Source organism: Streptomyces sp. NPDC005181 (genome assembly GCF_040608395.1).
Classification (GTDB): domain Bacteria; phylum Actinomycetota; class Actinomycetes; order Streptomycetales; family Streptomycetaceae; genus Streptomyces.
This window is the reverse complement of sequence record NZ_JBEXID010000045.1, coordinates 1-56842: the sequence shown is the minus strand read 5'-3', so window position 1 is coordinate 56842 and position 56842 is coordinate 1. Positions and strand designations below refer to the sequence as shown.

Sequence of the window (56842 nt, the reverse complement as noted above, 5' to 3'; positions counted from 1 at the left end):
GACGGCGAGGTTCCTGAACGGCACCCAGCCCGGGTAGATCACGTCCACCACCATCAGGGTGGCGTAGGCCGGGGCGTAGATGAAGATGTTGTCGGCCGAGTGGTTCGGGCCGTGGTGCGCCAGCTCGAGGGTCTCTCCACCGACGCGCAGGGTGTAGCGGTCGGTGAACGTCACCGACGGGGCCGGGCGGTTGGCGTCGCCGGCGAGGCGCAGCAGGTGGCGGGTCTCCGTGTGGCCGACGATCGTCACGTCCTTGCCGAAGATGGAGGCGGCACCGATGTGGTCGGCGTGGGAGTGGGAGTAGACCAGGTGGGTCACCGTGCTGGGGCGGCCGTTGGCCTGGGTGACCTTGTCGATTGCGCGCTTCAGGTTGTGCCCGATGGTGGGCGGCGCGTCGACGAGCACGACGCCGTCCCGCGTGGTCAGGAACATGGCCTGGTAGCTGCCGTCCGTGACCCAGTGGAGGTTGCCCTTGATCTGGCCGACGAAGTAGCCGTCCTCGTTGAGCGCGGGACCGAAGGAGCCCGAGGGGACTGGTGCGTAGTCGGGCAGGCCGACGGCCGGCTCGGCCGCAAAGGCGGTGCCGGGCAGCGTCCCGCCGAGCATTGCGGCCGCGGTGGGTATTGCGGCGGCGATCGTCGCGCGCTTCAGGAAGCTGCGGCGATTCGACCCAGCCAACTCGTGGGACTCAGTTGTCATGGTTTGTCCTTCTGGGTATGGTCATGGACCGCTGAAGCCGTCTGTCCCTACGTGATGCTGCTCGCATGGGCGTGTCGGGCAATTGCGCGGCTGAGTATGTCCGGTCTGCCGGGCACGCTCCTCACGGGATCAACCCGGGTTGCGCCCGTTGTTGGCCGACAGGAATAACACTATCTCACACCTTGTTGCGATGACCTGATGAACAGTACAACCATGTGTGCGGTCGTGGCCCAAAGCAATGGGCGGGTCGGCCGCTCAGCTCCTGATAGCAACCGTGTGACGTGAATTGAGCGCAGCGATCTGTACAGGCACGGCCCGATCGTCATCGCATTCAACGCGAGATGGAACGCCGCATTCTGCGGGAGGTCGCCGTTCCGCCGGGTCAGGCGACCGGCCGGCACTTCCACGACGGCACTCTGCTCGGGTTCAAGGGGTCGTCATCGCCGCCACGATCACCGTCTGCCCCACGGCGCGCGGCTTGTCAACGCCGACTCCCTGGGCGCGGAGCGCCGAGGGAGTCGGATGCCGCGGCGCTGCGGGCGAGGGCGTTCGCCGGCCGCGCCAGTCCCGTACGGGGCGCTGCATCCGGGTCCGCGGCTGTCACATTTCCCGCGGCTGTTCGGTCAATGCGGGTGGTGGCTTGCGCGCCACCGCACAGGCCCCCGCAGCGAGGAAGGGAGCACGTATGGCCTCGGGATCCAGGGACCACCGATGCATCCGCGCGACGACTGCTCATGCTTTCCCCGGCCGGGCGGGGCCGGCCTCAGGCCATCCGCATCTCCCGGTCTGAGCCGTCGCCCAAGGCCGTCCCCGGCGGAGAACGGCCGAGCCGCACGGTGCTCTTGTGCCCGGTGGCACCCACTCCGGTTTCGTACGACTCCCGGCTTGAGCCTCAGAAAGACGCATGATGCCCCGACGAGACCCTGACCAGCCCTCGACCCCGGCCGCCGCCGCTGTGTCTCTGGCAACCGAGGCCGCCCTGCTCGAGGCCCGTCTCCGCATGCTTCAGGAGGCAATCGACACGGTCGACGCATGCATCAACGCAGTCTCCGACGCGCTGCGCCGCGCATCCTCCGCCTCCGCCCAGGCCGCAAACAGCGATCACCGCACATCACCCGGCCAATAGGATGCCGACGGTCTCGCGGACGAGGCGTGCCGGGAGTGGGCGGAAGGTTCCATTCCCAGCTGGCCGTGAGGGGACGGGCCGGCCTGCAGCAGGATCCGGCCCGACGAGAGCGGAGGGCGGCGTGGTTCGCCCACCGGTTTCGTCGGGCCTCTCCACCAGGACGGCGGGCAGAAGACTGTCGGTTTACTGACAGCCAGTGTTTCATCCATTGCGTCTGCCGCGAACAGTGGCAATACTTGGTGGATACCCTACTGTTCAGCGCGTGCCGGACCATCCTCACGATCCCCAGTACTCGACCGTTCCTGCCGCCTCCGGGACTGCCTTCCGGCGGCTCGGTGACTGTCCTGTTCCGCCCGTCATCAGTGAGGTCCGTCTCTTGCCGAAGCCGTGGGGGCGTCTGGTGCATCTACATCCCGGATGGGCCACTGCATATGATGTCAGAGGGCACCCGTTCCCGCGTCCGGACCGAGCAGCACCGCAGGTGAGCCGGTGCGCGGGACAAAGGGTTGAGGATGAGAGGAACACATGGTCTCTGTAACCCACACGGCGCATAACATTGAGATCGCCACTGAGAGCCTTCACGAGGACCTGGCTCGCCTGCAGGTCCAGAAGCAGGCACTGGAAAGGGAACTGGCGGCGGTCGTGGCGCATCTCGGCTCGGTTCAGAAGGCCCTCAGTGCTCTCGAGACCCTGATGCTCAACCCGGCCGCTGCCGCCTCGACGGGCACGGCCGGTGCTGCAGCCGCGGAGCAGGGCCAGGCTGCGGCGCCCGTCGAACCGCAGACAGACAGTGTTTCTTCCGAGCCTGCGGACGTCGCAACGAAGTCCGCGCTGCGGGCTCGGAAGCCGGAGAGCGGCAAGGACGCAGAACGTGTCGCCGCCGGCACCGACACGGACGGGCAGAAGAAATACGGCAAGCTCACCGAGCAGATCATGGAGCACTTCGCCGAAGTCGGAGACGTCGACGTGCGGGCCCGTGATGTTGCCGCGGCTCTCGGTCGTGACTCCGACAGCGGAAGCATCAACGGGGTCCGCAGCACGCTCGACCGTCTTGTCAGTACGTCCCGTGTCCAGCGAACCGGCCGAGGCCTCTACCGCGCCAAGCGTTCCTAGGGCTAACTCCTGACCGGCACAGGGTCGCAGCACAGGCGGCGGGAGGTTCTCGCCGCCCCGGCCCGGCACCCAAGAGGTGATGAGCACACCTTTGCTGGCATGGCATCGAGGCGTGGCACGACCGATGCGACTGTGGTGCTCACTCAGCGGTGTTGCGCAGCACGCTGCGGCTTCCCTCGTGCGAGGGCGCTCCTCGGCCGCCCATGTGATGCGCAGGGAGGCGAAAGCGGCTTGATACGCGCCGACCTGGCATTGCCCGCCGACCGACACACCCGTCGAGGGACGCTGTGGCCCGCGGTCAGCGGCCAAGCGGGACAATGGCCCCGGGCGCCACTCATCGGGGGATCGTCGTGGCGCCCGGGAACCGCACCTGTGCTCTAGGCGCAGGTGTTGCATTCCGGGCGCCATTCGCGAAGAACAGCGTCGCGCGACGCCCGGAACACTGTGATCAGCCTATCAAAGCTTTGCTGTTCCGCTGGCCACGTTGGCACTGCGTTGAAGACAGTGTTCATTGGTGGTGATGGAGGTGGCCGGCGCCCCAACGCTCGGTTTTTTGCCTTTGTATGGAATGAATTGTTCCTGTTCAGGGCGGACGGGGTGGACGGAGTTATGTGCGGGACAATTGCCCCCGTCCACGGTTCCCGTAACAGCGTTATGATGAGTTTCACAATGTCCTGAGTGATCTTTGTTGATGGCGCAGCATCTGGGAGTGTGAACGTCTCCCCTGAGCCAACACCTCGTCAGTCCCCCGCCGGAGACCAGGAGTCACCCCTCTCCGCCGGCACTCACACGGTCGGTATCCGGCACGGATCATCTCTCATCAAGCAGCGCTACCATGTCGCCGGCACCGGTCCGGTGTGCATTGTCCGCTCCGGAGGGCCCGGCATCGGCTGGGAGTATCTGCGCATGCCGGCACAAGGGCGCCTGGGCAGGTCTGTCCGCCGGTGCGTTCCGGCGAGCCTCCCCCCGGCGCGGTCCCGGGCAGCTGCCGCAGTGCGTGTTCGCGGCCCCAGGCGGTCAGAGGGCGTGACGTGACGGATCCTGTCCGCAGTACGGGTCGCAGACGGCCGGCAGACGCCTGAGTCTGCTGTGACTCCTGCAGAGCGGACCGTGCAACGCGTCTGTCCGCAGGTGCGCGTCCCGGGACGATTGCGGCAGACGCTGCGCTGCAGCGCCCAGGTGCTGACTACGGACTGCTGCAGACGTCTGAGATCGTGTCCGCAGCCTGACTCAGGGACCGCCTCGGCAAGGGGCTGAGGGTGGCTGCGCCATCGTCTTGGCAGGGTGATCCCCCACAGACTGCTCTGTTGCCGGCAAGCCCGGGAACAGACGTGCGCCGCGCAGCACCGATGGTTCAGCTCGACGTTCCCACGATCACAGCGACGCACAGCCCGATCATCGCCACGGTGATGAGGACCATCGCGGTCAGCGTTCCTCGAAGCCATCGCCCGAAGCGGATGTGGTGTTGCTCTTTCACCACGCTGATGCTGTCAGCAATGTGCTCGGTCACCGTGCGGGCAACGTGTCTCTGCTCTTCGAGATACCACCGCTCGACAGCCATTTTCTGCTCCTGGGTCAGCCCCGGCGCTCGTGCGGTGAATTCTGCTACATGCCGATGTGCTGCTTGCACATGGGCCTCCCAGTACAGGAATGCCTCGAGGTCGGTCAGGCCGCGTGCGGCCTCCTCACTCGCGTCCATGGTGTGCTCCAGAGGAAACAAGAAGCCCGGTTGCGGCGATACGGGGTCCGGGCGGGTCGAAAGCCGGGATGCACAGCAGATCCCGGCGGACTGAGTTGTGCGGCGGGCTGCCGGCACAACGTCGCCTGTTCGAGCGGATTCCTGTAGCGCTCTGGGACCTCATCGGCAACGGCCCTGCCGCACTTGGCCGTCTTCCAAAGGGTGCAGGGAAGGCGGCCACGATCGACATGCCAACCAGGCTGGACATGACCGCGCTCAGGGCTGCTGAGCCGTCGGCTGCCGTCACCGACCGATGCCGAACGTGCATCGGGGTGCACGGCAGTGGACGGGGCCGGGATGGCGGGTGGAACGAACAGACAGGTGTGGTCACCTAACACCTCCTCCATGGCCAAAAGGGCGGATGCTGCAAGTCTGATGACGGGTGGGAGCGTCGGCGACGGCAGGCCGTGCTCACCGCACCGGCCGCGGCGGAAATGCTCAGCAGCCGGCAGCAGTGGGCCGGCTGTCAAGCCAGTCGCCGTAGTGAGTACGCGCAATGTACGCATCGGCACCGGGAAGGAGGTCGCCGCGCCGGAGGCTGGCGCCGAAGTATGGACTGCAGGAGTCGGTGAATACATGGCGGTGCTCCCCGATGGTGGTGAGGGCGGCACGCACGAACGCATCGAGCCGGAACTGGTCCGGGCCGGCAATCTCACGGACGCCGAAGAGAGGGCTGAAAACAGCGGTGTGAGCGATAAGCGTGGCAACCTCGGCGCAGGACACCGGCCGGATCTGGGCTGGCGCCACCCAGATGATCCAGTCTTCTGTGGCAGCATCGGCGATGTCGCTGGCGGACTCAAAAAGCTGGGCGGCGCGGATGACCGAGTGGGGCATCCTGGACTGCCTGATCATGGCTTCCTGGGCCTGCAGAGCTCGGAAGTAACCGCGTTTCTTCAACCGTTCCACGCCTACGACAGACAGGGCGACATGGTGCTTCACGCCAGCAGCGGCCTCCGCCGAAAGAAGGTTGGCCGTGGAGTGGCACAACGTCTGCATGACGGTCTCGTCATCGATCACGAGGCCGAAGTCTGCCGTGAGGGTCCCGTCATCAAGTGACGGCGGGCCCGAGAGGTCGATCACTACGGAGCAGTCCTCAAGGGCCTCGGCCAGGCCTTCGCCCGTGAGAACGTTGACGCCGCTTGAAGCCGAGACCAAAACGGCCTCATGCCCGTGGTCTCTGACCCTGGCAGCAGTCTCGACGCCCATAGGTCCATCGTCGTCGACCACAACGATCTTCATAGAGAAACCTTTCCCTCACGCGGAGGCTGCCCCGGGAAGCCGCAAGGACATCAATCCACTGCACCGTCTACGGTGCAGCCTTCAGGTCAATGGACCGGACAGCTCGCCCGTCTGTGACACGGGCTCGCCCCGGAGACCCGGCCGGTGCCCTAGTCACGCTGTGCAAGCTGCTCACAGCGTGACCAGAGCGGCCGGTGGAAGCCAGGCGTCTGCTCTGCCAGGCAAGGACAGGGTCCCGGTGCAGCCGTCTTTCCGCGGCAGGCGTTCCGGCACAGTCAGAAGACGCGCCCCTGCCCGGCACACTGCAGGCCGTATCGCCGTGTCCCTGAGAAGGCGTGACAGACTCAGCACGTACTCACCGGCAGGCTCCGGCCTCCGGCTGCCGCATGTGCCTCCGTGCCGGCCGTCAGCCGCTGAGCCTTTCCGGCATGCTCATGCGGCCGTACGGTCGCTCGCCCGGCTCTCGCCGGAACTCTGCGGATCGCCGCTCGTGATGAAGGCGTCCCGTGGGTGCTGAACGGAGGCGAGGGAGACGAGATCCCGGCCGAACAAGGCGGCGGTGAGCCAGACGGTGAGAACGCGGACCTTGCGCTCCCAGGTGGGCACGGCCAGGACGTGATAGCCCCGGTGCATCAGCCAGGCGGGAAGTCCCTTGATGACGATGCTCTTGTACTGGAAGATGCCGCGCCCCAGGCCCAGTGTCGCCACCACTCCCAGACTGCTGTGGCGGTAGTGTCGGATTCTCCCCCCGTGCAGGCTGGCTGCGATGTTCTTAGCAAGGCGCTTGCCCTGCCGCACGGCGTGCTGGGCGTTCGGCACCGTGTGTGCCCCCGGCACGGGCGAAGCCAGGTCAGGAACGGCCGCATCGTCTCCGGCCGCCCACACATCCGGCACGGGCTCGCTGTCGGTGCCCACGCGGAGATCGGGGCGGACCACGAGCAGGCCCCGCTCGTCGACCGGCAGATCCGTGTGGTTGCGCACGACCGGGTTCGAGGCGTTGCCGGCGGTCCAGACGATCAGCGCCGAATCGAACTCCTCTCCGCTGGAGAGCACGACGTGCCCGTCCTCGGCGGAGACGAGCTGCGTGTTGAGGTGGACGTGCGCGCCACGGCGTTCCAAAGATCGCACCACCCAGGCACCGGGATCGTCCCCCACCTCGGGCAGGATGCGGCCCCGGGCCTCAACCAGGTGGAAGGACAGGTCGTCGAAGCTCAGCTCCGGATAGGACTTGAGCATCGCAGTCGCCAGCGACAGCAATTCACCGAAGCCCTCGACGCCGGAGAACCCGCCGCCCACGAACGTCACGGTGAGCAGCTTTCGCCGCTCGGCGCCCGGCGGCAGCGATGCTGCCTGGTCGAACGCGGTCAGCAACCGGTCGCGGATGGCCACCGCCTCCTCCACGTGCTTCAGGCCGATCGCCTGCTGCGCCAGGCCGGGTATGGGGAAGGTGCGGGTCACGGCGCCGGCAGTGACCACGAGGGTTTCGTAACGGAGTTCGTAGTCGGCTCCGCTCACCGGCCGGACGGTGACCGTCCGGTCTCCATTGCGGATCTTGGTCACGCTCCCCGCGATCAGCCGGGTGCCGCGCAGGTGCCGACGCAACGACACAGCGGCATGACGTGCCTCGACCGATCCAGCCATCACCTCCGGCAGGAAAGGCTGGTAGGTCATATAAGGACGCGGGTCGACAACCGTGACCCGCGCCTCGCCCGCACGCAGCGCCTTCTCAAGGCCCCACGCAGCGTAGAAGCCCGCGTAGCCGCCACCGACAATCACAATCTCACGCATGATTCCCTCTGCTTGTAGGTCAACAGCAGGTAGACCGGGCTGGGCAGGGTGGTGTGACAGACCATGGCGACGGAGCCCCACACGTTCGAGGAGCTGTCCGGAACTTTGCCTATGCCCGGGTGTGTCAGCGATCACGCAATTCCCCACCCCGTGCGGTTTTAACGTCACGTAATTGGCTCTGACCGGAGTTCCGTGAATCCGCAGGGCAACGCCGGACTGTGGGAACGATTCAGCAGGGGATCTCTCGGTCATGGGGGTCTGTTCGCTGGAAGATGTGTTGTTCCCGAAGATCGATGTGCGGTTGGAACAGGTGGAGTTCGCCTCGGACGCGTTGGTGGTCAAGGCTGCTGCGTGCGGTCCGGCCCCTCGCTGTCCGGGCTGCCGGGCGAGAGCCCGGCGCGTGCACTCCTCGTATGAACGAGGTCTAGCTGAACGCCCGGTCACAGGAACCCAGTTGAGGGTCAGGCTGCGGGTGCGGCGCTTCTTCTGTGACCGTTCTTCCTGCCGAAGGAAGACGCTTGTTGAGCAGGTCAGCGGCCTGAGTGAACGCTATCGGCGCTCGAGTATCGGAACGAAGCAGTTCCTCCGCGCGGTCGCCGTGGAGCTCGGAGGCCGCGCCGGTGAGCGGTTGTGCCGCCGACTGTGTCTGGCGGCGGGCGATCGGCCGACGGCTCAACCTGGACCGCAAGACCGTGCGTCGCTTCCGCGACACCGATCTGGACGAGCTTCTCTCATCCGCCCGCGAACGTCGGCCCGCGGGCGTGCTGGAACCGTTCAAGCCATACCTGAACGCACGCTTCACTGACACATCCGGGCAGGTCAGCGACAGCCGCTTGTTCCTGGAGATCCGCGAACGCCGCTACCATGGCAGCCGCCAAGTGGTACGTCGACATCTCACCGCTCTTCGATCCGGCGCGGCGGAGCCCGTCAGGGCAGACATCCCCAGCCCACGCAAGATCACTTCCTGGATCATGCGGCCGCGAGAGGCACTGAGCGAGAGTCAGCAGCAACGGCTCTTGGAAGTCCGTCTTGCCTGCCCGGATATCACCAGGCCTGCGACCTCGCCCGCGCGTTCGCCGACCTGGTCCGCAACCAGCGCGGATATCTCCTCAACGACTGGATCCGCCAGGCCGAACTCGACGGCCCCAAGCCGATGAGCGGGTTCGCCGGCTTCCTTCGCCGCGACCTCGACGCCGTCACCGCTGGACTCACGCTGTCCTGGAACTCAGGCGTCGTCGAAGGACACGTCAACCGGGTGAAAACCCTCAAAAGAGCAATGTATGGCCGGGCGTCCTTCACGCTTCTTCGAACCCGCATCCTCACCCGACCATGAGCTTCACGGAACTCCGTTCAGAGCCACGCAATTCCCCACCCCCGCGATCACGATTCCCCATGAGGACGGCGACCTCGGGCGGGGGCATGGGGGCATCGGACCAGGGGCTGTTGTCCCAGTTCGAGTGGTTTGAGCGTCAGGTGGTCATCTCTGCTGATTCCTCCAGTTTCCCCATGGGTATGCCCGAGCCGGGTCGAGGGTCCTGGGCGTCTCGGAGTCGTCGTTGTCCTTCGGCCTGGAGGTCACCGGCCGTCACCCCGCGCCCGAAACAATCACCCAGCGCGTTCAGCCTGAATGTTTGCGCTGATCCGGCTGATCCGGCGTCACAGATCACCGCGGCGCCTTGTCATGAAAAGCAAGACAACCACGGAAGGTGGGGTTCACCATCATGAGCGTCGATCATTCGCAGCACGTCGAAAGCCGCAATACGACTCTGCCGTCGCCAACGGTGCAGATCCTGACGTCGGTCCCGAATGCGCCGATTCCCGACAATGCGCGACGACTGTCTTGATCACTCTGCCGCCCGGCAGCACGGGTTCCTCGCCGCACCGCCACACCGGCCCCGGGCTCGGGTACGTGATCAAAGGCGAGATGCTATTTGAGCTGGAGGGCGAGCCGCAACGCGTGATCAAGGCCGAAGAGACGTTCTGGGAGCCGGGAGGCGACGTCATCCATTACCAGGGTGCCAACAACCTCTCGGACGCCGAAGCCGCCTACAGGGCCACGCTGCTCGGTGTGCCCGGGCAGCCGGTGCTCATACCGGTGAGCGCGGAAGAACTCGAGGAGCATCGGGACCGCCGGGCACCTCGCCCGTGACGACTGGGTGGGGAGGCCAGCCGCGTGCCGGCTTCCCCACCTGGCCGTTCCGCTCCTCACCGAAAGGCGGCCTCGGGGGAGTTCGAGAGGGGTGTTGCGGGCCTAGGCAGTACAGAGCCCGTACAGGCTCTGAAGCGGAGGCTGACGCGGGACGAGATCCGGGCCGCGTTCGCCGACGGCCGGCGGGCCTATGTCATCGAACCAGCCACCATCGACATCACTACCGACCCAACGGCCTTCAGGCCTGGCCGGCCACCCTCACCCGCACCTGAACACCGTGCAATCCTCACCGCGCCCTCGAATAGGACCTTCATGCTGATCGCCGAAGCCTACGTCCGGACCGACCGCCCGAGCCGGTACCTGGCACAGCTGTGCAAGCACCCCGGCCAGATGGGCGGCCGCATACGCCACCGGCCCCGCCTGCACCACGACGGCATGACACCGCCTCAGATCCAGTACGTCCAATGGTCCGACACACACGGGACCATCGACGTCGGCTCGGGCCGGTGCACCCTACAAGCCGGCCCCGACTCGCTGACGCTCCGCGTCGAAGCCATCGACCAGGACAGCCTCCAGCGCATCCAGCACCTGGTTGCCGGACGCCTGCAGAGGATCGGCAAGCGCGATGCACTGCAGGTCACCTGGCAACAGGCCGAAGCCGCCGATCATCAGTGCGACGATCCCGCCACCGCTGCTCCCGCCCCGGCGGAGAAGACCGTGCCCCGGGGCATGCACGGGATCAGCCGAAGGGGATTGCTCGGAGCGGGCCTTGGGGCCGCAGCGGCGATGGGCATTGCCGGGTGCGGCACGGGTTTCGGCTCCGGCTCCGGTTCCGGCAAGGACGTTGTGGGACGGTCCGGCGGCACCGGGGGCAAGGGCGGGGGCGGGGGTACGTCGCCCGGCCCCAGCACCGAGCCCGTACGGCTCATAGGCGACGGTTCGACCGCCGACACGGGCAAGCAGCCGCACCAGCCGGGCCGGCCCGTCCCGCTCCAGCCGGGCGAGACCCCGCCGCAGTTCGTGATCTTTTCCTGGGACGGGGCGGGCGAGGTCGGCAACGGACTCTTCCCCCGTTTTCTTGAACTCGCCAGGAATCACGATGCGGCGATGACGTTCTTCCTCTCCGGGATCTATCTGCTGCCCGAGTCGAAGAAGACGCTCTACCGGCCGCCGAACAACCGCATCGGCGCATCCGACATCCCGTATCTCACCGACGGGCACATCAAGGAGACCCTGAAGAACGTCCGCCAGGCCTGGCTCGACGGTCATGAGATAGGCACCCACTTCAACGGGCATTTCTGCGCCGGCTCCGGCTCAGTCGGGAACTGGACGCCGGCGCAGTGGCAGAGCGAGATCGACCAGGCCGTGTCCTTCGTCACCGAATGGAGGACGAACAGCAGCTGGACCGACATCGACCCGCTGCCCTTCGACTACCGCAAGGAACTCGTCGGCGGCCGCACCCCCTGTCTGCTCGGCCAGGACAATCTCCTGCCCACCGCGAAAAAGCTCGGCTGGCGCTACGACGCCAGCTCGCCCGGCGGCCGCCAGATGTGGCCCGAGAAGCGGGGCGGCGTCTGGGACCTGCCGCTGCAGGCCGTGCCGTTCCCCGGGCACTCCTTCGAAGTGCTCTCGATGGACTACAACATCCTCGCCAATCAGTCGCAGAATTCGACCAAGGGCATGCCGTCGCGCTACCCGGGCTGGCGCAAGCAGGCCACCGATGCGTATGTCGACGGATTCAACCGCGCGTACGAGTCGAATCGTGCGCCCTTCTTCATCGGCAACCACTTCGAGCAGTGGAACGGCGGCATCTACATGGACGCCGTCGAAGAGGCGCTCAAGGGAATGGCCGGAAAGAAGGACGCACGGCTGGTGTCCTTCAGGCAGTTCTGCGACTGGCTCGACGTCCAGGACCCGAAGATCCTCGCGAAGCTCCGTACGCTCGAGGTCGGACAGTCCCCTGCGGGGGGCTGGAACACCTTCCTCCGTGAGACCGCCGCTTAGCCTCGCTGTTTCGGTTGGTGTGGTGAGGCGCCTGTGATCGTCAACTGTTGTCTGGCCCACGGCCCCGGCGTAGTTCCGCTGTGTCTGACTTCGTAGTAGTTGATCAGATGCCGTAGACAGCGAGGGTGTCGTTGTGGTTGAGGAGATCGCGGCGGGCGTGGGCGATGTTGGCTAGTCCGGCCAGGCTGTCTGGGGCACGGTCACCACAGTGGTGGCGGTGTGGCGGGCGAGGCGGCGGCTCATAAGCATGGTCATCGACCACAGGACCATGACCTCGCTGGTGGCGGGCAGGGTCTCGTAGTCGCGGACCAGTCGGCGCGAGCGCAACAGCCAGCTCAGGGTGCGCTCTACCACCCAACGCCTCGGCAGTACCACGAAGTGCGGCTCGTCACTGCGCTTGACGATCTCCAGGGTGAGCCGGAGTGTCTCCCGCGCCCGGTCGACGAGCATGCCGGTGTAGCCGCCGTCCGCCCAGACCAGCGTGATCGTCCGGTGTGCGGCCCGCAGGCTCTCAAGCAGGGGCACGGCCGCCTCGCGGTCGCCGGTGTTCGCGGCGGTGACCGCGATGTCCAGGAGCAGGCCGAGGCAGTCCGTGATCACGTGCCGCAGCGGGTGCCGGGGGTCGCACCCCGGCACCCGCTGCGACGGTCCGCTCAGCGCCTCCGCGGGAGTCCCGCGGAGGCGCTCACTCACTTGCCGAGCAGGTAGGCCCGTTCCACGGTCTGCTGGACCGTGTTGCCCGCCTTGTCGGAGGCCGTGACCCGCAGGGTCACGAACGCGTCCTGCCGGTGGTCGCCCGGCCGCTCGATGGTGGCGGTGAACCGGTTGTGGCCGCGGTCCTCGACGCGGACCTGCCCCTTCCAGGTCTTGCCGTCGTCGAAGGACGCCTCGACCTTGAGCTTGACCCCGGCGGGGGCGGCGAGCCCGTCCTGGTGCCTGACGGTCAGGTCGAGGTCGTGCCGCTTGCCACCCTCGACCGTGTTCCACAGGTCGGCCGGGACCCCGTAGTCGACCTGGAGGAGGGGCAGCAGCGTGTCCTCGGCGGCGGTGTCCGAGCGGAACGTCCAGGACGTGGCGGTCTTCGTACCGGTCTGCCAGTACTCGGTCTTGCGCTCGGTCGTCAGGTCCAGGCGGTAGTCCGCCTCCCCGGCAGGGACATGGAAGTCTCCCCAGGCGCCCGCGGCCTCGCTCACCTTCTTGCCGTCGCGGTAGAGGACGGCCGCCACGTTGTCACCCTGAGGGTAGGTCGGATCGTCCATCGTCCCGGGCGTCCCTGCCCTCCCGACTCCTCCCGACGAGGAGGGAACCTGCTTGCGGGCCCAGTGGCCGGCCACCGCGTCGGTGTACTCCGGGACCGCCAGACTGAGGACGTCACCGTTGCGGACGGAGGGACGGCTCCAACCGCGCGGGATGGACGGCCGGACCACTGCCTTGTACCACTCCTCCTTGGCCTTCTCGCCCGTCTCGAAGGTGCGGGGGGCGTCCCGTAGGCCCGACCGCAGCGCCCCGCCGTAGAACAGTTCGGGGCCGGCGATGAAGTCGACGTGGTGGATCCACTGCGTGTCGCCGGAGGTGACGTACTCGGTGCGTGTCATACCCGTCGGCACCCAGCGCGAGGTCTCCCAGCTGAACTCCGAATGCGGACGCCAGCTGAAGCGCTGCTCACTGGTCCAGTCCAGTGCGCCGTTGTCCGTGTAGGACGCCTTCACCTGCGCGGTGTTGCGGTCCGAGACGGTGTACGTCACGTCCTGCGGGATCTGATCCGGCCAAATCGCCCTGATGTCGTACAGGTACGGGCTCTCGACCGTCCCGGAGATGTCGATGACGGCCTTGTGCTCCTTCATGTACTGCAGCAGCTCCGCGCCGTCGGCCGCGGTCACCTGGAAGAGGGGGATGGCGGAGCGGGTGTCCAACGGCGTCCAGCGAGTCCAGGCCTTCATCCCCTCGGGCAGGACGATCAGGACGCCCTTGGCGTCCGCCTTCGCAGCCATCTCCGCGAGGTCATACCAGTCCTGTGCGATGTCGTCGCGGATCACTGCGAGTTTGCCCCGCACGGTGCCGGGCCGCAGGTCCGGGTTCTCCCTGGTCCCCGCATCCACGGCGGTAAGCCGCTCCCCCTCGGGGTTGAACGGGGCGGACCGCCGGACGTAGTACGGCTTCAGGTCGATGTCCGTGCCCCGGACCTTGGTCCGCAGATGGGGAGCCGTCATCTCCCAGCGGGAGTTGAACTCGAACTCGCCCTCGGTGACCTTGCGCGTGGGGGTCACGTACAGGTCCACCGCCTCGGCGCCCCCACCGTAGTCGATGCTCAGATCCTCCGCCATCCCGTCGATCTTCCGGTACAGCCAGTACCTCAGGTCGTTGCGCCGCACGGCGGGCTTGGGCGTCTGCACACGCATCAGCTTGGTCTGACGTGCGTCCAAGGTCACGGTCGTGTCCTTGGTGACCTTCACCTCGGGTTCCACCGCCTGGATGATCCGCCCGCCGGTGGCGGTCTGTTCGCCTATCGCCCCGGCGACCTGGTAAGTGCCCTCCTCGACCTCGGCGACCACAGGGTCCCAGCCGATGAACCGGACGTCCGTGTCCCCTCCGAAGACCTGCATCAGGGACCAGTACATGGGGTCGCCGGCCCGGTCGTAGGACTCGATGGTGAGCTTGTGCATCGGGGCGCGCACCAACAGGCTGACGGTGGTGTGGACCGACACGCCGTCGGCGGACGTGGCGGTGACGTAGCCGTAGTAGGAGCCGCGGCCCGCCTTCACGGGGTCGATGCCGACCGGCACCTCCGCGGTCGCGCCCGGGGCGATCCGGACCGTGTCCGCGCCCAGCGTCAGCGCCTGCGCGGGCAGCGCCCGACCGCCGTTGGTCGCCAGTGCGGCGCGCAGGTTCAACGAGACCTCGTCGCCGGAGTGGTTGGTGTACCGGATCACACCGGCCCGCTCCGTCGGGGATCCGTCCCTGTCGAACGGGCCCAGCACGATCGTGCCGGTGGCGGTGACGGGGGCGGAGAACGCCGCCTTGACGTCGACGCGGCCGCCGCCCTGCTCGGTCGGCTTCTGGCCGGACACTGTGTGGGACGTGCTGATCAGCGCGTCCTTGAGCTGCTCGGCTCCCCAGCCGGGGTGCTGCCCGGCGAGCAGAGCCGCCGCACCGGCCACGTGGGGCGTGGCCATCGAGGTACCGCTCAACGCGACGTAGTGGTCGCCGACCGGGGCGCCCAGTTGCGTACCGGCGGCGCGCGCGGCGACGATCCCGACGCCCGGTGCCGTGATGTCCGGCTTGGCTGCCTTGTCGCCGAAGCGCGGGCCGCGGCTGGAGAAGGAGGCCAGCGAGTCGTCGCGGTCGACGGCGCCGACGGTGAGGGCGGCGTCGGCAGCGCCGGGCGACCCGACCGTCATCTCGCCCAGCTCGCCGAAGTTGCCGGCGGCGACGACGAAGAGGGCGCCGCTGCTGCGGGAGATCGCGTTGAGGGCCAGGCTCGTGGGGTCGTTGCCGTCGCTCTCGATGCCCCCGCCCAGGCTCATGTTGACGACGTTGGCGCCCTGGGCCGCGGCCCACTCCATGCCCGCGATGACCTCGGAATCGCTGCCGGAGCCGCTGTCGTTGAGCACCTTGCCGATCAGGAGGTCGGCGCCGGGCGCGACGCCCTTGCGCAGGCCGCCCGAGGCGGCGCCGGTGCCGGCGACGGTGGCGGCGACGTGGGTGCCGTGACCGAAGCGGTCCTCGGTCGAGTCGCTGTCGGTGAAGTTCTTCGCCTCGATCACGCGACCTGCGAGGTCGGGATGGCTCTGGTCGGCGCCGGTGTCGAGAACCGCGACCTTGACGCCCTTGCCGTGGTAACCGGCCGCCCATGCGGCCGGCGCGTTGATCTGCGCGGTGCTGCGGTCCAGCGTGGGACGCACCTTGTGGTCCAGCCAGATCTTCGGAGTCCCCGCCGCCGCGCTCGCCACGGACGCGCCCGCCGCAGGTGCGAGCTGCTTCCAGAAGGTGGCCAGGTCCTGGTCGGCGACGCGCAGCGCCTGGGCGTCGATGCTCGGCAGGTGCCGCGGCTCGGCGGAGCCCTCGTGGTACTCGGCGAGTGCGTCCACCCGCTTGACCACCGCACGCGCCGCGCCCTTGGGCGCGGAGACGATCAGGGGCAGGGCGTCGGTGTGCGCCTCGTCGTATCCCTGGGCGAGGAGGCCCGTGACGTCGAAGAGCCCCTTGTCCAGCCGCTCCGTGAGGACCAGCATCGCCGCGTCGGAGGGCAGCACCGTCAGGGCGCCGTCCTTTTCGGTGATCTGGAACAGGACGTTCTCGCGGCCCGGCGCGCGCTGCACCGAGGCCCTCTTCTTGCCGTTCGGCGCGTCGCTGACGGTGACCCGGTCACCGGTGATCAGCCGAACGGTCCTCGTGCCGGTGCGGTCGTGCGGTGCCGGCGTGCGTGCCTCGGTCCCCCGCGGGGACTGGGCGGCGACGGGCGTAATCGCACCCGTTGCCACCACTGCCGACATCGATATCACCGCCCAAAGACGGATCCGTCTCATTGGCGTGTACAACCTTTCTGTGATCCCAACATCTGGACACAACATCCGTGAGCGGGCGTCATGACAACACGGATCCGGCGCGTCTCATCTGGGACATACGAAACGAACGACATCCGGCCTCGACATGAATTGCCACCGAATCGGCCGCCTTCCGCACGCCACATGTCCGCTCGTCGGAGTGTGTTGAGCCGGTGACCGGAAGAGTGTTAACGATGTCGCAGGCGAAGGATGGGTCGAGGCACGAGATCGCCGCCGTCAGGCGGTTCCACGCCAGGAGCAAAACCCCTCCGTACAACCGTGGTTCACCGGCTCATCCGGAATCATCCGCTAAGCAAACCGGACCTGCCATCTTTTCCAGCTGGCACAAACACGCTATGTCCAAACTGCGACACGCTTCGCCTGTGCCGCCTTCAGGCTGTTCAGCGCGACGGTGTACGACGCGATGGTGTACGAGTTGAAGGGTGCCCGACCCTGGTGGCCATTCGAGTTGACCACGCAGGGAGGCCCAGTTCGAGGCGGGCGAGTACCAACGCTGTGACACTGTTGGTGATGTTGGTGGGGTGCTGACACCTGGGCTGGCGGGTGCTTGTCTGGTGGGAGCGGGGCGATGTCAGCGGTGAGGTTGGTCGCGGTGTCGTTGCGGCCGGAGAGTCATCAGAGGATCCCGGTCAGGACGGTGCGGACAGCGCGGGCGGCGTGTCCGAAGGGCACACCGACGATGCTGATCAGGGACCGGTTGGACGTGCTGTCGAGGACGTGGGAAGCGGTCCGATGCCGCCCAAGGTCCGGCAGCCGGCCGGATAGCGGGCAGGCCCGTCGTCGGCTGATGGTGCCGGATTGTGGCGGAAAAAGCAGCTCTGGGAGGTTCAACAGCCCGGCGGTCGGCGGCACAGTCAGCGACTACAGGAATCTGATTACTAGTCAGTAGGGTCAGCAAGTGTCTGATCAGACCTGGTCACAGGTGCCAACACTTGCAAGTACCGATCACCCAAGGAACCAGCCCACGACGGGCACAGTTGCGTCCCCTCACCGTACCGGCGAAGGGACGCAGCGAAGGTGCGCGGAGGCGACTCGCAACAGGAACATCACACCTGGTCAGCGCACCCGACCCCGGGGTTTCAGGGCCACGGGCGGCAGCTCGGGAGCGGGCAGCCGGTCGCCGTCGTAGCCCTTTACGTCACCGAAGCGGGAGCTTTCCATCCAACCCTTCCGGGCCTCCTCGATCTCCTCGTGGGAACGGCCGATGAAGTTCCACCACATGACGATCTCTTCCTCGAACGGCTCGCCGCCCAGGAGCATCAGCCCGGCGTCGGAAGCGGCGCGGAGGGGGAGTTCGGTGCGGCCGCAGCCGAGGTAGAGCATCGATCCGCGCTCCAGCGGCACGCCGTCGACCTCCGCCTCGCCGGACATCGACAGCACCGCATACTCGAAGTCGGGGTCGAGCGGCAGTCGCGCCTCGGCACCGCCCGTCAGAGCGATGTCCGCGCCGACAATCGGGGTATAGGCCGTGCCCGGTGAGGTGGCGCCGTCGAGCTCGCCGAGGATCACCGTGGCGGCGAGGCCGGGGGCGGTGACGGTGGGCAGGTCGGTGTGGTGCTGGAAGTGCGGCTCGACCTGGCGGTGTGCGTCGGGCAGGGCCACCCAGAGCTGGGCGCCGTGCAGAAAGCGGGCGTGCGGTTTCGGGCTCTCCTCCGAGTGGCTGATCGCCCGGCCGGAGGTCATCAGCCCCAGCTCGCGCGGGCGGACCGTCTGCAGGCTGCCCAGGCTGTCGCGGTGCAGCACCTCGCCCTCATGGAGCCAGCTGACCGTCTGCAGACCCATGTGGGGGTGCGGCGGGACCTGCATCCCGGGCTCGTCGGCGATGTCGTCGGGGCCGTAATGATCCACGAAGGCCCAGGCGCCGACCATGCGCCGGCCGAGATTGGGCAGCAGCCGGCGGACCTCGGTGGACTCGCCGACCTGGACGTGGCGCGGAGTGAGGAGTTCACGTACCGGCTCGGCGACGACGAAGCCCCGTCCTCCGCAGACGGAGAGTGTGGCCTGGCGATCGAGATTGCTCATGGCGCTCAACCTATTCCCGTGCGGGCGCGGGCGGTCGATACCCACGCCGAGATTTTAGTGGAATGCTCAACCATTATGCTGTGTTGTCAAACGTGAACGAACAGCTGGGCGGACGACCGGACGCCCGACCGGCAGGATCCGGGAACGCCGCGACCGAGGAGGACAAGTGAACGACAGCTACTTCGAGTTCGGTACGGCAGCCGACCGCTGGGACCGTGCCCGGATGTTCTTCGAGGCGAAGGAGTATCTCACTGCGGCCCGGATCCTGGGCGGGCTGGTCGAGGAAGCGCCGGAGCAGGTCGCCCCGCGGCTGCTGCTGGCCCGCGCCTACTACCACTCGGCGCGACTCGGCAAGGCCGAGACGGAGTTGCGGGCCGTGCTGGAGCGCAACCCCGTGGAGCATTACGCGCGGCTGATGCTCGGTCGCACGCTGGAGCGGCAGGGACGGCAGGCCGAGGCGACGCCGCATCTGCGGATGGCTGCGGCGATGTCCGGGGACTTCGGGGACGACTCGGACGTCTGAGGCGCCGTGTCTGCGGGTGGGCTTCGGTCGAAGGGGGCGGTGCGGCTCGGAGCGGCGGCTGAAGCGGTCGTCGCCGCGCACTTCAGCAGAAGCCGTGTGAGCGCGATTGGGCCGCCCGGTCAGTCCCCGGACACTGCCCGGGCGGCCCCAGTACGGTCAGGATGTCGTCGTACGTGCTCCCCGGGCGCCCGTCGCTCTCAGCCGGAGCGATCGGTTTCGTCGTCGTCCGCGGCCCGGCTTCCCGGAGCGTTCGAAACGCGGTCCAGCCATTCGGTCATCAGGGCCGATTCGGCCTTGCTGAGTCCGGCGGCGGGAGAGTCGTGCAGCAGGGCCCTCAGCCGGTTGGCGGCGGAGGAGATGTGCATCTCATCCTCGTCGGCCGGCTTGCCGCCGCTCGCTTCGGGTACGAACACGGCCGCGTGCACCGCATCGCGTACGCGTCCGGACATCCTGTTGTCATGGAACGTCGCGGGGCGGGCGACCAGCATCAGCGCGACGCCGACATTGGCAGACATGATCATCTGGGCGGCCGGCTCGGGCGCGATCCGCAGCTTTCCCTGCGCCGCGGCCCGCTCCAGGTCCCTGGTGAGGATCCGATGCGATTCGAGCGCGGCGGCCGGCGGGGTGCGCATGGAGGGGGAATTCATCAGCCGGTACAGGTTCGGATTCCGCAGGGCGAATTCGACATGGCTGTCCCAGCCGTCGCGCAGGTCCTGGACGGGGTCCGCGGTGTCACCGCGCTCCCGCTTCGTCGCCAGGTACGCATCGAAACCGTGATCGACGACGGCCGAGAGCAGCCCCTCCTTGTCGCCGAAGTACCGGTAGAGGGCCGGGGCCCCCACCTGCGCGGCCTCGCACACGGCCCGGGTGGAGATGCCCCCGTCCGGCGACTTCGCGACCAGGTCGGCCGCCACTTCCAGGATGCGTGCTCGCGTGCTCATCGAACGGACGCTATCAAGGGGCCGAGGTCAGCGGGCGGCATGGGGGACCAGCAGGTCGTCGAGGCCCATGCGGGTGAGGAACTCGGCGCGTATGCGGTCGGCGACCACGCTGACCGTTTCGCTGCCGTCGTCGACGGGGTCGATATGGACCCGGAAGGGACGCTTGCCGTGATCCGTCCCGACAACCCGGACGATTGCGTCGGCGACCTGGGAGACATCGGCGTCGGCGGGTGCGAGCTCGGCCAGGCGTCGGGACACCTGATCCATCATCCCCGCGTAGCGCTCTTCGTACGCCGGGACGACGGTCACGTCGGAGGGATGGCCGCCGGTGACGAAGTGGTTGGTGCCGGAGGTGAAGGAGCCGGGCACGACGATGGTGGTCTCGATGTTGAAGCGGGCCAGCTCGGCGGCGTACGAGACGGCGAGCGCGTCCATAGCGGACTTGGCCGCGAAGTACGGGGCGAGATAGGGCGGAGTGCCGCCCTTGGTGGACGTGGAACCCACCCATACGACCAGCCCGTGTTCCTGGGCGCGCAGGTGCGGAAGGGCGGCCCGGTTGACGCGCTGGGTGCCGAGCACATTGGTGTCGTAGACCGCCGTGAGCTCCTCGGGCGTGAACGCCTCGGCGGGGCCGGTGACCATGTGTCCGGCGTTGTGGACGATCACGTCCAGCCGGCCGGCGTCGGCGAGGACAGTGGCGACGGCGGCGTCCGCCGACTCCTGTGACAGCACGTCGAGTTCGACGGTGCGCAGGTCCACCTGGTGCTCGGCGGCGTACGCCGCCGCCTCGGCGACCCGTGCGGCGTTGCGCGTCGTGGTGTTGCGCATGGCCGCGTAGACGGTGTGGCCCGCATGGGCCAGGGCGCGGGCGGCCAGGGCGCCGAAGCCGGATCCGGCGCCGGTGATGACGATGGTCTTGTTCATGACGTAGTCCTCGGCCTTTTGGTCGGTGATGAAGTGGAAGAAGAGAAGAAGGAGGTGACGCGGTCGTGGGAGCGGCGGTCTGCGGCGGCAGTGGGCAGGGTCAGACGATGCCGCCGTTGGCGCGCACGACCTGGCCGTTGACCCAGCGGGCGGGACCGGCGAGGAAGGCGACGACCTCCGCGATGTCCTGCGGAGTCCCGAGGCGCTCCAGCGGCGCCTGGCCGGCGAACTTCTCGATGGTCGCCTCGTCCTTGCCCTCCAGGAAGAGAGCGGTGGCGGTCGGACCGGGGGCCACGGCGTTGACCGTGATGTCCCTGCCGCGCAGTTCGCGGGCCAGGATCAGGGTCATGGCCTCGACCGCGCCCTTGGTGGCGGCGTAGGCGCTGTAGCCGGGGAGGGCCAGCGACAGCACGGAGCTGGAGAAGTTGATGATCGCTCCGCCGCCGCGCAGACGGCGCGCCGCCTGCTGGTCGACGACGAAGGTGCCGCGGATGTTGGTCCGGTGCATCCGGTCCAGCGCGTCCAGATCCATGTCGACGAGTGGTGCGAGCGTCATGACGCCCGCAGCGTGGACGACGACGTCGACTCCGCCGAAGGTCTCCGCCGCCGCATCGAAGAGCGCCGCTACGGCCAGCTCGTCGGCGACGTCCGCACGGTGGGCGATCGCCTCGCCACCTGCGGCTGCAATCGCCGCGACGGTGGCGTCGGCATCGGTCCGGTTGCCCGCGTAGTTGATGACGACGGCGAATCCGTCGGCGGCCAGGCGTTCGGCGCTCTCCCGGCCGATGCCCCTGGACCCTCCGGTGACGACGGCGACCCGGCGTGCAGTGGTGACGGTGTGCTCAGTCATGGCGTTGCTCCCGTTTCAAGGGGTCCGGTGGTGTCCGCTTCTGCGATGAGAACAACGCTAACATCATTGCAGTAGCGACGCTACCCTGATTACGTAGCAACGCTACTAGTGTCGCTACTCACGCCCAGGGCGGTGCAAAATCGGATGCGTCGAGGACTGCCGCTGTGATAATCCGACGAGTCATGGAAGCTCTTGTGACAGCGCGGCTCGTGCTCCACCCACTGACCCCCGCAGAGGCGGAGTGCGTAGTGGAAGGCCGTCCCGGACCGGACGCCCTCTGGGCACCCGACTACCCCAACGACGGAGACCGGGCGGGCGCCAGGCACTTCCTGGAGCACTGCGCGGATACCGGCAATCCCCAGCCGTTCGGCGCGTACGAAATCCGCCTCCGCGAGGACGGGCACGCCATCGGCGGAGTCGGTTTCCACGCCGTTCCGGACGACCAGGGACAGGTCACGATCGGCTACGGCCTCATCCCGGCGATGCGCGGCAAGGGGTACGCCTCCGAGGCTCTGCGCGCGCTGCTGGAGTTCGCCCGCACCGCGGGTGCCGCATCGGTCAAGGGCGACGCCGACCTCGACAACACCGCGTCCCAGCACGTCATGGCGGCGGCCGGGATGCGCTTCGTCGAGGAGGACGAGCTGCTGAGGCACTACCGGATCGCCTGGACGGCCGGATGCGCGGGCGGGGTGGGTGGAGCAACCACGACGGACGGTGCCGCCGGGACCGAGGCCTCTCCTCCGGTCTCCGCTCGGCGTCCGTCATGACACCGAGCACCCGGGCGACTGGACCCCGACAACAGCTGAACCCGCCAGGCGGCTCCTGGCGGGTTCGGTCGTAGCGGTGTTCCGGCCGGTCAGCCGGCGGCAGGGGCCGTGCGGGATGCCGTGCCGCCCCCCGCCGGGACCGTGTCCGGTCTCGGCGCCAGCAGCCGTTCCGTCAGGTAGCCGAAGACCAGACCGAATGTGGTCCAGAGCGTGGCCTGAACGGCAAGGGTGGCGAGGCGGAACTCCCACAGCAGACCGGCCGGGAAGCCCTTGCCGACCTCGTTGAACGAGGGCAGGAAGGTGTAGGCGAGCCCGATGACGAGGACGTAGGCGGCGGATGCCGTGATCGTCGCGTTCCAGTTGCCCAGGCGGGGAGCCAGCCGCTTGCCGAGGATGACGGCGGCAACGGCGAGCAGCACGCTGAGGGCGACCATGAGGAAGAACAGGGTGGTGCGTTGGCCGATCGTGTCGGGGTTGCCGACGGCCGGCGGGTTGGCCGGGTATTTGAGGAACGGCACGACATACACGGTCAGCAGGGCGCCGAACGCGATCAGTGCGGCCGTGGCCCGTGGGCCGAACCTGCCGATGCGGCCGAGGGCGTAACAGAAGACGAGCGCGGCGATGCCGCCGATGGCCACGCCGAAGACGAGGACACCGGTGGCGAGGCCGGCCGTGGACTGCATGGTGCGGCTGACGAGTTCCTCGCCGCCGCCGTGGTCGTGGCTGTGGGCCTCTTCGAGGGCGATGGCCGCGTCGACGCGCGACTCTCCGAGGAAGTAGGCGACGGCAAGCGCGAGCGCACCCGCGACAAGGCCGGCCAGCATGCCGCGGACCAGCAGGGCTCTGACAGATATGGAGTTCATGAGGGGTTCCCCTGGCTTGCGCAGTGTGTCAGTGGCAGGGGAAACCGAGCAGGTGGCGACCGTCGTGGACCCACTCGTGGACACCCTCACCGGAGATGACCGCGGTGGCGCCCTGCTCGGCGCCGACGAAATAGAGCAGGACGAGCATGAGGATGCCGAAGAAGACCGCCCAAGGGGCAATGGCCTTCAGCGAGATGGGGGTGATGGCGGGTGATGCGACGGCGGCGGGGGCAGCAGTCTGTGCCATGGCAGAACCTCCTGGGGGAACACGCGTCCCGATCGTGGTGCCTGAGACGACAGTGGTGGGTCTGACTTCCCGTATGGCTACGGGTTCACAGTGGCGCGACCGTGCCGGATTCTCACCGGACTTCCATCACACCGTCGTCATGTTCGTCGCGACCATACCGTCTGGGAGCACTCCGCCGCCATGGCGCCATCTGCCCACCCCCCGGCGCTCGATGCCATGGTGTGCTTGTCCAAGAGGCCACAGTTCAGGGAGTTGACGCGGGTGTTGACGGTACAGGTGATGTTGATCTCGCCGGCGCTCAACGCGGCGCTGCGCGAGGCCCGGTTCGACGGTGACGCCCCGCTCGACGCTTCCGGCGTCCGGCGGGCGCGTGCGGCCGCGGCCGCGGTGCCTGCCGCCGATCGCCGGGTGCACGGCACGGACGAGCGGTGCGCCGCGACCGCCGGGGCGCTGAGGCTGCGGTCCGAGCCCGAACCTGCCCTTCGTGGCTGGGACTTGGGGCGCTGGAGCGGGCACCGGCTGGCGGAGGTGAGCAGGGACGAACCGGAGGCGGTGTCGACCTGGCTGTCCGGCCCTTCGACTGCCCCGCACGGCGGTGAGTCGCTGCTGGACCTGCATGCGCGGGTGGGCGGCTGGCTGGATTCGCTGCATCGGGACGGTGGCGATGACGGCCGCGTGATCGCCGTGGCCGAACCCGCTGTGGTGCGCGCCGCGATCGTGCATGCGCTGGACCTTCCGCCGCAGGCGTTCTGGCGGTTGGACGTGGCCCCGCTGACACTGACCGAGCTCAGCGGCCGGTCCGGGCGCTGGAACCTGCGCTGCGGGCGGTCCCTGGGCACCGGAACCGACGTCCCATGATCCGGCGCAGGCCTCCCCACCGGCCCGCCCCGCCCCGCCGGTGACGGCCCCTGCACCAACCTTCCGGTGGCCGAAGCGGGGCTCACGGCCACCGGCGGTTCCGGTACGTCTCAGTGACCACCGCAGTGGACGGACGGTAGGCAGAGGGGCCGTCTCCGTGAAGGACCGCGCGATCACGTGCGCCGGCTCCACCACGCATCACGGCGGACCACGCCTCCCCTGCCCCGGACTGCAGGGCACGCGCCCGGGCCGAAGTCCCCCACACCGGTGCCAGTTACTCGGTACCGGGAACAGGCAGGGCGCGACGAGACAGGCCACCGACCCACCCAGGCCCGCCACGGCAGGGCCCGCCCGGGCGTGCGTCCGCACACCCCTGCCGCTCAAGCAATGCTGACAAATGGTACGTAAACTGGCCAAGGCGATCGAGCCCACCTTCTCCTCGGAAGGGCGACCGACCATGACCGATCACACGCAGCTGGGCCGGCCCGAGACCACCCGCCCGGCATCCGACGCCACGCACGGAGCAGGACCGCAGGGAAGAAACCGCCCAACGGAACCTGGGGCACGTGGACGTACCACGATCGCCGACGGCGTGGTGGCGAAGATCGCCGGGTTGGCCGCCCGGGACGTGCCCGGAGTCCAGAGCATGGGCGGGGGCTTCACCCGCGGGATGGGGGCCGTGCGGGAGCGGGTGCCCGGAGCGGGAAGCCAGTCCGTCGCCAGCGGTGTCAAGGTCGAGGTCGGCGAGGTCCAGACCGCGGTCGACCTGTCGATCATCATCGAATACGGCTTCTCGATCGTCGAGCTCACGGGCGACGTCCGGACCGAGGTGATCGCCGCAATCGAGCGGATGACCGGTCTGGACGTCGTAGAGGTCAACATCATGGTGAGCGACGTCAAGCTGCCCGACGAGGAAGAGGAGCAGCAGGTGCCGGAGAGGCGGGTCGCGTAGCGGTTCGCCGGACCGGATCGCGCCTGGTCGACGGGGTGGCCATCGGCTGTGTCGTCGGCCTGAAACCTCGGCTGTCTCCCGAGGTCCATCGGGTACCCGTTTGGTGCAGGGCCCCTGGGGCAGTCGCAGATGACGGGGATATGGCTGACCTCGATCGGAGGACCAGATGTCTGGCGCTTCAGCGCTGTCGCTCGTTCTTCAACCGCCTGCTCAGCACATGATCCGGGGGAACGCCTCGCCCGGCGAGCTCGCCCGCACTCCGTCTGCACACCGGGACTTGGTCGTAGCGTGCGCGGGCGCGGGGAGGGCGACGAACCCCGACGACACAGCGGCCCCGTTTCTCGCAGGGACGCTCGGTCACGTCGGGATCCGTCCCCCCACGCACTGACTCGCCGTCCCTGCTCAGCCGCGGTACGCCTCCAGCAGGCGCAGCCAGACCTCGCTGATCGTGGGGAAGGCAGGGACCGCGTGCCAGAGCCGGTCGATGGGGACCTCACCCGCGACCGCGACGGTCGCCGAATGCAACAGCTCGCCGATGCCCGGCCCGACGAAGGTGACGCCGAGCAGGATCTCCCGGTCGAGGTCGACAACCATGCGGGCCCGGCCACGGTAGCCGCTCGCGTAGAGGCCGGAGCCCGAGACCGCGGCGAGGTCGTAGTCGACGGCGCGTACGCGATGGCCGGCCCGCTCCGCCGCGGCGAGGGTGAGACCCACGGACGCGGCCTCCGGGTCGGTGAAGACGACCTGGGGGACGGCCGCGTGGTCGGCGGTCGCGGTATGGGCGCCCCAACGACCGGTCGCCTGCGGGACGCCCTGGGCGCGGGCGGCGATCGCCGCACCCGCGATACGGGCCTGGTACTTGCCCTGATGGGTGAGGAGGGCCCGGTGATTGACGTCGCCGACGGCGTAGAGCCAGGTGCTGCCCTCTACACGGCAGCTGTCGTCGACCGTGAGCCAGGATCCGGGCTTCAGGGCCACCGTCTCCAGTCCGAGGTCGTCGGTGCGCGGGGCGCGGCCGGTGGCGAAGAGGATCTCGTCGGCCTCGATGCGCTCCCCGTTGCCCAGTTCGACGGTGACGGGGCCGTCCGGGGCCGTGCGGATGACGGAGGTGGCCGAGACGCCGGTACGGATGTCGGCTCCGGCCTCGGTCAGCGCCTCGGCGACCAGCTCACCCGCGAACGGCTCCATCTTCGGCAGCAGGCCCTTGCCACGGATCAGCATCGTGACCTCGGTGCCGAGCGCCTGATAGACGGTGGCCATCTCCACGCCGACGACCCCACCGCCGACGATCACCAGGCGGCCCGGAACCTCCTTCGCGCTGGTCGCCTCCCGGCTGGTCCAGGGGCGGGCATCGGCGACTCCGAGCAGGTCAGGAACCACGGCGCGGCTGCCGGTGCAGACGGCGACGGCGTGCCGCGCGGTGAGCCGGTGTTCGGTGCCGTCGGGGGTGGTGACGGAGACCTGCTTCGTACCGGCCAGACGGCCCTGGCCCCGGTAGAGATCCGCGCCGACACCCTCCAACCAGGCGACCTGCCCGTCGTCCTGCCAGTCCGCGACATACCAGTCACGGTGGGCAAGGACCGCAGCTGCGTCCAGCGGGCCCTGCACGGCTGCGCTGAGGCCGGGGACCCTGCGCGCGTCGGCGCGGGCGACGACCGGGCGCAGCAGGGCCTTGCTGGGAATACAGGCCCAGTACGAGCATTCGCCGCCGACCAGCTCCGCCTCGACGACCGCGGTGCTCAGCCCTGCCGCGCGGATCCGGTCCGCCACGTTCTCCCCCACCGGCCCCGCGCCGATCACCACGACGTCGTACACGGCGTTCTTCACAACATCAGCATCTGTCATGGGGACAGTCTGGTCGTGGGTGTGGGCTGCGGCCACATGGGCAGGCGGAATAGCGCAAGAGAAACCACCGTTGTCCGTGGACAGGTCCGAACGGGCACAGGAAGAGGTACAGACGCATGAGCACCGTAGAGCTCACCAAGGAAAACTTCGATCAGGTCGTCAGCGGGAACGAGTTCGTCCTGATCGACTTCTGGGCTTCCTGGTGCGGCCCGTGTCGGCAGTTCGCGCCGGTCTACGACGCGGCGTCCGAGCGCCACGACGACCTGGTCTTCGCCAAGGTCGACACGGAGGCGCAGCAGGAGCTGGCGGCGGCCTTCGAGATCCGGTCCATTCCGACGCTGATGATCGTCCGGGACAATGTGGCGGTGTTCTCCCAGCCCGGGGCGCTGCCGGAGGCGGCGCTGGAGGATGTCATCGGGCAGGCCCGGAAGCTGGACATGGACGAGGTGCGCAAGTCCATCGAGACCCAGCAGAAGGAACAGCAGCAGTAGCCTGCGCGATCCCGAACTGTGGGTGGAGGAGGGCCCGGCCGTCGGCCGGGCCCTCCCGGCGTTGCGGAGGCGGACAGGACCTGAGGGCTAGAAGGGGTGGCCGGCCGGTTCGTGGCGCACGGTCGTCCAGCGCAGCTCCGTGAAGGCGTCCAGATTGGCCCCGCCGCCGAACCGTGCGCCGGTGCCGGACGCGGCGATGCCGCCGAAGGGTGCGACCGCCTCGTCGTTCACCGTCTGGTCGTTGATGTGGACGATGCCGGTCGGGATCCGGTCCGCGAGTTCCAGGCCCAGCGCGGTGTCACGGGTGACGATGCCGAGGGAGAGCCCGTACGGGCTGTCGGCGGCCAGCGCCGCGGCCTCGTCCAGGGTTTCGAAGGACCGCACAGGGGCGACGGGGCCGAAGACCTCCTCCACGTAGGCAGGCGTGTGGTCGTCGACGTGGGTGAGAACGGTGGGGCGATAGAACAGATCGTGGTGGGTGCCGCCGGCCGCGAGCTTCGCGCCGCCTGCGGTGCTCGACTCGACCAGGCGGTGGATCTTGCCGAGCTGGCCGCGGTCGATGATCGGGCCTAGGTGGACCTGCTCACGGTGCGGGTCACCGACCGTCAGCGCGTCCGCCTTGGCGGCGAGCCGTTCGACGTACTCGTCGTACAGAGAGGCGTGTACGAGGTGGCGGCCGGTGGTCATGCAGATCTGGCCCTGGTGGAAGAACGAGCCCCAGCCGGCCTGGGCCACCGCGCCCTCCAGGTCGGCGTCCTCCAGAACGACAAGGGCGGAGTTGCCGCCGAGTTCCAGGTGGGCGCGCTTGAGAAGCCGTCCCGCAGCCTCGCCGACGGCGCGGCCCGCAGCGGTGGAGCCGGTGAAGGAGATGACCGGGACGCGCCGCTCGGCGACCAGCGCCTGTCCTGCCTCGGCACCGCCGGGCAGGACGTGCAGCAGGTGCTCGTCGAGTCCGGCACCGGCGAAGACCGCCGCCAGCGCGAGCCCGCCGCAGACGGCGGTGCGCGGATCGGGCTTGAGGAGGACCGCGTTGCCCAGGGCGAGTGCGGGGGCGACAGACCGGATGGCGAGGATCAGCGGCGCGTTGAACGGGGCGATCACGCCGACGACGCCGACCGGGACGCGCCGGGTGTAGGAGAGACGCTCGTCCTCGCTGGGCAGTACCTCACCGGTCGGCCGGGACGCGAGCGCGGCGGCCTCGTAGCACTCCTGGGCGGCGACATGGAGCTCGAAGTCGGCCTTGCCGGGGATCGAGCCCGACTCCCGTACGATCCATTCGCGCAGTTCGTCGGCGTGCGCGGTGAACAGGTCGCCGGCCCGGCGCAGGACCGCGGCGCGGACGAAGTGCGGGGTGCGGGACCAGGTGGCCTGGGCGGCGGCTGCGGACTGGGCGGCCGCGGCGATGTCCTCGGGGGTGGCGAGGGTGACACGTCCGAGCACCTCGCCGGTGGCGGGCTCGACGACGTCCGACTCACCTCCCGCGAGCGTGCGGGACTGCCAGGCTTTGGGGTCGAGCAGGGACATGAAGGCTCTCCAGTCGGTCGGTTCGAGGGGTGGTCCCATGCGGTGGGGCGCGGGGTGTGCGGCCGCGGCTTCGCGGGACGACGCGATCCGGCGCAGCCGTGCGAGCTGCGTTCGGCGATCGAACGTGACCTCGCTCGGTTGAACGTGCAACATCGTAGCCACGCAGCGCCCACCGAAAAGGGAATTGATCGAACTGCTGCTCCCTTTTGTACGCGACGTTCCTTGCTGGCCTCATGCAGGGAAGGTTTTTCCCAACTACCCATAGCGAGAAGGAAGTTGCCTGCTCCCGGTTCAGCCCTCGGTCTTTCGCTCCGAGACCCTGACCGAGAGCCCGTAGTCCAGTTCGGCGCCGTCGATCAACAGGGCCTCCACGGTCCGCGTCACCGGATCGATGTCCGCCACCATGCCCTCGCCGGCGTACCTGGGGTAGCCCGATGCCCCCGTCTCACCCGTGGCCTCCACGACGGCCGAGCGAATGGCGGCGACGGAGTCGGGAGCGCCGGCGTGGCCGGTGTGGTGGGCGGCTTCTGGGCGTTCGGTGTGTTCAGTGGCTTCGGCCGGTTCGGTCGTGGTGTCGGTGAACCCTGGAACGATCAGGATCTCGTAACTCTGCGGATAGCTCATGGTCATGACGCTAAGCAAGCGACGCGCGGCGCGCACGTCGCCGCGCTGCCGTGTTGCCGTGCCGGACAGCAGCTCTGTGTGCTGCCGCCGGTGAGCCCGGCGACCGCGCCCCCGCCACCTCAGCTCGACTCGCGGGGGATCGCCCGTGCCCTCAGCAGGTCGTGGCGCTCGGGCTCGCCCCCCGGGTTCCGCACCAGCCGGTCGACGAGATCCGCCAGCGGCTGCGCCGTCGCCAGTTCCGTCCGCACACTGCTCAGCCGCGGCCTCAGCAGCCTGCCCAGCATCAGGTCCTCGGCTCCGATCACGGCGCTCTCGCCGGGCACCTCGATGCCCGCGTCCTGGAGCGCCCGCATCAGGAGCATCGCATAGTCGTCGTTGTACGCGAACACGGCATCGAGTCCGAGCGTGCGCCACCGTGCGGCGAGAGCGGCGGCCGACTCCTCCTCGTACCGCAGTGGCAGCGGCTCGATACGGGCGCCGCCACCGGCTGCGGCCCGCCGGGCTCCGGCCAGCCGGGGTTCGGCGAACACGCCGACGCCCTGTTCCTCGGGCATGACCACTCCGATCCGACGGCGGCCGCGCTCCAGAAGATGCGTGATGGCGCAACTTCCCACCTCCCGCTCGTCCATGACCAGGGCGTGGGCGCCGTCGACCGGCTGCGGGCCGAGGGTGATCACCGCCTTGGCCCCGGAACGCCGGAGCACTCCTATGCCCTGCGGGGTGAGGGCGACTCCGCCGGGTGCGACAACGGCGACGGGGCGGAGCTCGGCCCAGGCCCGGGCGGCTTCCTCGGCGTCGAGGCCGAGACTGCCGTGCTGGACCACGGTGTAGTCGAGGCGGCGCAGGCCGGACTCGAGCTCATGGAAGAAGTGGTGATGAAGCGGTCCGACGGGATGGTTCCCGGTGGGCAGCAGCACCATCCGGGTGTGTCCGGCGCGCAGACTACGGGCCGCCGCATGCGGCACGTAGCCGAGTTCGCCGGCTGCTTCCCTGACCCGGCGGCGGGTGGGATCGCTGATCCGCACGGTCGAGTTGTTGTTGAGTACGTACGACACGGTGGCCCGGGAGACACCTGCGAGTCGCGCCACGTCGGCGCTCGTCGGGACGGCGCCTTCGGAGGGCTGCTTGGGTAACTGGCTCATGGCATCGGGCAGTCTTCCAGACCGGTCCTGCGTGGGTACGCTCCGGGGCATGGATGACTCGTCGATGGTGGGACTGCTCGGCCGGGTGACCGGGACGGTGGGGCCGGGGCTGGTCGGCGAGGTGATCGTACGGATCCGTGGGGGCGCCGAGCACTTCCTCGCGTACCCGTCCTCGCCGAAGGACCGCATGGAGCCGGGGACGGTGGTGACGGTGATCGATTATCTGCCCCCGCGCACGGTGTATGTGGCGCGCGCGTACGACAGTTGAGGTGCCGCGCGCAGGGTGGTCGAGGTGTGTGACGCACAGGCGTCGGGTGCGCGCCGGTCAAGAATGCGGCAAGGATCTGCACACCTCTTCTCCGCCGTCGTGCGCAGGAGAAGACTCCCTCTGTTCAGCAGTGCCGACGGGGCACTGCGATAAGGGGGCGCATGCCGATGGTCATCGGCGTCACGGCGGGGCTGGTTCTCGCCGCCATCATTGTGTTGATCGGCCTGTTCAAGCTGATGTGGCGAGTGGCCGAGCCGAACGAAGCACTGGTCATCTCCGGCTCCAAGCACAAGACCGAAGGTCTTGGGCAGGGCATGGGGTTCCGTATCGTCACCGGGCACGGCACGCTCGTCCTGCCCGGTGTGCAGGCGGTACGGAAGATGTCGCTCGACCTCAACGAGACGGAACTGTCCGTCGATTGCGTCACGCATCAGGGGATTCCCCTGCGGGTACGTGGTGTTGTCATCTTCAAGGTGGGCGACGACTTCGTGTCGATCGCCAATGCGGCCCGCCGCTTCCTCGACCAGCAGAAGATGATGGCGGAGCGGGTGCACAACGTGTTCGCCGGTCATCTCCGCTCCATCGTGGGCGGGTTGACCGTCGAGGACATGATCCGGGACCGGGAGAAGCTCACCGGTCAGACCCGGGCGGCGTGCGGCAGCGAGATGGAGAAGCTCGGGCTGATCGTCGATTCGCTGCAGATCCATGAGATCGAGGACCCGACCGGGTACATCAAGAATCTCGCCATGCCGCATGCCGCCGCCGTTCAGCGGGATGCCCGGATCGCGCAGGCCGAGGCCAACCGGCGGGCGACCGAGGCGGAACAGCAGGCCGCCGCCCGGATGTCGGAGGCGACCCGCGACAGCGAGATCCTGCAGGCCGGCTACCAGGCCGAGCGGGACAAGGCCGCGGCCAAGTCGCGGCAGGCAGGTCCGCTCGCCGACGCAGCGGCCCGGCAGGAGGTCGTGGTCCAGGAGACCCGGGTCGCCGAGCTGGAGGCCCAGCGGCGCGAGCAGCAGCTGCAGGTCGACGTACGGAAGCCCGCCGATGCCCAGGCGTACGAGAAGCGCACACTGGCGGAGGGCGAGCGCGACGCCCGGATCTCGGCCGCCGAGGCGCACGCCAAGGAGACGGAGCTCGCCGCGATCGCCGAGGCCAACCGGGTGAAGACGGCGGCGGTCGCGGAGGCCGAGGCGACCAAGGCGCGGGGCGCCGCCGCCGCGTCGGCGACCCGGGCGACCGGCGAGGCGGAGGCAGCAGCGGCGCAGGCCAAGGGGCTTGCACTGGCCGAGTCGACCCGGGCCAAAGGTCTGGCCGAGGCGGAGGCGATCAAGGCACGGGCGGCAGCCCTGGCGGAAAATCAGGAGGCCGTGGTCGCCCAGCAGTTGGCGGAGAAGTGGCCGGAGATCGTCGAGGCCGGCGCGGGCGCCTTCAGCAGCGTCGATCACATGGTGCTGCTGAACGGGGCCGACGGCATGTCGGAGATGTTCGCGAAGGCGCTGACGATGGGCGGTACGGGACTGGGCCTGGCCCGCCAGCTGCTGTCCACGATGAGCCAGGGCGACGGCCGGAACGACGGCCGGAACAACAGGGGGACGGAGGCCGCGCCCCCGGTCAACGGTGTCGCGCCCGCCGTCCCGCCCGCGCCGCGCAAGGAGCACATTCCGGTGACGGGTGATCAGGAGGTCGGCACACCCTCCTGACCGGTCGCGGCAGCTGTGGCCGGTACTTGTCCGTCAGCCACGGGCGAGTACCGGCCACAGCTTTGTGCTGTCCCGTCGTCGCCCCGTCGAGCCGCACGGCGCGCTCTGTGCAGGCAGCGGCGCAAACGCGTCGTCCTTCCCGCCCCGCAGCGCGTCCGGCGGACCCGACTCCATGGAATGGGCCGTGCACGTTCTACGGTGTCCGGATGACGATCCCTCACCGTTCAGTCGGCACCTTCAGCACGACCAGCACCGACGGCCCGGCCGGCTTCCCCGGCCGCTCCGGCCCGACCGCCACCGCCGAGGCCGACCCGCACGATGTGGGCCAGGTCCGCACCTCGTACGCCCCCGACCGCGACGGCGATCCCGATCCGGGGGAGATCGTCTGGACCTGGGTGCCGTTCGAGGAGAACGACGGCCGGGGCAAGGACCGCCCGGTGCTCGTGGTGGCACGGGAGGCAACGGGAACGCTGCTCGCCGTGCAGCTCTCCAGCAAGCAGCACGACCGGGACCGCGAGTGGGTGGCCCTCGGCGCCGGGCCGTGGGACAGCTCGGGGCGGCCGTCCTGGGTGGATCTGGACCGGGTGCTGCGGGTGCACGAGGACGGGATGCGCCGCGAGGCGTGCGCGCTGGACCGGGACCGGTTCGAACTGGTCGTCGGGCGGCTGCGGGAGCGCTACGGCTGGAGCTGACCGACGAGGGCCGGGCCCACCGGCCCCCGTGGCGGCTGACGTCGGCCCCACCGGTTCGACGTCGCCGTCAGGGCCGCTGCCCGTCCCTCCAGCTCAACCTGACGGTTATGGTTGGCGCCCGCCCCTCCGGCCAGATGCCGCCGTCACGGTCGGTACCCACCCCTCCGGCCAGACGTCACCGCCGCCGCCGCCGCCCACCCCTCTGGCTCAACGTGACCGTTACAGTTGGTCTCCACTCCTCCGGCCCAACGTCAGGGTTACGCCTGCGGCTCACGGTCGAACATCCGGGCGAACGCGTCGCGGGTGGCCGACGTGCGGCTTCGGTCGAGGATGCCGACGACGATCTGCTCGAAGTGGCCGGCGAACCGCCCCCCGTCGACGAGCAGCGCCCGGAACGCGCCGGCCACCTGCTCCGGATCGTTCATGAACACGCCGCAGCCCCAGGCCCCGAGCACCAGCCTGCGGTACCCGCGCACGGCGGCCACCTCCAGCACCCGCTCGGCGCGCGACGCGAGCGCCGCGGGGATGCGGTGGGCGTCCTCGGGCGTCCGGCTCCGGATCACTCCGGCGTTGGGCGCCGGCGAGGTGAGAAAGCCGACGGTGTACGGGGTGTCCAGCAGCCGCCCCCGGTCGTCACGGAACACCGGCATGCCGGCTGAGTGGATCACCCGATCGGTGTAGAAGGCGCTGCGTTCGGCCCGGTGGTGGGCGTAGTAGTCGGGGGCGCGCAGCAGGGTGGCGTACAGCGCGGAGCCGCGGCACAGGGCCTCCTCCTGGGCCTGCGCGCCGCGCAGGTAGCCACCTCCGGGGTTACGGGCGGAGGCGTAGTTCAGGACGGCGATCCTGCCGGGCGCTTCGCCGGTCATCCGACGGGCCGCCTGCAGGCTGCTCTCGCCGGTCACCTCGATGACCGCGGTGCGGTCGGTGTCGAGTGCGGCGACGGGAACCGGGTCGGGCCCGTAGAGCCGGGTCCCGGAGAGCGCGGCGGCCAGAGTGCGCTCAATACTGACCTCACGCCCCTCGGGCGTGCGGTAGAGCCCGGCTTCGACGATGGACTCGGTCTCTGTCGCGATGGCGCGCAGGCGTGCGCTCATCGGCACTCCCCCGTGTGATGCATACGGGCATGATCCACGCTCCTGCGATCCCGGTGCAATGGAATTATGTGCCACACAGGGGAACCCTTGTGCGATCTCCCCGCAAGGGTTTGGGTGGTACGGACGTTCCGAAAAAGGAGGCCCCGGCATGTCACCGGACGCACCCGTCGGCCACGGTCCGACCGACTACGACCGCCCCCTCGGTGAGGGCGAGGCGGAGGATTTGCTGCGATGTATCTGCTTCAAGACAGGCCCGCCCCGGACGGTCGGTGTCGAGCTCGAATGGCTCATTCACGACCGTGACCGGCCTCGTACCCCGGTCGCCCACGACCGTCTCGACGCTGCCGTCGCCGCCGTGGGCACGCTGCCGCTGAGTGCGGCGCTCACGTTCGAACCCGGCGGACAGCTGGAACTCAGCTCGCGTCCGGCGGACTCTCTGATGGCCTGTATCGATGCCATGTCCACCGATCTTGCCGCCGTTCGTGACGCGCTCGGTCGGCTGAACCTCGTACCGGTCGGTCTCGGCGTCGATCCGTGGCATCCGCCACATCGTCTGCTGCACGAGCCCCGCTACGACGCCTTGGAGGCCTCGCTGGACCGCTCGGGACCGGCGGGTCGCGCCATGATGTGCTCCACCGCATCCGTCCAGGTCTGTCTGGACGCCGGCGAGGAGGAGCCGGGGCCGCTCGGCTACGGGCGGCGCTGGCAGCTGGCGCATCTGCTGGGTGCGGTGCTGGTGGCGGCGTTCGCCAACTCGCCGTACCGGGAGGGCCGGCCGACGGGGTGGCGATCCACCCGCCAGTCGCTGTGGGCCGACCTCGATCCGGTACGGAGCCTGGCACCGCGCGGCCGTCTCGCCCCGCGCGACGACTGGGCCGCGCATGTGCTCGACGCCCCGGTGATGTGCATCCGGAGCGACGAGACACCGTGGGCCGTGCCGGTCGGTCTGACGTTCCGCGACTGGATCCGTACGGGTGCGCCGCGGCCGGCGACGCGCGCCGATCTCGACTACCACATCACCACGCTGTTTCCGCCGACTCGCCCGCGCGGACATCTCGAACTGCGCATGATCGACGCGCAGCTCGGTGACGACGGATGGCTGGTGCCGCTCGCCGTCACCACCGCCCTGTTCGACGACCCGGAGGCTGCCGAGACCGTGTACCGCACCGTCAAACCTCTGGCCGAGACAGCAGGCATACTGTCCGCCCCGCGCAATCCGCTCTGGGTCGGCGCCGCCCGTGACGGCCTGGCCGACCCGGAACTACGGGCGACGGCCGCGACCTGCTTCGAAGTGGCGTTGGAATCTCTGCCCCGACTGGGTGCGTCCGAGGCTGTTCAGCAGGCGGTAGCGGTCTTCCACGACCGTTTCGTCGCCCGGGGCCGATGTCCTGCTGACGATCTGCCCGAACTGCTCGCGATGCCCTCGGTGCATGCGGCGCCTCCGGCGCTTCGTCCGGAAGAGGGAAGGAAAGCCCACTCATGACTGATTCCCCCGTAACCCCGACTCCCGATCTTGATCCCGAGGCGCTCCGGCAGCGCGCTCTCGCGGCGCTCCTCGCCGCCCGGGACCGCACCACGCTCCTCACCGACAGCGTCGACGACCGTGAACTGACGGCCCAGCACTCACCGTTGATGTCGCCCCTGGTCTGGGACCTCGCGCACATCGGCAATCAGGAGGAGTTGTGGCTGCTGCGCGGCGTCGCCGGGCGGGAGGCGATGCGCCCCGAGATCGACGGGCTGTACGACGCCTTCGAGCATCCGCGGTCCAGCCGCCCCTCCCTTCCGCTGCTGCCGCCCGCCGAGGCCCGCTCGTATGCCGCGGAGGTGCGAGGCAGGGCCCTGGACGTCCTGGAGAGCACCGCGCTGACCGGTGACCGTCCGCTCGTGGAGGCAGGTTTCGCCTTCGGAATGATCGCCCAGCACGAGCAGCAGCACGACGAAACGATGCTGATAACCCACCAGCTGCGGTCCGGTCCGGCCGTGCTCACCGCACCGGAGCCGCCGCGGCCCACCGACGCGGCCTCGCTGCCCGCCGAAGTCTTGATTCCCGGCGGCCGGTTCACCATGGGTACGTCGACCGAGCCGTGGGCGCTCGACAACGAACGTCCCGCCCATGTGCGTGACGTGCCGGGGTTCCTCATGGACACGGCTCCGGTCACCTGCGGCGCGTACGAGCGCTTCATCGAGGACGGCGGTTACACCGATCAGCGCTGGTGGGCACCCGAAGGCTGGGCGATGGTCCGTGAGCACGAGCTGACCGCCCCGCTCTTCTGGCACCGGGACGGAGGCCAGTGGCTGCGCCGTCGTTTCGGGGTGACCGAACCGGTGCCCACGGACGAGCCGGTGCTCCATGTCAGCTGGTACGAGGCGGACGCGTACGCCCGCTGGGCGGGGCGCAGGCTGCCCACCGAGGCCGAGTGGGAGAAGGCTGCGCGCCACGACCCGGCTTCGGGGCGTTCGCGACGCTATCCGTGGGGCGACGAGGACCCGTCCCCGGAGCGGGCCAACCTGGGCCAGCGCCATCTGCGGCCCGCACCGGCCGGAGCGTACGCTGCGGGCCGATCGCCGTTCGGGGTACGGCAGTTGATCGGGGACGTGTGGGAGTGGACGTCGAGCGACCTCCTCCCCTATCCGGGCTTCTCGGCATTCCCCTACCGCGAGTACTCGGAGGTCTTCTTCGGGCCCGCCCACAAGGTGCTGCGCGGCGGCTCGTTCGCCGTGGACGCCGTGGCCTGCCGGGGCACGTTCCGGAACTGGGACCTTCCGGTGCGGCGCCAGATCTTCTCCGGATTCCGTACCGCGAGGGATCTCTGATGTGCCGCCATATTGCCTATCTGGGGCCACCCGTGGCGCTCGGCGAGCTGTTGACCCGGCCTCCCCACGCGTTGGTCCGCCAGTCCTGGGAGCCACGCCGGCAGACGTACGGAACGGTCAACGCGGATGGCTTCGGCGTGGGCTGGTATGCGGACGGCGACCCGGTCCCGGGGCGCTACCGGCGCCAGGGACCCATCTGGGCCGACCAGTCGTTCGACGATCTGGCCCGAGTGGTACGGAGCACGGCACTGCTCGCCGCCGTCCGGGACGCCACCGAGCGGGACGCGGACGGTGAGGCTGCGGCCGCGCCGTTCGCCGCGGGCCGGCTGCTGTTCAGCCACAACGGAGCGGTGAAGGGCTGGCCCGGATCGCTGGCGCCGCTTGCCGCCATGCTGCCCCCGGCCGAGCTCCTCGCTCTTGCCGCCCGCTGCGACTCGGCCCTGATCTGGGCGCTGGTGCAGCACCGGGTCGCGCAAGGCGACGACGTGCCGCAGGCGGTCGCCGACACCGTGCGCGAGGTCGCCGGGGCGGCGCCCGGTTCGCGGCTGAACCTGCTGCTCACCGACGGCACGACGATCGTGGCAACGGCCTGGGGCGACACCCTGTGGTATCTCGCCGATCCGGGCCGCCGCACGGTCGTGGCCTCGGAGCCGTACGACGACGATCCGCACTGGCGCGAGGTCCCCGACCGCACTCTGCTGGCCGCGACCCGCGCCGACGTTCTGCTGACCCCGCTCAAGGAGCCCCCCGAGTGAGTCCCTTTCTGCTGACCCGCACCCTGCCGGTGGACACGACGGACGCGGCGCTGCGCGCCGATGTGCTGCACGGTCTGACCCGGCACCCGAAAACACTGCCGCCCAAATGGTTCTACGACGCGCACGGCAGTGAGCTGTTCGAGGAGATCACCCGGCTCCCCGAGTACTACCCGACCCGCGCCGAGCGGGAGATCCTGGTCGCCCGCGCACCGGAGATCGCCGCTGCGTCCGGGGCGAAGACCCTGATCGAGCTGGGTTCCGGCTCGTCGGAGAAGACCCGGCATCTGCTGGACGCACTGCCCGCACTGCACAGCTATGTGCCGGTGGATGTGAGCGAGAGCGCGCTGCGAGGCGCGGCCGAGGCGCTGCTCGTGGATCGGCCGGATCTTGCGGTCCATGCCCTGATCGCCGACTTCACGGGCGAGCTCGTGCTGCCCGACACGCCGGGACCGCGACTGGTCGCGTTCCTGGGCGGCACGATCGGCAATCTGCTGCCGGACGAGCGGACGGTGTTCCTGAAGTCCGTGAGGTCGCTGCTCTCGCCGGGCGACGCGCTACTGCTCGGCACGGATCTGGTGAAGGACGAGGAGGTACTGGTCGCGGCGTACGACGATGCGGCCGGAGTGACAGCGGCGTTCAACAAGAACGTCCTGACCGTCGTCGACCGGGAGTTGGGCGCGGACTTCGACCCGGCCGACTTCGACCATGTGGCGCTGTGGGACCGGCGGCAGGAGTGGATCGAGATGCGGCTGCGGGCCCGCAGAGCGCTGACTGTGAAGATCCCCGGGCTGGATCTGGTGGTTCCGTTCGAGGCCGGCGAGGAACTGCGTACGGAGGTGTCGGCCAAGTTCCGCAAGGAGGGGATCCGGGGCGAGCTCGCCGTGGCCGGGCTGAGGTTGACTCAGTGGTGGACGGATTCCGCGGACCGCTTCGCGCTGTCGCTGGCCACGGCGGTCTGAGCGGCACGGGCGAGCGCACGGCGGCCGGGCAGTGTGCCCGCGGGGATCGGCGGCAGGACGCGGATCTCTGCGGTCAGCCCGGCCGCCGTGACCACGCGCCACAGTGAGGCGGTGAGCGGATCGTCCCCGACGAAGGCGGCGGCGCCCGCGGCCGGCTCGTCCGGGCGCGCGGTGCGGTAGGTGATGCGTACCGGACGGACGTCGGCGTGCGCGTCGAGCGCGGCCTGGAACGCGGCGGGCCGGAACCGGCCGCCGGGGCCGCGCCCGCACCAGGTGCTGCCTTCGGGGAAGACCACCACCCGGGACCCGCTGCGCAGCGCCCCCGCGATGTCGCGCACGGTTGTGGGCAGCGCCCGCAGCCGGTCGCGCTCGACGAACAGCGTGCCGCCGAGGGCGGCGAGCGCACCGAGCACCGGCCAGCGGCGGATCTCGCTCTTGGCGAGCATCCGGCCGGGGAGCACGGCGGCGACGAGCGGTATGTCCAGCCACGAGATGTGATTGGCGACAACGAGCGCACCGGCGTGCGCCGCTCCGGCCGGCGGCTGCGGCCGGCCGATCACCCGTACCCGTACGCCGAACGCCCGCACCACCCCGTACGCCCACCACCGGATCAACCGGTCCCGCGGTGCCGGGCCGAGCAGCAGTACGGCCGGGACGCACACCACGCCGACGAGGACGAGGGTGCACCCCGCGACGAGCAGGGCCGTGGCCGGGAGCCGGCCGCGCACGGGGCCGGTGTGACCGGCGCAGGTGCGCGGGGTGCAGGGTGCCGTGGGCAGCCAGACGCTCATGTCAGCGGAGCGAGTGACAGGAAGTGGCGCAGATAGCGCGGGTCGGTACGGCGCAGCGACAGCAGTACGTAGAGGTCGGCTACGTTGAAGTCGGGGTCGTACGCGGGCGCCCCGCAGACCCGGGCACCGAGCCGCAGGTAGCCGCGGAGCAGCGGCGGGAGTGCGGAGAGACCGGTACGCGCGGTGGTCCGCCCGGCGGCGCCCACGGCTGCGGCAGGACGGGTGGCGGCGGTGGGCTGCCAGAGACGGTGCGGGGTGACCCAGTACTCCTCGGGTGCCAGGTACTTCGTCCTCACCGTGTCCCAGGAGTCGGCGGCCAGGACGCCACCGTCGGCCAGGGGTATCGAGCAGCAACCGGCCAGCCAGTTGTGCCCGCTGCGCTCCATGTAGCGGGCGAGACCCGCCCAGATGAGGGCGATGACGGCGCCGTCCCGGTGGGCCGGGTGGACGCAGGAGCGGCCGACCTCGATCAGGTCGTCGCGGATCGGGCCGAGGCGACCGAGATCGAACTCGGTCTCGGCGTAGAGACGGCCGGCGATCCGGGCCTGCTCGGGCGGCAGGAGCCGGTACGTGGCGATGACGTCGCCGGTCGCCACCTCCCTCACCAGCAGGTGGTCGCAGTACGCGTCGAAGGCGTCGCTGTCCAGACCGGGCTCGGGGCCGTCGAGCCGGGCACCGAGTTCACCGGCGAAGACCTGGTGGCGCAGCCGCTGTGCGGCGCGCACGTCTTCCTGGCTGACGGCGAGGGAAACCCGGTAGAGCGAAGGGGCCGGGAGGTCGGACGCAGCCGGGGCTTCGGGCAGTGCCGGGGCGGACTGCACCGGGGTGAGCTGCTGCGGTACGAACGGGGTGGCGGTGAGCGGTCCGGCGACGAGCGGTGGGGTGGGCAGCGCGTTCATGACGGTCTCCGGGGACGGATCGGCAAGGGCGACTGCCGGGCTGCCGCAGTGCTGCGACGGCCCGGCCCCTTACTTCTTCCGTGACCGGCTGGATTCGACATGACCGCTGCGGAGAGCCTGGATGTGCGACGGCTGAATCCCGGGGTGCCCGGCGGCGGACCGGACGCCCTCCCGTGCCCCGATTGAGCGCCCTCGCTCAGCTGCCCGTGAGCTCGGCGGTGATCCGTTCCGAAGCGGACTTGGCCTCTTCCAGCGGGTCGCCGCCCTGCAGGACGGCTGTCATGTACGGCTTGATCGGGTTGGCGGCCTCGACCGCCGCCCACTGGGGCGAGCTGGGGGTGGCCCGCCCGCGCCTGGCGCCCTCGGCCATGGCGGCGGTGCCCTCCTGGCCCTCGATGACATGGGCGAGGCTCGGCTTGTTCGGGACGTAACTCATGGTTCTGGCGAGGTCCTCCTGCCACTTCTTGCCCGCCAGCGCCTTGATCACGTCGATACCGGCGCTGCGCTCGGCCGCCTTTTCCGGAACGACCAGATCGGAACCGCCGGTGAATACGGAGCCGGGGTTCTTCACAGTCTTGCCGGGGATCGGGAAGTAGCCGAGCTTCCCCTTGAGTTCGGGGTTCTTCTGCTCGATGAGCTTTGCGCTGCCCGGCACGGAAATGATCTGCGCGACATCGCCCTCGGCGAACACGTCGGTCTGCGGGGGCTTTTCCTCGTCGGCGTTCTTGGGGCCGTTGCCGTACGACTGGAGTTCCTTGTAGAAGGCCATGCCCTTGAGTGCGGCGGGAGTGTCCAGGGCGCCCGCCCATTCGCCGCCGTTGTCGTGGGCCAGGTCGCCGCCCTCGTCCCAGATGAACCCGGCGAGGACGTACCAGTTCTGGCCCGCGAGATACATGCCCTGGTTGCCGTTCCGATTGAGCGCCCGGCTGTCCTCGACCCACTCCTTCCGCGTCTTCGGCGCACTCTTGATGCCTGCCTGCTCGAAGAGGTCCTTGTTGTAGATCACCACACGGTTGGCCGCATACCACGGGATGCCGTACTGAATGCCCTCGATGCTGCCGGGGTCGGCGAGACCGGGCAGCCAGTCCTCGCTGCCGAGGTCACGCATCGATTCGAGCGTGAGGTCGCGCAGCCCGCCGCTCTCTGCGTACTGGGCGACCTGGGTGTTTCCGACTTCGATGACGTCCGGGGTGTCCTCGCCCTTGAGGGCCGCAGTGACCTTGGGGCCGATTCCACTCCACTCCTGAATCTTGAACTCCAGTTCGATGGAGGGGTGTTCCTCTTCGTACGACTTCGTGAAGCGGTCCAGGAAATCGGCGGAAACGCTGTCCTTCATCAGCCAGATCGTGACCGTCTTGTCGCCGGAGCCACCCGAGCCCGAGAGATAGCCGCAGCCACCCAGCGCAACGGTGGAGACGAGCGCGACGGCACCGATGAGTACGCGGTTCTTCACGGGGGTCACCTTCTGCGAAACAGCACGACTGATACAGGACCCGATGTGGGGGGACTGCGGGCGTTGCTCGCACGGGTGTGGCTGGAGTTTGGTATGGACCAATCAATTGGTCAAGACCAGTTCACGACACGTTCGCCACCCCGACCCCTCGCGTGACAGGGCCAGGTGGGGCACCGTGGTAGGGACGGAAGGAGACACACGATGTCAAGTCCCACCTATCGGGTCACCGAAATCGTAGGAACCTCTCACGAAGGGGTCGATGACGCCATCCGCAGGGGCGTCGCAAGGGCTTCGGAAACGTTGCACAATCTCGACTGGTTCGAGATCACCCAGGTGCGCGGGCAGATCGTGGATGGCCGAATCGAGCATTATCAGGTAGGCCTGAAAGTGGGCTTCCGGCTCGACGAGACCAGCTGAGCCGACGCAACGTGGCAGCCGGCCCGGCTCGACGAGGTCACGTACACCCTTCCCGCTCCTGCGCGTCCCGCATCGAAGGCGAGGCCACCGCCCAGCGGGCCCGCACCACGGCGAACCCCGCCTGCTCGGCCGCTTCACAGACCAGCTCGTCGTCATCGACCAGCATCCGCACGTCACACTCCCGGCCCAGCCGCTGCAAGATCTCCAGCTCGCTGCGGCGGGCCGGCTGGCGGTCGTCGTTGCGGCGCATGGTCAATCCCGTGCGATCCGCGGCAGGAAGATCAAATAACTCGTCCTCCACCCACCCTCCTCTCGGGCCCGGTCCGCATCGATGCCTAGAATCGTGCTGTTTGCCCCCAGGCGTCAGCCCTGTTCCGATCCGTACGGAGTCCCGCGCGCATGCCCACCCTCCACGATCCGTACGTTCGGGTGCGCGGCGCCCGCGAGCACAATCTGCAGGACGTCCAGGTCGACATCCCGCGCGACACCCTCACCGTCTTCACGGGCGTCTCCGGCTCAGGAAAGTCCTCGCTCGCCTTCGGGACGATCTATGCAGAGGCTCAGCGCCGCTACTTCGAATCCGTCGCCCCGTACGCCCGCCGGCTGATCCACCAGGTCGGCGCACCCAAGGTCGGCGAGATCACCGGGCTGCCTCCAGCGGTCTCCCTGGAGCAGCGCCGGTCCGCGCCCGGCGCCCGGTCCTCCGTGGGCACGGTCACCACACTGTCCAACTCGCTGCGGATGCTGTTCTCGCGCGCCGGGGAGTATCCGGCGGGCGCCGAGCGGCTCGACTCCGACGCGTTCTCGCCGAACACCGCCGCCGGGGCCTGTCCCGAGTGCCACGGCCTGGGCCTGATCCACCGCACCACGGAGGAGCTCCTCGTCCCCGACCCGTCGCTGTCGATCCGCGACGGTGCGATCGCCGCCTGGCCGGGCGCCTGGCAGGGCAAGAACCTGCGCGACGTGCTGGACACGCTGGGGTACGACATCGGCCGCCCCTGGCGCGAGCTGGATGCGAAGGACCGGGACTGGATCCTCTTCACCGACGAGCAGCCGGTGGTGACGGTCCATCCGGTGCGTGAAGCGGGCCGGATCCAGCGGCCCTACCAGGGCACGTACATGAGCGCGCGGCGGTATGTGATGCACACCTTCGCGGACTCCAAGAGCCGCACCCTGCGGGCCAGGGCCGAGCGCTTCCTGACCGGTGTTCCCTGCCCGGTCTGCGACGGCAGCCGGCTGCGTCCGGAGGCGATGGCCGTCACCTTCGCGGGCCGCACGATCGCCGAGCTGGCCGCACTTCCCCTCGCGGATCTCGCCGAGGTGCTGTCGGCCGCGGGCGGCGACGACACCGCGCGGGTGCTGACGGCGGATCTGCTGGCCCGGATCGAGACGGTGACCGAGCTGGGTCTCGGCTATCTCGGCCTCGACCGTACGGCTCCGACGCTGTCCTCCGGCGAACTGCAGCGGCTGCGGCTCGCCACCCAGTTGCGGTCGGGGCTGTTCGGGGTCGTCTATGTGCTGGACGAGCCGTCGGCCGGTCTGCACCCGGCGGACACCGCGTCGCTGCTCGCGGTCCTCCGGCGGCTGAAGGAGGCCGGGAACTCGGTCTTCGTCGTGGAGCACCAGATGGACGTGGTGCGGCAGGCGGACTGGCTGGTCGATGTGGGGCCGCTGGCCGGAGAGCACGGGGGCAGGGTGCTGCACAGCGGGCCCCCGGCCGGACTCGCGGACGTGGTGGAGTCGGCGACGCGACGGTTCCTGTTCGACGGGAGTCCGGTGCCGGTACGGGAGCCGCGTGCGCCCTCCGGGTGGCTGAGGCTGCTCGGTGTCGACCGGCACAATGTGCGTGGCGCCGACGCCGCGTTCCCGCTCGGGGTGTTCACGGCGGTCACCGGTGTCTCCGGCTCGGGCAAATCGACCCTGGTCGGCCAGGTGCTCGCCGGGGCCCTCGCCGACCGGCAGGCGGCCTCCACCACCGCCGATCTCCCCGCCGAGCGGCCCGTGCCGGGGTGCGCATCGGCGCAGGGGCTGGAGGCGGTGGACCGTCTCGTCCAGGTCGACCAGCGGCCGATCGGCCGTACCCCGCGCTCCAACCTGGCCACGTACACCGGGCTCTTCGATGTCGTACGGAAGCTGTTCACCGCGACCGACGTGGCGCGTGAGCGCGGCTACCGGGCGGGTCGTTTCTCGTTCAATGTGGCGGGCGGGCGGTGCGAGACCTGCCAGGGCGAGGGGTTCGTCTCCGTCGAACTGCTCTTCCTGCCGAGTACGTACGCGCCCTGCCCGGACTGTCACGGTGCGCGGTACAACCCACAGACGCTGGAGGTGACTCTGCGCGGGCTGAACATTGCGCAGGTGCTGGACCTGACGGTGGAGTCGGCGGCCGGCTTCTTCGCGGGGACGTCCGCCGCCGAGCGCAGTCTGCGCACGCTGCTCGATGTAGGGCTCGGCTATCTGCGCCTGGGGCAGCCGGCGACGGAGTTGTCCGGTGGTGAGGCACAGCGGATCAAGCTGGCCACCGAGCTGCAGCGCGCCCGCCGCGGCCACACCCTGTATCTGCTCGACGAGCCGACCACGGGTCTGCATCCGGCCGATGTCGAAGTGCTGATGCGGCAGTTGCAGGGGCTGGTCGACGGGGGCAGCACGGTGGTGGTCGTGGAACACGACATGGCGGTCGTCGCGGGCGCCGACTGGGTGATCGACCTCGGTCCGGGCGGCGGGGACCGGGGCGGCCGGATCGTCGCTGCGGGACCGCCGAGGGAGGTGGCGCGCGCGGCGGACAGCCGGACGGCGCCGTACCTGTCGGCGGCGCTACGACTGCACTGACTCCTTGCCGTCTCCGAACTCCCGTGTCTCCACGGGGCACGGTCAGTCCTCCCGGGGCACTTCCCGGTCCCGGGGGCCGAGGGCTCCCGGGACCGGGAACAACGGAGACGCTCTAGCGGTGGACCTTGCGGGTCGCCCGCAGCCACTCCTTGTTCATGGCCGAGATCGACGGCAGCGGGATGCCCTTCGGGCAGGCCGTGGCGCACTCCCCGGTGAGCGTGCAGCCGCCGAACCCCTCGCTGTCCATCTGGTCCACCATGTCGAGCACCCGGGTCTCACGCTCGGGGGCACCCTGTGGCAGGACGTTGAGGTGGTTGATCTTCGCCGAGGTGAAGAGCATCGCCGAGCCGTTGGGGCAGGCCGCTACGCAGGCGCCGCAGCCGATGCACTCGGCGTGCTCGAACGCGAAGTCGGCATCGGGCTTGGGCACGGGGGTGGCGTGGGCGTCGGGTGCCGTGCCGGTCGGGGCGGAGATGTAGCCGCCCGCCTGGATGATCCGGTCGAAGGCCGAGCGGTCCACGACCAGGTCCTTGACGACCGGGAAGGCCGAGGCACGCCACGGTTCGATGTCGATCGTGTCGCCGTCCCGGAAGGACCGCATGTGGAGTTGGCAGGTGGTGGTGCGTTCCGGACCGTGGGCGTCGCCGTTGATGACAAGGCTGCACGCACCGCAGATGCCTTCGCGGCAGTCGTGATCGAAGGCGACGGGGTCGTCCCCGGCGAGGATGAGCTCCTCGTTGAGGGTGTCGAGCATTTCCAGGAACGACATGTCCTGCGAGATGCCGTCCACCTGGTAGGTGGACATGGCGCCGGGGGCGTCGGCGTTCTTCTGGCGCCAGACGCGCAGGGTGAGCTTCATGCGTAGCTCCGCTGAGTGGGGTGGACGTACTCGAAGACGAGGTCTTCCTTGTGCAGGACGGGGGCTTCGCCGGTGGCGCTGAACTCCCACGCGGCGGCGTACGAGAACTCCTCGTCCCGGCGGGCGGCTTCACCGTCCGGGGTCTGCGACTCCTCGCGGAAGTGGCCTCCGCAGGACTCTGCGCGGTGCAGGGCGTCGAGGCACATGAGCTCCGCGAGCTCCAGGTAGTCGACGATGCGGTTGGCCTTCTCCAGCGACTGGTTGAACTCTTCGCCGGTCCCGGGGACCTTGATGCGGCGCCAGAACTCCTCGCGGATCTGCGGGATCCGGTCGAGTGCCTTGCGCAGCCCCGCCTCGGTGCGGGCCATACCGCAGTACTCCCACATGAGTTCGCCGATCTCCCGGTGGAAGGAGTCGGGAGTGCGGTCGCCGTCGACGGCGAGCAGCAGGTTCAACCGGTCCTCGGTCTCCGCGACGGCCTCTTTCACGGCCGGGTGCGAGGCGTCGACCTCGTCGTGGTGCGGGTTGCGGGCCAGGTAGTCGTTGATGGTCGACGGCAGGACGAAGTAGCCGTCGGCGAGCCCCTGCATCAGCGCCGAGGCACCGAGCCGGTTGGCCCCGTGGTCGGAGAAGTTGGCCTCGCCGATCGCGAACAGGCCGGGGATCGTGGTCTGGAGGTCGTAGTCGACCCAGAGTCCACCCATCGTGTAGTGCACGGCGGGATAGATCCGCATCGGGGTCTCGTACGGATTCTCCGCGGTGATCTGCGCGTACATGTCGAAGAGGTTGCCGTACTTCTCCTCCACCTTGGCCTTGCCCATCCGCTGGATGGCCTCGGCGAAGTCGAGATAGACGCCCTGTCCGCCAGGGCCGACACCGCGCCCCTCGTCGCAGACGTTCTTCGCTGCGCGCGAGGCGATGTCACGCGGTACGAGGTTGCCGAAGGCCGGGTAGATGCGCTCCAGGTAGTAGTCGCGCTCGTCCTCGGGGATCTCGTTGGCCGGCCGGTTGTCGCCCTTGGCCTTCGGGACCCAGATCCGGCCGTCGTTGCGCAGCGACTCGCTCATCAGCGTCAGCTTGGACTGGTGGTCGCCGGTGCGCGGAATGCAGGTGGGGTGGATCTGGGTGAAGCACGGGTTGGCGAAGTACGCGCCGCGCCGGTGGGCACGCCAGATGGCGGTGGCGTTGGAGTTCATGGCGTTCGTCGACAGGTAGAAGACGTTGCCGTAGCCGCCGCTGGCCAGCACGACCGCGTCGGCGAAATACGTGTCGATCTTCCCGGTGACCAGGTCACGGGCGACGATGCCGCGGGCCTTGCCGTCGACGATGATCAGGTCGAGCATCTCGGTCCGTGCGTGCAGCTCGACGTTGCCCGCGGCGATCTGCCGGGACAGCGCCTGGTAGGCACCGAGGAGGAGCTGCTGCCCGGTCTGGCCGCGGGCGTAGAACGTGCGGGAGACCTGGACGCCGCCGAAGGAGCGGTTGTCGAGAAGACCGCCGTACTCGCGGGCGAAGGGAACGCCCTGCGCGACGCACTGGTCGATGATCTCGACGGAGATCTGGGCCAGCCGGTGGACGTTGGACTCGCGGGCGCGGAAGTCGCCGCCCTTGACCGTGTCGTAGAAGAGCCGGTGGATCGAGTCGCCGTCGTTGCGGTAGTTCTTCGCGGCGTTGATGCCGCCCTGGGCGGCTACCGAGTGGGCGCGGCGGGGCGAGTCCTGGAAGCAGAACTGGACGACGTGGTAACCCTGTTCGGCCAGCGTCGCGCCTGCCGAGCCGCCGGCCAGGCCGGTGCCGACGACGATGACGGTGTGCTTGCGCCGGTTGGCCGGGTTGACGAGCTTGGCCTCGAAGCGGCGGGTGTCCCAGCGTTCGTCGACGGGGCCCTCGGGGGCCTTGGTGTCGACGAGGGGTGCGCCGGTCTCGTAGTGCGAGTAGTCGGTCATGTCAGCTCACGACTCCGGTCATGACGGCGACGGGTACGGAGATGAAGCCCACCGTCAGCACCAGTGCGAGGGCGTTGGCGGTGGTCTTGAGAACACGGTCGCGGGTTGCCCCGCCCGCGCCGAGGGTCTGCGCGGCGCTCCAGAAGCCGTGCTGGACATGGAGTCCGAGGGCGAGCATGGCGACGATGTAGATGACGTTGCCGTACCAGGTGGAGAAGGTGTCGATGACGTTCTGGTACGGGTGGCCGGACTGGAAGCCTCCGGAGTGCACGGTGCCCGTGGTCAGGTCGAGGATGTGCCAGACGATGAACAGGGCGAGGATGATCCCGCCCCAGCGCATGGTGCGGGTGGCATAGCTCGCGCGGGGCCGCTTGTGGACGTACTTGCTGGGGCGCGCCCTGATGTCGCGGCGGCTCAGCTGGTACGCGGAGGTGGCATGCAGCACGACGGCCGCGACGAGCACCACCCGGACGAGCCACAGGGCCCACTCGTAGTGCAGGAAGGGCTCGCCCATGGTTCGCAGCCAGTGGGCGTAGTGGTTGAACTCGCCGGACCCGAAGAAGATCTTCAGGTTGCCCACCATGTGAACGACCAAGTAGAGGACCATGATCAGGCCGCTCACAGCCATGATCGTCTTCTTGCCGACGGACGAGTCCCAGAGCGTACGCGTCATGGACGGCCGTCGGTCCGTCCGGGTTGCCAATGCCATGGACACGACGCTAGGGCGGAAGAGTCCCATCAGTCCAAGACATGGTCCGGCTCATATCCATAGGCCTGGACTATCGATGGGTCTATGCTGCGTGTATGCAATTCCAGCAGCTCACGTATTTCGTGGCCGTCGCCGAGGCGCGGCACTTCACTCGCGCAGCGGAGGAGGTGCATGTCTCCCAGCCGTCGCTCTCCCAGCAGATCAGGGCACTGGAGAACGAGCTGGGGGCGGAGCTGTTCAGCCGGGCCCGCGGCAACATCACCCTCACCGACGCGGGTGAGGCGCTGCTGCCGCTCGCCCGCCGGATCCTCGCGGACGCCGACACCGCCCGCCACGAGGTCCAGGAGCTGGCCCAGCTGCGCCGGGGCCGGGTCAGGCTCGGCGCGACGCCGAGCCTCTGCACGGGGCTGCTCCCCGATGTCCTGCGCGCCTTCCACGACCGGCATCCGGGGATCCAGCTGCTGCTGGAGGAGGGCGGCTCGCACGACCTGGTACGGGAACTGGCACGCGGCGCGCTCGATCTCGCGCTGGTGGGGCTGCCGCTGCCTGCCGCGTCTCCGGCGCTGACGACGGTGGAGCTGCTCCAGGAGGACCTGGTGGTGGTGTCGGCGGCGGAGGCTCCGCGGCCCGGGAGGGGCGGGAGCGTACGGATCGCGCATCTGCAGGGCGAGCCGCTGGTGATGTTCCGGCACGGCTACGACCTGCGGGAACTGACGGTGGCCGCCTGCCGTGCGGAGGGCTTCGAGCCGTCGTTCACGGTGGAGGGCGGCGAGATGGACGCGGTACTCGGATTCGTACGGGCCGGGCTCGGGGTGGCAGTGGTGCCGAGCATGGTGGCTACGCGGGCGGGGAGCGATCTGCGGACGACACCGTTGGCCCCGCCCGGGTTGCGGCGCACCATCGCGCTCGCGCACCGCAGTGACGTGGCGCCGCCACGGGCGGCGCGGGAGCTGCAGAAGGTGCTGCTGGCGAGCCGGCCGGAGCAGGGTTAGCCCGGGCAGCAGGATTATGCGACCTGCGGCCGCGCTTCGTCCTCCATCGCCGGACGGGCTTGATTTTCCCCCGGAGCGCGTGTGTCTGCGGGCGCCCGACGGGCTTGGATTCGGCCGTTGCCCGCGAGTGCCGGACGGGCTGATCAAGCCCGTCCGGCGATCGAGAACGGAACCGGTGCCCGGTCTCCCCGTTCAGACCGCGTCCGCCAGCAGCAGCGAGTGAATCCTGTCCGGCGCACCGGGCCGCGCGTAGTACCACCCCTGTGCCGTGTCGCAGCCGAGCTTCCGCAGCTGCTCCGCCTGGGCGCCCGTCTCCACGCCCTCCACCGTGACCGCCAGGTCCAGGCTGTGCGCCAGCGACACGATCCCCTCGACGATCTTCAGGTCGACCGGGTCCGCCGGATGCTGCTGCATGCCCTGGGTGAAGGAACGATCCAGCTTGAGCACGCTCACCGGCAGCCGGCGCAGATTCGCCAGGTTCGAGTACCCCGTACCGAAGTCGTCGAGCGCTATGTCGACGCCCATTTCGGCCAGTTGACGCAGCGGCTTCAGCAGATCGTCGTCCGCACCGATGAGCGCGGACTCGGTGACCTCCAGGCAGAGCGCCCTCGGCTCCAGCCCCGACCGCTCGAGGACATCGACCGTCTCGGCAACCAGCCGCGGGTGATGCAGCTGGGTCGGCGACAGGTTGACGTTGATCCGCAGCGGGCCGCCGTCGCTGTGCCGCTCCTGCCAGAAGTTGGCCTGCCGTACGGACTCCTCCAGCACCCAGCGACCGAGCGGCACGATCAGCCCGGTGTGCTCGGCGAGCGGGATGAACCGGTCCGGGCCGAGCACCCCGTGCTGCGGGTGGCACCAGCGCACGAGGGCCTCCGCGCCGTGCACCGTACCGTCGCCGAGATGCACGAGCGGCTGGTACTCGATGAAGAACTCGCCGCGGTCCAGGGCGGCGGGCAGTGCGGTGGTCAGCCCGTGCCGGGTGATGGCGCGGGCGTCCGCCTCGGCGTCGGCGAGTTCGAAGCGGTTGCCGCCCGCCGACTTGGCCCGGTACATCGTGATGTCGGCGCTGCGCAGCACTTCGGCGGCGGTGCGTTCGCCCGCCGGTCCCTCGACGACGCCGATGGAGCCGCGCACCGTCAGTTCGCGGCCGTCGAGCCGGATCGGGGTGGCGAGTACGCCGAGGATCCGGCCGGCCAGTTCGTCGACCTCCTTCTCGGTGCTGGGCCCGGTGGTCAGTGCCACGAACTCGTCGCCGCCGAGCCGCGCCACCATCTCGCCGGGCGCGGGCGCACAGCTCTGCAGCCGGTCGGCGACCTCGACGAGCAGCCGGTCCCCCGCCGCGTGGCCCAGGCTGTCGTTGATCGCCTTGAATCCGTCGAGGTCGAGGTAGCAGAGCCCGAAGCGGCTGCCGTCGTCGGCGGACAGCGCCTTCTCCAGCCGCTCGAAGAACAGCGTCCGGTTGGGCAGGCCGGTGAGCGCGTCGTGCGTGGCCTCGTACCGCAGCCTCAGATTGAGCAGCCGGCGCTCCGTGGTGTCCTCCATCAGCGCCAGCTGGTACTCCGGCCGGCCCTCGGAGTCGCGGAGCAGCGACACCGTGAGGTTGGTCCACAGCACGGTGCCGTCGTTGCGGTAGAACGGCTTCTCGACCCGGTAGTGCTCGCGTTCGCCGCGTACCAGCTCCTCGTAGTACTTCCACACGTACGGCGAGTCCTCGGGGTGGACCCACTCGTTGACCTTGTGACTGCGCACATGGTGGTCCAGCCCGCCGAACATTCGGGTCAGCGTGTCGTTGACCTCCAGCACGTTGCCTTCCAGGTCGGCGATTCCGATGCCGATGGCGGCGTCCTTGAAGACGGCGCGGAAGCGCGCTTCCGTGGCGTGCAGGGCCTGCTCCGCATTGCAGCGGGCGGTCAGCGCCGAGCGGGCGATGGCCTCCTGCTCGGCGAGGGTCCGTTCGCGCAGCGCCTGGGTGAAGCCGCCCGCAAGGGCATGCTGCATCCGGGCGCAGCGGGCCCGGCTGTCCTCGGTCGACAGCGTCACCGGGCCGTTGCCGCCGCAGTAGAGCACCAGGTACGAGTCGACGACGCCGAGCGTGGAGCTGAGCGCCTCCGGGTCCGTGCAGTGCGCGTCGACAAGCGCGGCCCCCACCTTGTTCGCGGGCGCCGCGTCGAAGGGCCAGGCATGCAGGATGTCACTCAGTCTGCGGGCCAGCGGCAGCAGGTGCTGCTCGAACTCCGGACGGGTCATGGAGGTGGCCGTCGACGGAAAGATGGCCCGGCTCCAGATCGTCGCGAATCTTCGGAGCCGGTCCTCGGGACCGTCGGGCTCCGCGTCCGGTGCGTCGGACGCTTGGGCGGGAATGCTCACGCCTTGCGTCCCACTCCGGCGAAGCCCGAGAAGGCATAGGGGTCTTCCTGTTCCTGCGCCACGGAGATGCCGGGACGCCACTCAGGCATCGCCACGAGACCGGGCTCGATCATCTCGTAACCCTCGAAGAACCGGGCGACCTCGTCCCGCGACCGCATGATCAGCGGGTTGCGGATGTTCCGGTAGACGCCGACCGCACCGCCCGCCTCCTCCTGGGTGAGCGGAATTCCCTCGTACGACGCGTGGGTGATGACGATGAGGCTGCCGGGAGCGAGTGCCTCGCGCAGTTCGGCGACGGCCGTCTGCGGGTCGTCGGAGTCCTCGATGAAGTGGAGGACGGCGACGAGCAGCAGCGCCACCGGACGGTCCAGGTCGAGGAGTCCGGTGATCTCGCGGCTCTTCAGGATCTCCTGCGGGCGCCGCAGATCCGCGGTGGCTATCACCGCCCGGTCGTTGCCCTCGAGTACGGCCTGGCTGTGCGCGACCGCAACGGAGTCGTGGTCGACGTATGCCACGCGCGCCCCGGGGTCGGCCGCCTGAGCGATTTCGTGGACATTGCCGAAGGTCGGTATGCCGGAACCGATGTCCAGGAACTGAGTGATGCCCTCACTCACCGCATGACGCACGGCCCTGCGCATAAAGGCGCGATTGGCCTGCATGATCTTGGGAAGTCCCGGCATGAACTCCATGGCCTTGCGGGCCGCTTCCCGGTCCACCTCGAAATTGTGCGATCCGCCCAGATAGAAGTCATACATGCGTGACACGCTCGGCACCGAAATGTCAATGCCTTGCGGTGCCCAGGCGGGACGCTCCATCGATGTCTCCAACAAGTCGCCACGGTGATCCGGCCATGTTCATGGTCAGTGTGGACCAGAGGCTACTGATCGACCGCCAGGAGAGCGAGTGGAAACGGAAATTAGCGGTCCGTTATTGGTCACACACCAGTGGCATGTGCGACCGGCCCGTCGCTAAGTGTGACATTCAGCGACGGGCCGGTCCGGGACGGCAGTTGTGGGGTTACTTGGGGGCGCCCACGAGCTTTGCCTCGGGCGACACCGCGTACCATGTGCCCCCGACGCCTTGGCCGTTGGTGTCACCGGGCTTCGCGTCACCGGAGAACGTATAGATGGGCCAGCAGTCGATGGACTGCTGCTTGAGCCCGTCCGGCCGATTGAAGGTGACAAATCCCTTGGTGGTGACGCCTTCGACATCATTCTTGGCCAGTGGAGCGACAACCGGCCACTTCGAGAGACAGGCCCCGGTGCAGGCCGACTTCATCGGCCAGGCGGAGTCCTTCTTGAACCGGTAGACCGTCATGCCGCGCTTGTCGACGACGATGTCCCCGAGTTTCGGGTCCTTGCGCACCGAAAGTCCCGCAAGATCGGCCTGCTCGCCACCGGCGGGACCGTCGGCGTTCACCGCAGCCTTCTTGCCGTCGGGCGCGGAGGCGAACCAGGTGCCTCCCACACCCTGCCCATTGGCGTCGCCGGGCTTGGCGTCCTTGGCGTACCGGTACATCGGCCATCCCGCAATGGTGAGTTGCTGCGTGCCGTCCGCGCGGGTGACCTTGCCGATCAGTGCGTCATCGGTACCGGCGGCAGCCGTGACATTGCCCGCAGGAACGACCGGCCAGGTCTTCGCGCAGTCACCTTCGCAATTCGACTTCGGTGGACTCGCGGTGTCCTTGTCGAAGCGGTAGAGCGTGAATCCCTCGCTGTCCGTCACCACCTTGCCGAGCTTCTTGCTGTCCCACACCGCGAGCTGCCCGGGCTGCTTCGACTTGGCGGACTGCGCCTCGGAATCGGAGCCGTAGCCGGTGTCGGAGCCGTACCCGCTGTCCGCGTCGTAGCCGCTGCCCGCCTGCCCGGCCGGGCTCGCATTGCCCACGTTCTGCCCGTTGGGGGACTCGGTGCCCTTGTCCTGACCGCACGCCGTCGTCAGCGCCAACAGGGCCGCCGCGGTCACCGCGAGCGAGGCGTTCCGCCAGGTGTTCATGTCAACTCCCGTAATTCTTCCGTCAGTTGCGACGCGAGTCCGCGCCTCTCATGGTCCTAGGTACGAGCGGCGGGTGCTTCTTTGTTCAACGCGTCCGAAGAATTTTCCCGAGCCGCAAACGCCCAGCACCCCAGTTCCCCTCCATCAGGGGAATCCGGGCCGCGGTCCGCGTGTGGTCCGACCAGCCGGAACATGCTCCCCGTCGTGTACGGATCACTCATAGGGCGGCTCGCCGCAGCCCTCGCACTCATCTGGCTCCTGACCGCCCCGGTGTCCGCGGCGGCCGACAACTGTTCGTACGCCTCGATCGGGGACGGCGGCGGGAACACGGCGGTCGCCACGACGGGCGACGGACACTGCCAGGCGGGCCCCGCACCCAAGCCGACTCCCCCACCGCCACCGCCACCGCCACCCCCTCCTCCGCCACCCCCACCTCCACCCCCGCCTCCGCCTCCACCACCGCCACCGCCACCGCCCGCACCGGAACCGGAGCCCGCGTCGCCACCTCCGCCGCCCTCGCCCTCCGCACGCCCCACGCCGCCCCTGCCCACGCCGGTGGCGCTCCCCTCCTACCGCAAGCCGCCGCGCAAGGTCCCGCAGCGCGGCCCCTCCCTGGTCACCCTCACCCTGCTGATCACCGCCCCCGCGGTGTTCGCCGTCGCCGTGCTACGTCCCCGCTCCCGATGACCTACGGAGAAGTCCATGTCGGAATGGCTTGTTCTCACCCTCGCCATGGCCGCGGCCTGCGCCGTCGTGCTCACCATCGCCGTCCTCAACAACCGCCGGGTCGGGGAGGACGACGACCCGTCCGAGACCCCTGACGTCATCGAGTACATGACGATGATGATCGGCGTGGTGTACGCGATCGTGCTCGGCCTCGCCATCGCGGGCGTCTGGGAGGGCCGCAGCGCCGCCCAGGAGTACGTACGCCAGGAGGCCCAGGCCCTGCACGAGGTGAACGTCCGCTCATCGGTCTACCCGGCCGAGGTGCGTGCCCGGATCCGCACCGATGTCGACGCGTACGTCAGCTATGTCGTCCACGACGAGTGGCAGGCGATGAGCGACCACGGCGACCTCACCGACCGGGGCGCGGAACTCCTCGGCCGGGTACGTGCCGATGTCACCGACTACCGGCCGAGGACCGACCACGAGGGGCAGGTCTATCAGCCACTGGTCGACCAGGTCGCCGCAGCCGACGACGCACGCAGCGCCCGCGGGCAGAGCGCCGGCGCCACCATGCCGGGCGTCGTCTGGTTCGGTCTGATCACCGGGGCGCTGGTGACCGTCGGACTGATCTTCACCCTGCAGATCCGCAGAACCTTCCGGGAACTGCTGCTGGCCGGGCTGTTCAGCGTGCTCATCGCCTTCCTGCTCTTCCTGATCTGGGACTTCGACTCCCCCTTCGGCCGCGGCATTTCGGCCACCGCGGCGCCGTTCCTCGATCTGTTCCCCAACGCGACAGGCGGGCCGTCGTCCTGACGACGTGGCGGTGCGCCGCCCGAGGGACATCCGTGCCCCATTCGCCGGACCCCGATCGCGCATGATATGCGGTACTTCTAGCGTTTCTCCCATCGAGGTGCATATCTGACGCTTTGTGGGAAACCGTTCCGCAGCTGCTCCTCGGGGACTCGGAGGAATCACCATGCGCCCCATACATGTCGCACCCGTCGCCCTGCTGGGCGCAGCCGCTCTCACTCTGACCGCTCCGGCCGCGACCGTGCATGCCGCGATGTCGGAGGATGCGCCCAGCGCGACCGGACCCATCGTCGCTCCGTCGGTGGTCGCGCCGGGCGGCCAGGTCACCCTGGCCGCCCGGGGGTGCTCAAAAGCAGCGACGGTCAGTTCGGGCGTCTTCGACAGCGTCACCCTTCCCAGCGGAGGCACCGCCGCGACCACGGTCGACTGGGACGCCAAACCTGGCGCTGCCTATGAAGTGACGTTCATCTGCAATACGTCGCCGACCTCCACGGCGAAAGTCAGTCTCAGGATCTCGGCCGCCACCCCCACACCCACCAGCTCCACAGCGATCGCCCCGCACAGCGTGCAGGGTGGCCTCGGCGGCATCAACCGGATGAGTTCCGCTGAGGTGGTCGGCGCCACCGCACTGGCAGTGGTCGCAGCCACCGGCGCCGTCTTCGTGGTGCGCCGTCGGAAGGAGAGCCGTCACCACTGAACGCCAAAATGGCTGGCAGCGGTAACGCGCTGCGGGAAACGTTCATCGTCATAGCGCAGGGTGACGTCTATCGCCCGCGGCTCGTCGTGAAGGCCGACCAGCCTGCCGTGCTCGTCCCACTCCGTCAGCAGCGCGT

General features: G+C 69.2%; 49 protein-coding genes, 4 pseudogenes and 1 riboswitch. Of the genes and pseudogenes, 26 read left to right on the top strand and 27 right to left on the bottom strand.

Going from position 1 to position 56842, the window contains the following annotated elements; translation table 11 throughout:
* A partial coding sequence (locus tag ABZV38_RS25555; RefSeq protein ID WP_356330577.1) for an MBL fold metallo-hydrolase occupies nt 1-699 on the bottom strand: 699 nt, incomplete at its 3' end.
* A gap of 1651 nt (nt 700-2350) precedes the next feature.
* Here ABZV38_RS25555 and ABZV38_RS25550 point away from each other — a divergent pair.
* Nucleotides 2351-2938 (top strand): hypothetical protein, encoded by a 588-nt coding sequence (locus tag ABZV38_RS25550; RefSeq protein WP_356330575.1) that lies wholly within the window; start codon nt 2351-2353, stop codon nt 2936-2938.
* Between the two features lie 798 nt (nt 2939-3736).
* Nucleotides 3737-3853 (top strand): annotated as a pseudogene (locus ABZV38_RS25545) (alpha/beta hydrolase); the annotation flags it as partial.
* 439 nt (nt 3854-4292) lie between these two features.
* Here ABZV38_RS25545 and ABZV38_RS25540 read toward each other — a convergent pair.
* The 3 genes from ABZV38_RS25540 to ABZV38_RS25530 form a co-directional block, all read right to left on the bottom strand.
* On the bottom strand, nt 4293-4637 hold the full coding sequence (locus ABZV38_RS25540; RefSeq protein ID WP_356330574.1) for a hypothetical protein: 345 nt from the start codon (nt 4635-4637) through the stop codon (nt 4293-4295).
* A gap of 477 nt (nt 4638-5114) precedes the next feature.
* Nucleotides 5115-5915, bottom strand: coding sequence for an SDR family oxidoreductase (locus tag ABZV38_RS25535; RefSeq protein WP_356330572.1), 801 nt, complete (start codon nt 5913-5915; stop codon nt 5115-5117).
* Between the two features lie 432 nt (nt 5916-6347).
* Nucleotides 6348-7703, bottom strand: a complete 1356-nt coding sequence (locus tag ABZV38_RS25530; RefSeq protein WP_356330569.1) for an NAD(P)/FAD-dependent oxidoreductase — start codon at nt 7701-7703, stop codon at nt 6348-6350.
* 250 nt (nt 7704-7953) lie between these two features.
* On the opposite strand from ABZV38_RS25530, the pseudogene ABZV38_RS25525 reads away from it, so the two are divergent.
* The 6 genes and pseudogenes from ABZV38_RS25525 to ABZV38_RS25500 form a co-directional block, all read left to right on the top strand.
* Nucleotides 7954-8187 (top strand): annotated as a pseudogene (locus ABZV38_RS25525) (transposase family protein); the annotation flags it as partial.
* A gap of 136 nt (nt 8188-8323) precedes the next feature.
* Nucleotides 8324-8860, top strand: a complete 537-nt coding sequence (locus ABZV38_RS25520) for a hypothetical protein (protein ID WP_356330586.1) — start codon at nt 8324-8326, stop codon at nt 8858-8860.
* Complete coding sequence (locus ABZV38_RS25515) at nt 8785-9036, top strand: transposase (protein WP_356330584.1); 252 nt, start codon at nt 8785-8787, stop codon at nt 9034-9036. The genes ABZV38_RS25520 and ABZV38_RS25515 overlap by 76 nt, the downstream gene beginning before the upstream one ends.
* A 348-nt stretch (nt 9037-9384) precedes the next feature.
* The gene (locus ABZV38_RS25510) at nt 9385-9852 is read left to right on the top strand and encodes a cupin domain-containing protein (RefSeq protein ID WP_356330568.1); all 468 of its coding nucleotides are present in this window, start codon (nt 9385-9387) and stop codon (nt 9850-9852) included.
* A gap of 312 nt (nt 9853-10164) precedes the next feature.
* Nucleotides 10165-10488 (top strand): annotated as a pseudogene (locus ABZV38_RS25505) (DUF2218 domain-containing protein); the annotation flags it as partial.
* A gap of 93 nt (nt 10489-10581) precedes the next feature.
* The gene (locus ABZV38_RS25500) at nt 10582-11856 is read left to right on the top strand and encodes a hypothetical protein (protein WP_356330582.1); all 1275 of its coding nucleotides are present in this window, start codon (nt 10582-10584) and stop codon (nt 11854-11856) included.
* A gap of 171 nt (nt 11857-12027) precedes the next feature.
* Here ABZV38_RS25500 and ABZV38_RS25495 read toward each other — a convergent pair whose 3' ends face one another.
* The 3 genes from ABZV38_RS25495 to ABZV38_RS25485 form a co-directional block, all read right to left on the bottom strand.
* Complete coding sequence (locus ABZV38_RS25495) at nt 12028-12549, bottom strand: transposase (RefSeq protein WP_356330566.1); 522 nt, start codon at nt 12547-12549, stop codon at nt 12028-12030.
* A complete protein-coding gene (locus ABZV38_RS25490) occupies nt 12546-16349 on the bottom strand; it encodes a S8 family serine peptidase (RefSeq protein WP_356330564.1) in 3804 nt (1267 codons plus the stop codon). Before ABZV38_RS25490 ends, ABZV38_RS25495 begins: the two co-directional genes overlap by 4 nt.
* Nucleotides 16350-17477: 1128 nt before the next feature.
* A complete protein-coding gene (locus ABZV38_RS25485; protein ID WP_356330562.1) occupies nt 17478-18443 on the bottom strand; it encodes a pirin family protein in 966 nt (321 codons plus the stop codon).
* A gap of 166 nt (nt 18444-18609) precedes the next feature.
* On the opposite strand from ABZV38_RS25485, the gene ABZV38_RS25480 reads away from it, so the two are divergent.
* The gene (locus ABZV38_RS25480; RefSeq protein ID WP_356330560.1) at nt 18610-18966 is read left to right on the top strand and encodes a tetratricopeptide repeat protein; all 357 of its coding nucleotides are present in this window, start codon (nt 18610-18612) and stop codon (nt 18964-18966) included.
* Nucleotides 18967-19163: 197 nt separating this feature from the next.
* Here the strand turns inward: ABZV38_RS25480 and ABZV38_RS25475 are convergent, their stop codons facing one another.
* The 3 genes from ABZV38_RS25475 to ABZV38_RS25465 form a co-directional block, all read right to left on the bottom strand.
* Complete coding sequence (locus ABZV38_RS25475) at nt 19164-19907, bottom strand: TetR/AcrR family transcriptional regulator (RefSeq protein WP_356330558.1); 744 nt, start codon at nt 19905-19907, stop codon at nt 19164-19166.
* Between the two features lie 27 nt (nt 19908-19934).
* On the bottom strand, nt 19935-20831 hold the full coding sequence (locus ABZV38_RS25470; RefSeq protein WP_356330556.1) for an SDR family oxidoreductase: 897 nt from the start codon (nt 20829-20831) through the stop codon (nt 19935-19937).
* A gap of 100 nt (nt 20832-20931) precedes the next feature.
* Nucleotides 20932-21681, bottom strand: coding sequence for an SDR family oxidoreductase (locus ABZV38_RS25465; protein WP_356330554.1), 750 nt, complete (start codon nt 21679-21681; stop codon nt 20932-20934).
* 182 nt (nt 21682-21863) lie between these two features.
* On the opposite strand from ABZV38_RS25465, the gene ABZV38_RS25460 reads away from it, so the two are divergent.
* Nucleotides 21864-22448, top strand: a complete 585-nt coding sequence (locus ABZV38_RS25460; RefSeq protein ID WP_356330552.1) for a GNAT family N-acetyltransferase — start codon at nt 21864-21866, stop codon at nt 22446-22448.
* An 89-nt stretch (nt 22449-22537) separates the two neighbouring features.
* Here the strand turns inward: ABZV38_RS25460 and ABZV38_RS25455 are convergent, their stop codons facing one another.
* Nucleotides 22538-23311 (bottom strand): CbtA family protein, encoded by a 774-nt coding sequence (locus ABZV38_RS25455; protein WP_356330550.1) that lies wholly within the window; start codon nt 23309-23311, stop codon nt 22538-22540.
* Between the two features lie 28 nt (nt 23312-23339).
* Nucleotides 23340-23558, bottom strand: a complete 219-nt coding sequence (locus ABZV38_RS25450; RefSeq protein ID WP_030980799.1) for a CbtB domain-containing protein — start codon at nt 23556-23558, stop codon at nt 23340-23342.
* A gap of 3 nt (nt 23559-23561) precedes the next feature.
* Nucleotides 23562-23710: riboswitch (adenosylcobalamin (AdoCbl) riboswitch) on the bottom strand.
* Between the two features lie 112 nt (nt 23711-23822).
* Here ABZV38_RS25450 and ABZV38_RS25445 point away from each other — a divergent pair.
* Together ABZV38_RS25445 and ABZV38_RS25440 are read left to right on the top strand one after the other, a co-directional pair.
* The gene (locus tag ABZV38_RS25445; protein WP_356330581.1) at nt 23823-24416 is read left to right on the top strand and encodes a histidine phosphatase family protein; all 594 of its coding nucleotides are present in this window, start codon (nt 23823-23825) and stop codon (nt 24414-24416) included.
* Nucleotides 24417-24873: 457 nt separating this feature from the next.
* Nucleotides 24874-25368, top strand: coding sequence for an Asp23/Gls24 family envelope stress response protein (locus ABZV38_RS25440; protein ID WP_356330548.1), 495 nt, complete (start codon nt 24874-24876; stop codon nt 25366-25368).
* Between the two features lie 402 nt (nt 25369-25770).
* On the opposite strand, the gene ABZV38_RS25435 is transcribed toward ABZV38_RS25440, so the two are convergent.
* Nucleotides 25771-27213 (bottom strand): NAD(P)/FAD-dependent oxidoreductase, encoded by a 1443-nt coding sequence (locus tag ABZV38_RS25435; RefSeq protein WP_356330546.1) that lies wholly within the window; start codon nt 27211-27213, stop codon nt 25771-25773.
* A gap of 116 nt (nt 27214-27329) precedes the next feature.
* Here ABZV38_RS25435 and trxA point away from each other — a divergent pair, with 116 nt between their 5' ends.
* Nucleotides 27330-27704, top strand: coding sequence for a thioredoxin (gene trxA / locus ABZV38_RS25430; protein ID WP_356330544.1), 375 nt, complete (start codon nt 27330-27332; stop codon nt 27702-27704).
* Between the two features lie 87 nt (nt 27705-27791).
* On the opposite strand, the gene ABZV38_RS25425 is transcribed toward trxA, so the two are convergent.
* The 3 genes from ABZV38_RS25425 to ABZV38_RS25415 form a co-directional block, all read right to left on the bottom strand.
* A complete protein-coding gene (locus tag ABZV38_RS25425) occupies nt 27792-29228 on the bottom strand; it encodes an aldehyde dehydrogenase family protein (RefSeq protein WP_356330542.1) in 1437 nt (478 codons plus the stop codon).
* 291 nt (nt 29229-29519) lie between these two features.
* A complete protein-coding gene (locus ABZV38_RS25420; protein WP_356330540.1) occupies nt 29520-29858 on the bottom strand; it encodes a hypothetical protein in 339 nt (112 codons plus the stop codon).
* A gap of 113 nt (nt 29859-29971) precedes the next feature.
* Nucleotides 29972-30994 carry a LacI family DNA-binding transcriptional regulator gene (locus ABZV38_RS25415; RefSeq protein ID WP_356330538.1) on the bottom strand — a complete coding sequence of 341 codons (1023 nt, stop codon included), beginning with the start codon at nt 30992-30994 and terminating at the stop codon, nt 29972-29974.
* Between the two features lie 49 nt (nt 30995-31043).
* On the opposite strand from ABZV38_RS25415, the gene ABZV38_RS25410 reads away from it, so the two are divergent.
* The 3 genes from ABZV38_RS25410 (at nt 31044) to ABZV38_RS25400 (ending at nt 33657) form a co-directional block, all read left to right on the top strand.
* The gene (locus ABZV38_RS25410) at nt 31044-31262 is read left to right on the top strand and encodes a hypothetical protein (RefSeq protein ID WP_326607021.1); all 219 of its coding nucleotides are present in this window, start codon (nt 31044-31046) and stop codon (nt 31260-31262) included.
* Nucleotides 31263-31423: 161 nt separating this feature from the next.
* Entirely contained in the window at nt 31424-32965 is a 1542-nt protein-coding gene (locus ABZV38_RS25405) for an SPFH domain-containing protein (protein WP_356330536.1), read from the top strand.
* Nucleotides 32966-33171: 206 nt separating this feature from the next.
* Nucleotides 33172-33657: a type II toxin-antitoxin system PemK/MazF family toxin gene (locus tag ABZV38_RS25400; protein ID WP_356330534.1), complete on the top strand. Its 486-nt coding sequence runs from the start codon at nt 33172-33174 to the stop codon at nt 33655-33657.
* A 257-nt stretch (nt 33658-33914) separates the two neighbouring features.
* Here ABZV38_RS25400 and ABZV38_RS25395 read toward each other — a convergent pair whose 3' ends face one another.
* Nucleotides 33915-34751 (bottom strand): TIGR02452 family protein, encoded by an 837-nt coding sequence (locus tag ABZV38_RS25395; RefSeq protein ID WP_356330532.1) that lies wholly within the window; start codon nt 34749-34751, stop codon nt 33915-33917.
* A gap of 148 nt (nt 34752-34899) precedes the next feature.
* Between ABZV38_RS25395 and egtA the strand changes: the two genes are divergently transcribed.
* From egtA to egtD, 4 genes are read left to right on the top strand one after another with little or no spacing between them, the layout of a single operon-like run.
* Complete coding sequence (gene egtA / locus ABZV38_RS25390) at nt 34900-36234, top strand: ergothioneine biosynthesis glutamate--cysteine ligase EgtA (protein WP_356330531.1); 1335 nt, start codon at nt 34900-34902, stop codon at nt 36232-36234.
* Complete coding sequence (gene egtB, locus ABZV38_RS25385; protein WP_356330529.1) at nt 36231-37565, top strand: ergothioneine biosynthesis protein EgtB; 1335 nt, start codon at nt 36231-36233, stop codon at nt 37563-37565. Before egtA ends, egtB begins: the two co-directional genes overlap by 4 nt.
* Complete coding sequence (egtC, locus tag ABZV38_RS25380; RefSeq protein WP_356330528.1) at nt 37565-38320, top strand: ergothioneine biosynthesis protein EgtC; 756 nt, start codon at nt 37565-37567, stop codon at nt 38318-38320. Before egtB ends, egtC begins: the two co-directional genes overlap by 1 nt.
* Nucleotides 38317-39279, top strand: coding sequence for an L-histidine N(alpha)-methyltransferase (egtD, locus tag ABZV38_RS25375; protein WP_356330526.1), 963 nt, complete (start codon nt 38317-38319; stop codon nt 39277-39279). Before egtC ends, egtD begins: the two co-directional genes overlap by 4 nt.
* Here the strand turns inward: egtD and ABZV38_RS25370 are convergent.
* The 3 genes from ABZV38_RS25370 to ABZV38_RS25360 all read right to left on the bottom strand — a co-directional run bounded on the left by ABZV38_RS25370 (nt 39222) and on the right by ABZV38_RS25360 (nt 42422).
* Nucleotides 39222-40070, bottom strand: a complete 849-nt coding sequence (locus ABZV38_RS25370; protein ID WP_356330524.1) for a lysophospholipid acyltransferase family protein — start codon at nt 40068-40070, stop codon at nt 39222-39224. The genes egtD and ABZV38_RS25370 overlap by 58 nt on opposite strands.
* Nucleotides 40067-40969, bottom strand: coding sequence for a GNAT family N-acyltransferase (locus ABZV38_RS25365; RefSeq protein WP_356330522.1), 903 nt, complete (start codon nt 40967-40969; stop codon nt 40067-40069). The genes ABZV38_RS25370 and ABZV38_RS25365 overlap by 4 nt, the downstream gene beginning before the upstream one ends.
* Nucleotides 40970-41165: 196 nt before the next feature.
* Nucleotides 41166-42422 carry an extracellular solute-binding protein gene (locus ABZV38_RS25360; RefSeq protein WP_356330520.1) on the bottom strand — a complete coding sequence of 419 codons (1257 nt, stop codon included), beginning with the start codon at nt 42420-42422 and terminating at the stop codon, nt 41166-41168.
* A 201-nt stretch (nt 42423-42623) separates the two neighbouring features.
* Between ABZV38_RS25360 and ABZV38_RS25355 the strand changes: the two genes are divergently transcribed.
* A complete protein-coding gene (locus ABZV38_RS25355) occupies nt 42624-42839 on the top strand; it encodes a dodecin (RefSeq protein WP_356330518.1) in 216 nt (71 codons plus the stop codon).
* Nucleotides 42840-42876: 37 nt separating this feature from the next.
* Here ABZV38_RS25355 and ABZV38_RS25350 read toward each other — a convergent pair.
* A pseudogene (locus ABZV38_RS25350) lies at nt 42877-43089 on the bottom strand (hypothetical protein); the annotation flags it as partial.
* Between the two features lie 149 nt (nt 43090-43238).
* Here ABZV38_RS25350 and ABZV38_RS25345 point away from each other — a divergent pair.
* Nucleotides 43239-45665, top strand: coding sequence for an excinuclease ABC subunit UvrA (locus ABZV38_RS25345; protein ID WP_356330516.1), 2427 nt, complete (start codon nt 43239-43241; stop codon nt 45663-45665).
* A gap of 112 nt (nt 45666-45777) precedes the next feature.
* On the opposite strand, the gene ABZV38_RS25340 is transcribed toward ABZV38_RS25345, so the two are convergent.
* From ABZV38_RS25340 to ABZV38_RS25330, 3 genes are read right to left on the bottom strand one after another with little or no spacing between them, the layout of a single operon-like run.
* The gene (locus ABZV38_RS25340) at nt 45778-46524 is read right to left on the bottom strand and encodes a succinate dehydrogenase/fumarate reductase iron-sulfur subunit (RefSeq protein WP_356330514.1); all 747 of its coding nucleotides are present in this window, start codon (nt 46522-46524) and stop codon (nt 45778-45780) included.
* Nucleotides 46521-48470, bottom strand: coding sequence for a fumarate reductase/succinate dehydrogenase flavoprotein subunit (locus ABZV38_RS25335; protein ID WP_356330512.1), 1950 nt, complete (start codon nt 48468-48470; stop codon nt 46521-46523). Before ABZV38_RS25335 ends, ABZV38_RS25340 begins: the two co-directional genes overlap by 4 nt.
* A 1-nt stretch (nt 48471) precedes the next feature.
* Nucleotides 48472-49179, bottom strand: a complete 708-nt coding sequence (locus ABZV38_RS25330; protein ID WP_356330510.1) for a succinate dehydrogenase — start codon at nt 49177-49179, stop codon at nt 48472-48474.
* A 95-nt stretch (nt 49180-49274) separates the two neighbouring features.
* On the opposite strand from ABZV38_RS25330, the gene ABZV38_RS25325 reads away from it, so the two are divergent.
* Nucleotides 49275-50171, top strand: coding sequence for a LysR substrate-binding domain-containing protein (locus ABZV38_RS25325; protein WP_356330508.1), 897 nt, complete (start codon nt 49275-49277; stop codon nt 50169-50171).
* A gap of 192 nt (nt 50172-50363) precedes the next feature.
* Here the strand turns inward: ABZV38_RS25325 and ABZV38_RS25320 are convergent, their stop codons facing one another.
* From ABZV38_RS25320 to ABZV38_RS25310, 3 genes are all read right to left on the bottom strand, one after another.
* Nucleotides 50364-52538, bottom strand: coding sequence for an EAL domain-containing protein (locus ABZV38_RS25320; protein ID WP_356330506.1), 2175 nt, complete (start codon nt 52536-52538; stop codon nt 50364-50366).
* A complete protein-coding gene (locus ABZV38_RS25315) occupies nt 52535-53353 on the bottom strand; it encodes an SAM-dependent methyltransferase (RefSeq protein WP_356330579.1) in 819 nt (272 codons plus the stop codon). Before ABZV38_RS25315 ends, ABZV38_RS25320 begins: the two co-directional genes overlap by 4 nt.
* A gap of 202 nt (nt 53354-53555) precedes the next feature.
* Complete coding sequence (locus ABZV38_RS25310; RefSeq protein WP_356330504.1) at nt 53556-54533, bottom strand: SCO0930 family lipoprotein; 978 nt, start codon at nt 54531-54533, stop codon at nt 53556-53558.
* A 555-nt stretch (nt 54534-55088) separates the two neighbouring features.
* On the opposite strand from ABZV38_RS25310, the gene ABZV38_RS25305 reads away from it, so the two are divergent.
* From ABZV38_RS25305 to ABZV38_RS25295, 3 genes are all read left to right on the top strand, one after another.
* Entirely contained in the window at nt 55089-55220 is a 132-nt protein-coding gene (locus ABZV38_RS25305; RefSeq protein ID WP_356330503.1) for a hypothetical protein, read from the top strand.
* Between the two features lie 15 nt (nt 55221-55235).
* Nucleotides 55236-56012, top strand: coding sequence for a hypothetical protein (locus ABZV38_RS25300; RefSeq protein ID WP_356330501.1), 777 nt, complete (start codon nt 55236-55238; stop codon nt 56010-56012).
* Nucleotides 56013-56175: 163 nt separating this feature from the next.
* Nucleotides 56176-56706, top strand: coding sequence for a hypothetical protein (locus ABZV38_RS25295; protein WP_356330499.1), 531 nt, complete (start codon nt 56176-56178; stop codon nt 56704-56706).
* Nucleotides 56707-56842 lie beyond the last annotated feature (136 nt).

Coding starts and splice junctions, on each gene's coding strand:
- ABZV38_RS25315 (WP_356330579.1), bottom strand. CDS start 53,353: ATGGAGCGTCCCGCCTGGGCACCGCAAGGCATTGACATTTCGGTGCCG.
- ABZV38_RS25475 (WP_356330558.1), bottom strand. CDS start 19,907: ATGAGCACGCGAGCACGCATCCTGGAAGTGGCGGCCGACCTGGTCGCG.
- ABZV38_RS25330 (WP_356330510.1), bottom strand. CDS start 49,179: ATGGCATTGGCAACCCGGACGGACCGACGGCCGTCCATGACGCGTACG.
- ABZV38_RS25540 (WP_356330574.1), bottom strand. CDS start 4,637: ATGGACGCGAGTGAGGAGGCCGCACGCGGCCTGACCGACCTCGAGGCA.
- ABZV38_RS25535 (WP_356330572.1), bottom strand. CDS start 5,915: ATGAAGATCGTTGTGGTCGACGACGATGGACCTATGGGCGTCGAGACT.
- ABZV38_RS25310 (WP_356330504.1), bottom strand. CDS start 54,533: ATGAACACCTGGCGGAACGCCTCGCTCGCGGTGACCGCGGCGGCCCTG.
- ABZV38_RS25335 (WP_356330512.1), bottom strand. CDS start 48,470: ATGACCGACTACTCGCACTACGAGACCGGCGCACCCCTCGTCGACACC.
- ABZV38_RS25510 (WP_356330568.1), top strand. CDS start 9,385: ATGAAAAGCAAGACAACCACGGAAGGTGGGGTTCACCATCATGAGCGT.
- ABZV38_RS25395 (WP_356330532.1), bottom strand. CDS start 34,751: ATGAGCGCACGCCTGCGCGCCATCGCGACAGAGACCGAGTCCATCGTC.
- ABZV38_RS25435 (WP_356330546.1), bottom strand. CDS start 27,213: ATGACAGATGCTGATGTTGTGAAGAACGCCGTGTACGACGTCGTGGTG.
- ABZV38_RS25455 (WP_356330550.1), bottom strand. CDS start 23,311: ATGAACTCCATATCTGTCAGAGCCCTGCTGGTCCGCGGCATGCTGGCC.
- ABZV38_RS25530 (WP_356330569.1), bottom strand. CDS start 7,703: ATGCGTGAGATTGTGATTGTCGGTGGCGGCTACGCGGGCTTCTACGCT.
- ABZV38_RS25355 (WP_356330518.1), top strand. CDS start 42,624: ATGTCAAGTCCCACCTATCGGGTCACCGAAATCGTAGGAACCTCTCAC.
- ABZV38_RS25440 (WP_356330548.1), top strand. CDS start 24,874: ATGACCGATCACACGCAGCTGGGCCGGCCCGAGACCACCCGCCCGGCA.
- ABZV38_RS25415 (WP_356330538.1), bottom strand. CDS start 30,994: ATGAGCCAGTTACCCAAGCAGCCCTCCGAAGGCGCCGTCCCGACGAGC.
- ABZV38_RS25470 (WP_356330556.1), bottom strand. CDS start 20,831: ATGAACAAGACCATCGTCATCACCGGCGCCGGATCCGGCTTCGGCGCC.
- ABZV38_RS25370 (WP_356330524.1), bottom strand. CDS start 40,070: ATGAGCGTCTGGCTGCCCACGGCACCCTGCACCCCGCGCACCTGCGCC.
- ABZV38_RS25300 (WP_356330501.1), top strand. CDS start 55,236: ATGTCGGAATGGCTTGTTCTCACCCTCGCCATGGCCGCGGCCTGCGCC.
- ABZV38_RS25340 (WP_356330514.1), bottom strand. CDS start 46,524: ATGAAGCTCACCCTGCGCGTCTGGCGCCAGAAGAACGCCGACGCCCCC.
- ABZV38_RS25550 (WP_356330575.1), top strand. CDS start 2,351: ATGGTCTCTGTAACCCACACGGCGCATAACATTGAGATCGCCACTGAG.
- egtC (WP_356330528.1), top strand. CDS start 37,565: ATGTGCCGCCATATTGCCTATCTGGGGCCACCCGTGGCGCTCGGCGAG.
- egtB (WP_356330529.1), top strand. CDS start 36,231: ATGACTGATTCCCCCGTAACCCCGACTCCCGATCTTGATCCCGAGGCG.
- ABZV38_RS25365 (WP_356330522.1), bottom strand. CDS start 40,969: ATGAACGCGCTGCCCACCCCACCGCTCGTCGCCGGACCGCTCACCGCC.
- ABZV38_RS25450 (WP_030980799.1), bottom strand. CDS start 23,558: ATGGCACAGACTGCTGCCCCCGCCGCCGTCGCATCACCCGCCATCACC.
- ABZV38_RS25460 (WP_356330552.1), top strand. CDS start 21,864: ATGGAAGCTCTTGTGACAGCGCGGCTCGTGCTCCACCCACTGACCCCC.
- egtA (WP_356330531.1), top strand. CDS start 34,900: ATGTCACCGGACGCACCCGTCGGCCACGGTCCGACCGACTACGACCGC.
- ABZV38_RS25405 (WP_356330536.1), top strand. CDS start 31,424: ATGCCGATGGTCATCGGCGTCACGGCGGGGCTGGTTCTCGCCGCCATC.
- ABZV38_RS25420 (WP_356330540.1), bottom strand. CDS start 29,858: ATGACCATGAGCTATCCGCAGAGTTACGAGATCCTGATCGTTCCAGGG.
- ABZV38_RS25500 (WP_356330582.1), top strand. CDS start 10,582: ATGCACGGGATCAGCCGAAGGGGATTGCTCGGAGCGGGCCTTGGGGCC.
- ABZV38_RS25400 (WP_356330534.1), top strand. CDS start 33,172: ATGACGATCCCTCACCGTTCAGTCGGCACCTTCAGCACGACCAGCACC.
- ABZV38_RS25345 (WP_356330516.1), top strand. CDS start 43,239: ATGCCCACCCTCCACGATCCGTACGTTCGGGTGCGCGGCGCCCGCGAG.
- ABZV38_RS25295 (WP_356330499.1), top strand. CDS start 56,176: ATGCGCCCCATACATGTCGCACCCGTCGCCCTGCTGGGCGCAGCCGCT.
- ABZV38_RS25425 (WP_356330542.1), bottom strand. CDS start 29,228: ATGTCCCTGCTCGACCCCAAAGCCTGGCAGTCCCGCACGCTCGCGGGA.
- ABZV38_RS25490 (WP_356330564.1), bottom strand. CDS start 16,349: ATGTCGGCAGTGGTGGCAACGGGTGCGATTACGCCCGTCGCCGCCCAG.
- ABZV38_RS25410 (WP_326607021.1), top strand. CDS start 31,044: ATGGATGACTCGTCGATGGTGGGACTGCTCGGCCGGGTGACCGGGACG.
- ABZV38_RS25485 (WP_356330562.1), bottom strand. CDS start 18,443: ATGAGCAATCTCGATCGCCAGGCCACACTCTCCGTCTGCGGAGGACGG.
- ABZV38_RS25325 (WP_356330508.1), top strand. CDS start 49,275: ATGCAATTCCAGCAGCTCACGTATTTCGTGGCCGTCGCCGAGGCGCGG.
- trxA (WP_356330544.1), top strand. CDS start 27,330: ATGAGCACCGTAGAGCTCACCAAGGAAAACTTCGATCAGGTCGTCAGC.
- ABZV38_RS25465 (WP_356330554.1), bottom strand. CDS start 21,681: ATGACTGAGCACACCGTCACCACTGCACGCCGGGTCGCCGTCGTCACC.